General features: G+C 28.6%; 39 protein-coding genes (1 of these 39 cut by a window edge). 25 read left to right on the top strand and 14 right to left on the bottom strand.

What is annotated here, in order from left to right:
* The 8 genes from BUA90_RS08135 to bioB all read left to right on the top strand — a co-directional run.
* Positions 1 to 236: transposase (locus BUA90_RS08135; RefSeq protein ID WP_200793507.1), on the top strand; the 236-nt coding region annotated here is incomplete at its 5' end.
* A gap of 330 nt (positions 237 to 566) precedes the next feature.
* On the top strand, positions 567 to 1,304 hold the full coding sequence (truA, locus tag BUA90_RS08130; protein ID WP_072967460.1) for a tRNA pseudouridine(38-40) synthase TruA: 738 nt from the start codon (positions 567 to 569) through the stop codon (positions 1,302 to 1,304).
* 82 nt (positions 1,305 to 1,386) lie between these two features.
* On the top strand, positions 1,387 to 2,466 hold the full coding sequence (locus BUA90_RS08125; RefSeq protein ID WP_072967458.1) for an S-layer homology domain-containing protein: 1,080 nt from the start codon (positions 1,387 to 1,389) through the stop codon (positions 2,464 to 2,466).
* Positions 2,467 to 2,620: 154 nt separating this feature from the next.
* Entirely contained in the window at positions 2,621 to 3,358 is a 738-nt protein-coding gene (sigI, locus tag BUA90_RS08120) for an RNA polymerase sigma-I factor (RefSeq protein WP_072967455.1), read from the top strand.
* Positions 3,348 to 4,379 carry an anti-sigma factor domain-containing protein gene (locus BUA90_RS08115; RefSeq protein ID WP_072967453.1) on the top strand — a complete coding sequence of 344 codons (1,032 nt, stop codon included), beginning with the start codon at positions 3,348 to 3,350 and terminating at the stop codon, positions 4,377 to 4,379. The genes sigI and BUA90_RS08115 overlap by 11 nt, the downstream gene beginning before the upstream one ends.
* A 282-nt stretch (positions 4,380 to 4,661) precedes the next feature.
* Complete coding sequence (locus tag BUA90_RS08110; protein WP_072967451.1) at positions 4,662 to 5,723, top strand: 4Fe-4S dicluster domain-containing protein; 1,062 nt, start codon at positions 4,662 to 4,664, stop codon at positions 5,721 to 5,723.
* A gap of 142 nt (positions 5,724 to 5,865) precedes the next feature.
* Positions 5,866 to 6,441 carry a biotin transporter BioY gene (locus BUA90_RS08105; protein WP_072967449.1) on the top strand — a complete coding sequence of 192 codons (576 nt, stop codon included), beginning with the start codon at positions 5,866 to 5,868 and terminating at the stop codon, positions 6,439 to 6,441.
* Positions 6,438 to 7,442 carry a biotin synthase BioB gene (bioB, locus tag BUA90_RS08100; RefSeq protein WP_330390703.1) on the top strand — a complete coding sequence of 335 codons (1,005 nt, stop codon included), beginning with the start codon at positions 6,438 to 6,440 and terminating at the stop codon, positions 7,440 to 7,442. Before BUA90_RS08105 ends, bioB begins: the two co-directional genes overlap by 4 nt.
* A gap of 22 nt (positions 7,443 to 7,464) precedes the next feature.
* On the opposite strand, the gene BUA90_RS08095 is transcribed toward bioB, so the two are convergent.
* The 3 genes from BUA90_RS08095 to BUA90_RS08085 all read right to left on the bottom strand — a co-directional run bounded on the left by BUA90_RS08095 (position 7,465) and on the right by BUA90_RS08085 (position 10,785).
* Positions 7,465 to 8,811 carry an MATE family efflux transporter gene (locus BUA90_RS08095; RefSeq protein WP_072967447.1) on the bottom strand — a complete coding sequence of 449 codons (1,347 nt, stop codon included), beginning with the start codon at positions 8,809 to 8,811 and terminating at the stop codon, positions 7,465 to 7,467.
* Between the two features lie 28 nt (positions 8,812 to 8,839).
* Positions 8,840 to 9,286 (bottom strand): MarR family winged helix-turn-helix transcriptional regulator, encoded by a 447-nt coding sequence (locus BUA90_RS08090; RefSeq protein ID WP_072967444.1) that lies wholly within the window; start codon positions 9,284 to 9,286, stop codon positions 8,840 to 8,842.
* A gap of 95 nt (positions 9,287 to 9,381) precedes the next feature.
* Positions 9,382 to 10,785, bottom strand: a complete 1,404-nt coding sequence (locus BUA90_RS08085) for an MBL fold metallo-hydrolase RNA specificity domain-containing protein (protein WP_072967442.1) — start codon at positions 10,783 to 10,785, stop codon at positions 9,382 to 9,384.
* 153 nt (positions 10,786 to 10,938) lie between these two features.
* On the opposite strand from BUA90_RS08085, the gene BUA90_RS08080 reads away from it, so the two are divergent.
* The 5 genes from BUA90_RS08080 to pyrE all read left to right on the top strand — a co-directional run bounded on the left by BUA90_RS08080 (position 10,939) and on the right by pyrE (position 19,043).
* A complete protein-coding gene (locus tag BUA90_RS08080) occupies positions 10,939 to 11,838 on the top strand; it encodes a fumarylacetoacetate hydrolase family protein (RefSeq protein WP_072967441.1) in 900 nt (299 codons plus the stop codon).
* 403 nt (positions 11,839 to 12,241) lie between these two features.
* On the top strand, positions 12,242 to 13,750 hold the full coding sequence (locus BUA90_RS08075) for a putative glycoside hydrolase (RefSeq protein WP_094756812.1): 1,509 nt from the start codon (positions 12,242 to 12,244) through the stop codon (positions 13,748 to 13,750).
* A 379-nt stretch (positions 13,751 to 14,129) separates the two neighbouring features.
* Positions 14,130 to 15,197: a carbamoyl phosphate synthase small subunit gene (locus BUA90_RS08070; protein ID WP_072967440.1), complete on the top strand. Its 1,068-nt coding sequence runs from the start codon at positions 14,130 to 14,132 to the stop codon at positions 15,195 to 15,197.
* Complete coding sequence (carB, locus tag BUA90_RS08065) at positions 15,197 to 18,397, top strand: carbamoyl-phosphate synthase large subunit (RefSeq protein WP_072967439.1); 3,201 nt, start codon at positions 15,197 to 15,199, stop codon at positions 18,395 to 18,397. The genes BUA90_RS08070 and carB overlap by 1 nt, the downstream gene beginning before the upstream one ends.
* 16 nt (positions 18,398 to 18,413) lie before the next feature.
* Positions 18,414 to 19,043, top strand: coding sequence for an orotate phosphoribosyltransferase (pyrE, locus tag BUA90_RS08060; RefSeq protein WP_072967438.1), 630 nt, complete (start codon positions 18,414 to 18,416; stop codon positions 19,041 to 19,043).
* A gap of 512 nt (positions 19,044 to 19,555) precedes the next feature.
* Here the strand turns inward: pyrE and BUA90_RS12390 are convergent.
* A complete protein-coding gene (locus tag BUA90_RS12390) occupies positions 19,556 to 19,693 on the bottom strand; it encodes a hypothetical protein (RefSeq protein ID WP_159430011.1) in 138 nt (45 codons plus the stop codon).
* A 642-nt stretch (positions 19,694 to 20,335) separates the two neighbouring features.
* Between BUA90_RS12390 and BUA90_RS08050 the strand changes: the two genes are divergently transcribed.
* Together BUA90_RS08050 and BUA90_RS08045 are read left to right on the top strand one after the other, a co-directional pair.
* Positions 20,336 to 21,262 carry a metal-dependent hydrolase gene (locus tag BUA90_RS08050; protein ID WP_072967435.1) on the top strand — a complete coding sequence of 309 codons (927 nt, stop codon included), beginning with the start codon at positions 20,336 to 20,338 and terminating at the stop codon, positions 21,260 to 21,262.
* A 61-nt stretch (positions 21,263 to 21,323) separates the two neighbouring features.
* A complete protein-coding gene (locus BUA90_RS08045; protein ID WP_072967434.1) occupies positions 21,324 to 21,758 on the top strand; it encodes a hypothetical protein in 435 nt (144 codons plus the stop codon).
* A gap of 40 nt (positions 21,759 to 21,798) precedes the next feature.
* Here BUA90_RS08045 and BUA90_RS08040 read toward each other — a convergent pair whose 3' ends face one another.
* From BUA90_RS08040 to BUA90_RS08020, 4 genes are all read right to left on the bottom strand, one after another.
* Complete coding sequence (locus tag BUA90_RS08040) at positions 21,799 to 23,037, bottom strand: uracil-xanthine permease family protein (RefSeq protein ID WP_072967432.1); 1,239 nt, start codon at positions 23,035 to 23,037, stop codon at positions 21,799 to 21,801.
* A gap of 21 nt (positions 23,038 to 23,058) precedes the next feature.
* On the bottom strand, positions 23,059 to 23,487 hold the full coding sequence (locus BUA90_RS08035; RefSeq protein WP_072967431.1) for an aspartate carbamoyltransferase regulatory subunit: 429 nt from the start codon (positions 23,485 to 23,487) through the stop codon (positions 23,059 to 23,061).
* Positions 23,488 to 24,414, bottom strand: coding sequence for an aspartate carbamoyltransferase (pyrB, locus tag BUA90_RS08030; RefSeq protein ID WP_072967429.1), 927 nt, complete (start codon positions 24,412 to 24,414; stop codon positions 23,488 to 23,490).
* A 693-nt stretch (positions 24,415 to 25,107) separates the two neighbouring features.
* On the bottom strand, positions 25,108 to 25,605 hold the full coding sequence (locus tag BUA90_RS08020) for a hypothetical protein (RefSeq protein WP_072967425.1): 498 nt from the start codon (positions 25,603 to 25,605) through the stop codon (positions 25,108 to 25,110).
* 483 nt (positions 25,606 to 26,088) lie between these two features.
* Here BUA90_RS08020 and BUA90_RS08015 point away from each other — a divergent pair, with 483 nt between their 5' ends.
* Genes BUA90_RS08015 through BUA90_RS08000 form a run of 4 tightly spaced genes read left to right on the top strand, consistent with a single transcriptional unit; the run spans position 26,089 to position 30,024 of the window.
* On the top strand, positions 26,089 to 27,381 hold the full coding sequence (locus BUA90_RS08015) for a dihydroorotase (RefSeq protein ID WP_072967423.1): 1,293 nt from the start codon (positions 26,089 to 26,091) through the stop codon (positions 27,379 to 27,381).
* Entirely contained in the window at positions 27,372 to 28,313 is a 942-nt protein-coding gene (gene pyrF, locus BUA90_RS08010) for an orotidine-5'-phosphate decarboxylase (protein ID WP_072967421.1), read from the top strand. Before BUA90_RS08015 ends, pyrF begins: the two co-directional genes overlap by 10 nt.
* Positions 28,314 to 28,325: 12 nt before the next feature.
* Positions 28,326 to 29,108: a dihydroorotate dehydrogenase electron transfer subunit gene (locus BUA90_RS08005; RefSeq protein ID WP_159430010.1), complete on the top strand. Its 783-nt coding sequence runs from the start codon at positions 28,326 to 28,328 to the stop codon at positions 29,106 to 29,108.
* Positions 29,101 to 30,024, top strand: coding sequence for a dihydroorotate dehydrogenase (locus BUA90_RS08000; protein ID WP_072967419.1), 924 nt, complete (start codon positions 29,101 to 29,103; stop codon positions 30,022 to 30,024). Before BUA90_RS08005 ends, BUA90_RS08000 begins: the two co-directional genes overlap by 8 nt.
* A gap of 26 nt (positions 30,025 to 30,050) precedes the next feature.
* Here the strand turns inward: BUA90_RS08000 and hydE are convergent, their stop codons facing one another.
* A complete protein-coding gene (hydE, locus tag BUA90_RS07995; RefSeq protein ID WP_072967417.1) occupies positions 30,051 to 31,082 on the bottom strand; it encodes a [FeFe] hydrogenase H-cluster radical SAM maturase HydE in 1,032 nt (343 codons plus the stop codon).
* A 215-nt stretch (positions 31,083 to 31,297) separates the two neighbouring features.
* On the opposite strand from hydE, the gene BUA90_RS07990 reads away from it, so the two are divergent.
* From BUA90_RS07990 to lspA, 6 genes are all read left to right on the top strand, one after another.
* Entirely contained in the window at positions 31,298 to 32,140 is an 843-nt protein-coding gene (locus tag BUA90_RS07990; RefSeq protein WP_072967415.1) for a damage-control phosphatase ARMT1 family protein, read from the top strand.
* A gap of 136 nt (positions 32,141 to 32,276) precedes the next feature.
* Entirely contained in the window at positions 32,277 to 33,275 is a 999-nt protein-coding gene (locus tag BUA90_RS07985) for a D-alanine--D-alanine ligase family protein (protein ID WP_094756806.1), read from the top strand.
* A 509-nt stretch (positions 33,276 to 33,784) separates the two neighbouring features.
* A complete protein-coding gene (locus tag BUA90_RS07980) occupies positions 33,785 to 34,921 on the top strand; it encodes an NAD/NADP-dependent octopine/nopaline dehydrogenase family protein (RefSeq protein ID WP_072967413.1) in 1,137 nt (378 codons plus the stop codon).
* The gene (locus BUA90_RS07975) at positions 34,921 to 36,567 is read left to right on the top strand and encodes a cobalamin B12-binding domain-containing protein (protein ID WP_072967411.1); all 1,647 of its coding nucleotides are present in this window, start codon (positions 34,921 to 34,923) and stop codon (positions 36,565 to 36,567) included. The genes BUA90_RS07980 and BUA90_RS07975 overlap by 1 nt, the downstream gene beginning before the upstream one ends.
* Before the next feature lie 287 nt (positions 36,568 to 36,854).
* The gene (cls, locus tag BUA90_RS07970) at positions 36,855 to 38,411 is read left to right on the top strand and encodes a cardiolipin synthase (RefSeq protein ID WP_072967409.1); all 1,557 of its coding nucleotides are present in this window, start codon (positions 36,855 to 36,857) and stop codon (positions 38,409 to 38,411) included.
* A 61-nt stretch (positions 38,412 to 38,472) separates the two neighbouring features.
* The gene (gene lspA, locus BUA90_RS07965) at positions 38,473 to 38,925 is read left to right on the top strand and encodes a signal peptidase II (protein WP_072967407.1); all 453 of its coding nucleotides are present in this window, start codon (positions 38,473 to 38,475) and stop codon (positions 38,923 to 38,925) included.
* Between the two features lie 24 nt (positions 38,926 to 38,949).
* On the opposite strand, the gene BUA90_RS07960 is transcribed toward lspA, so the two are convergent.
* The 5 genes from BUA90_RS07960 to nhaC form a co-directional block, all read right to left on the bottom strand.
* Complete coding sequence (locus BUA90_RS07960) at positions 38,950 to 40,197, bottom strand: aminotransferase class I/II-fold pyridoxal phosphate-dependent enzyme (RefSeq protein WP_072967405.1); 1,248 nt, start codon at positions 40,195 to 40,197, stop codon at positions 38,950 to 38,952.
* A 134-nt stretch (positions 40,198 to 40,331) separates the two neighbouring features.
* The gene (locus BUA90_RS07955) at positions 40,332 to 41,192 is read right to left on the bottom strand and encodes a DMT family transporter (RefSeq protein ID WP_072967403.1); all 861 of its coding nucleotides are present in this window, start codon (positions 41,190 to 41,192) and stop codon (positions 40,332 to 40,334) included.
* A 122-nt stretch (positions 41,193 to 41,314) separates the two neighbouring features.
* Positions 41,315 to 41,992, bottom strand: coding sequence for a metal-dependent hydrolase (locus tag BUA90_RS07950; protein WP_072967401.1), 678 nt, complete (start codon positions 41,990 to 41,992; stop codon positions 41,315 to 41,317).
* Positions 41,993 to 42,078: 86 nt separating this feature from the next.
* Positions 42,079 to 43,443, bottom strand: a complete 1,365-nt coding sequence (locus BUA90_RS07945; protein WP_207647561.1) for a Na+/H+ antiporter NhaC family protein — start codon at positions 43,441 to 43,443, stop codon at positions 42,079 to 42,081.
* A gap of 151 nt (positions 43,444 to 43,594) precedes the next feature.
* Positions 43,595 to 43,986, bottom strand: partial view of a Na+/H+ antiporter NhaC gene (gene nhaC, locus BUA90_RS07940; protein ID WP_072967397.1) — the end only. Its footprint extends 1,018 nt past the window's final position; only the last 392 of its 1,410 coding nucleotides appear in the window; the start codon falls outside the window, past its right edge — the gene reads right to left on this strand; it ends in the stop codon at positions 43,595 to 43,597.

Below are 43,986 nucleotides of genomic sequence, written 5' to 3'. Positions count from 1 at the left end.
TTAAGCAAGAGGAATTTCAAGAATCCAAATATTTTAAACAACGTTACCGACAACGATACATGATTGAAGCAAAGAACAGCGAACTCAAAAATCAGCACGGCTATGATATTGCCATATCGTCGGGCTTATTTGGTATGCGAATACAAGGAGCAATATCAATATTCAATGTGAATATCAAACGAATATTGACATTGTTAAAGAAAAAATATGGAGAAAATACTCCTAGCTTTCAATAAAAAGAGAAAACCACATTCGATTTTTGGGAAAATTATCCTAATTTGAATGTGGTTTTTTAATTGTTAGAACATTGTTTCTGAAAATACGATGGTTTTTCAGTAGGCTCCTATTTTTAGTTATTTGTTTTTTTATATGTGCTTTTTCTTATCGTTTGAAAATAAAGAAAATTATTTTCCTTTAGAATTTATTATAACATTATTTAGGTTAAATTCTAATATTTTCATTTAAAATACACAATACTAAATAAAAAATCAAAAGATTTGTGAATATAATATGTTTTTGTTATAATTATCCACAGACAAATAATATGTGTGAAGGAGAAAAGAGGTATGAGAAACATAAAGCTAGTTATACAATATGATGGTTCTAGATATAGAGGTTGGCAAAGGCTTGGAGATACAGATAATACTATTCAGGCAAAAATAGAAAATGTACTTAGCAGAATGACTGGAGAGCAAGTTGAAATAATTGGGTCTGGCAGAACAGATGCAGGAGTTCATGCTTTAAATCAAGTTGCAAATTTTAAGACAAATAGTACAATGAGTACTTCAGAAATTCAAGATTACTGCTATAGGTATCTTCCAGATGATATTGTAATTAAAAGTGTTGAAGAAGTTGACGATAGATTTCATGCCCGATATAATGTGAAGGGCAAAAAATACTTATATAGAATTTTAAATAGCAAATATCATGACCCATTTATAAGAAAGTATATTACACATGTACCAGAAAAACTAGATTTAGAAGCTATGAAAACAGCAGCAAATTATTTTATTGGAGAACATGATTTTACGAGTTTTACAACGGCTAAATCGAAAAAGAAATCTAGAGTAAAAAAGGTTTTTGATGTAGAAATTTTTAAAGATGGGGATATAATTGAAATTCTCTTTTATGGAAAGGGTTTTTTGCATAATATGGTTCGCATAATGGTGGGAACTTTACTTGAAGTTGGATATGGAAAAATGAAACCAGAGTATATTAAAGAATTGTTAGAAAAGAAAGATAGGAGTTTAGCTGGACCTACTGCTCCACCACAAGGATTATTTTTATATGAAGTAGAGTATTAAAAAAATATTTTAAGGGTACCTAAAATATTTTTCTCCTCCGTATTCTATGTTAGTAATAGAATATATAAAAGGAGGATGAAAAATGAAAAAAGTAGTAAGTATTATGTTAGTTTTAGTACTTATTTTATCAATGGCATCAATAGAAACTTTTGCAATGGGAAAAATCAAAGGAGTACCACCGGGACTTGCAAAGAAGGGATATTTACCTCATGGTGTAGTTAAGAAATTTGTTGATACTGATGGGTATGAATGGGCAGAAAAGGCTATTGAAAAAATGGCTATAAAAGGCGTTATAAAAGGATATGGCAAAGGTAAATTTGCACCAAATAAACCTGTAACTAAACTTGAAGCAATAGTAATGGCATTAAGAGTTATGGGGTATGAAGATGAAGCAAAATTAGATTTAGAAAAGGTAAAGAAAGGAAATAAAAAATTAAAATATAAGCATTTTGTTCAAACTTGGGCATATGGGTATATTTCTTTAGCATTAGAGAAAGGAATTTTAGATGAAATAGATTTATTAGATTTTAATCTTAAAGAGCCAGCTAAAAGATATGAAGTAGCAAAATATATAATAAGAGCTTTAGGACTTGAAGAAGAAGCGCAGAAATATATGAATGAAGATTTAAGATTTATTGATAAAGGGGCTATTCCATTAGGAACTGTAGGATATATATATCTTTCAGATAAGATGGGAATAATTCAAGGGTATCCAAATGGAACGTTCTTACCAAATAAACCAGTAACTAGAGCTGAAATGGCAGTACTTATAGAAAGATTAGATGATAAGACAAAAAGTGAAATAGATAACAATGAAAAGTATGCGGAAATAATTAATATAGATGATGATAAATTGATATTAAAGATAAATGATAAAATGAAGATTTATAATATATCAGAAGATGTACCTGTGTATACTTTAGAAGGGAAATATGTATCTATAGATGAATTGGCTGTAGGAATGAAAATAAAGATTTATCTAAATGATGAAAAAAGTATTATTTTTATAGAAATAAAAGAAAAAGAGGATGCAGATACCGTAATTGAAAATGTATATGGAAAAAATGATTTAATAATAGATTTTGACGATATTAAGGTAATATTTGATGATGATGAACACAATAAACATGATGGAGATCATAATGGTGATGACAATGATTAAAATAATGATTAAAATAAATTGATTAAGATAAATAAAAAGTTTATGCGCTGGAAAAATCCAGTGCTTTTTTGTTTTTGACGATTAATTTATAATTGACGTATATACTAAAAATTTTAAAGTATTTCGTATAACTATAATAAAAGGTGGTGAGGATTTGAAGATTTTTTTAAATATATTTAAAAGAAAGAAGATACCTATAGAAGAGAGACTTAAAGTCATTAAGGAAGGTAATGAAGAAGAGAGAGAAAGATTTATATCAGAGTACATTCCTTTTATCATAAAAGCTATAACAAAGACAACAAATAGATATATAGAAGTTGAAAATAATGATGAATATAGTATAGGGCTTGAAGCCTTTAATGAAGCTATAGATAGATATGATTTTGGAAAGGGGAATTTCATAAATTATGCTGAAATGGTAATAAGAAGCAGGATAATTGATTATCAAAGAAAGCAAAAACGAATAAATAATGTGATTTCTATAAATGAAAAGAAGGAAGAAGGTATGGAAATTGAAGACATATTAAAAAATAAAGATTTTACTGAAATATATGATATAAAAGATCAAATAAATAGATTTGAAATAAAATTAAAAGAATTTGGAATAACCTTGGCTGAATTAGTTGAGGAATCTCCTAAACACATTGATACAAGATTAAATGCCATAAGAATAGCCAAAGCAATAGTTCAAGACAAAAATATAATGGAACAATTATATAGAAGAAAGATTCTTCCAGCAAAATCAATAGTAGAAAAAATGCGTGTGAGCAAAAAAGTATTAAAAGGGAATAGAAAATTTATAATAGCTATAATTTTGATTCTTGATAGTGAGTTAGATGTATTAATAGATTATGTTTTAGGTATAGAAAGGAGGGAGAAGATTGGTATATAGGGGCTTGGTATTAAAGGTTGAAGAAAATAATATATTAGTTTTTACTAATACTTGTGAATATATGAAATTAAAAAAGAAGGCCAATATAGAAGTTGGAAAAGAAATATTTTTTACTCAAAAAGATATTATTAGAGAAAAAAACAAATCATATATAAATTTAATTAGTATTGCTGCAGCAATTATTTTCTTAATGGTAGCTACAGCAGGTCTGTTGGGAATTGATTTTTTAGGAAAATTTCAAACGTATGCAGTTGTAACATTAGATATAAATCCTAGTGTAGAATATGAAGTAGATAGAAATGAAATAGTAAAAGATATAAGACCTTTAAATGAAGAAGGAAAAGAAATAACTGATGATGATATGATAGGAATGGAAATAGGAAAAGTAATTTATCTAAGTATAAATAATGCTAGGGAAAAACGATATTTAAATGAAAAAAATAATGTTGTACTTATATCGAACGTAGTTATAAGGAAGGATAAAAATGACACTGTCAAATTGAAAAAGGAGTTTATTAATAGAATAAAGCAACAGGAAGAGTTGAAAGATATAGATATTATATATGTAGAATCGAATAGAAAAGATTTAAAGATTGCTAGAAAAAATAATATTTCAGTTGGAAAGTATGAGATTTATAAAATGATTTTTCAAGATAATTCTAATATAACTATTAAGCAGATAAAGAATAAAAAAATAAGTGATATAATTAAAGAAAACAAGGAAATAATACAGAAAGTTAAAAAACTTAAAAAAGATAAAGAGAAAATTAATCAAAAGGATATTGAAAATGACAATTTAGACAGAAAAAAACAAGAGAAAAAAGAATATAAGAAGCAAGAGAAGAATATCATAGAAAAACACAATGAGAAAGATGATAAAGAAAAAGCTAGAGAGAAAGATAAGAAAATAAAACAGAAGAAAGAAATTAAAAAAGAAAAAAAGTCCGAGTTTAAAAATGAAGTAAAAAAGAGATTAAAAAATGATAAAAGAAAGTTATCAAAAGATAAAAAAAGTAGATAGAGAAGGAAATATAAATAAGTAAAATGGAATAATATATAAGCCGAGCAATGAAATGATTAAACTGCTCGGCTTTTTGAATAGAATCGGAAGTAGCTGAAAATAAATATGCTACCGGATTCTATTCTGTAAAAGGTTTGTTTAATACAAATTATATGCATTGCTTTTTTATTTGTTCTATTAATTAATAAAATTTTGTAAAAAGATAATCTTTTAGAGCTATATTTTATATCTGATGTTATAATAAAAAAATAATATTAAAATGTTTAAGAAGGGTGATGAAGTATGAAGAGAATTGATGAGAGAGATACGATGTTTGCTAGGATGAGCTATGAAAAAGGTTCAAAGGAATATGATGATTATTATAAAAGAAATCCAGAAAAAAAGAAAATAGATGACGAAATAAGAGAATTGCCAAACATTTGTGGTGAAGGTACAGCTACATTTCATCCTTTACATTCTCCAGTAGCAAATGCTGGTTTTAAGTTTTTATCTGATATAAGAAAATATGTAGAAGGGGAAATTAATAAAAATAAAGTTGAAATACATCCTCAAGAAATGAGCAAAAAATTAAAGAAATTTGCAAAGTATTTCAGTGCAAAATTAGTTGGTATAACTGAGATGAAAGAATATCATTACTATAGTTATAGAGGAAGACATCCAGAAAACTATGGTGAAAAAATTGATAAATTTCATAAATATGGGATAGTTTTTGCAGTGGAAATGGATAAAGATATGATTAATAGGGCTCCACAATGTGAAGAAGTCATTGAAGTGACGAAGGGATATATAAATGCTGCAATAATAGGAATGTGGCTTAGCTACTATATAAGAGAATTAGGTTATGATGCAAGAAATCATATGGATGGTAATTATTTAGTTGTACTACCATTAGTTGCAGAAGATGCAGGTTTAGGAGAAATAGGAAGGTCGGGTTTATTAATAACAAAAGAATATGGTCCTAGAGTTCGCCTTGGGGTAGTAACTACAGATATGCCTTTAATAGCTGATAAAAGAGATGAATTTGGGATAAAAGAATTTTGCAAAGTGTGTAAAAAATGTGTTAAGACTTGTCCGGGAAAAGCTATATCTGAAGGTGATATTGAGCTAATTGATGGTATTTTAAAATGGCAAATAAAGCAAGAAAGTTGCTATGCTGTATGGAGAAAAGTAGGTACAGATTGTGGAGTGTGTTTATCGGCATGTCCTTTTAGTCAAAGTATACCTATTGAGCTGGTAAATAATATGAAAAATGATAAGACAATTATAGATAGAATATTAATAGAGCATGAAAAGAAAAACGGAATTAGACCATATATAAAACAACCATTAGAACTCCTTGAATAGTTGAGAAAAATCTGAAAGATTTTTTAAAAATTCTATTGTCAACTTTTATAGTAAACTAAATTTACGAAATTAGTTGACAAAGAATATATTTTAGATTACTCTATATTTAGTATTATATGGCTAATCAAGGAGGAACTTGGTTATGAAAATTAGTACAAGAGATATGATTTTAGTTGGATTATTTGCAGCTCTTACTGCAATAGGTGCATATCTAAAAATACCTACACAACCAGTACCCATAACATTGCAGATATTATTTTGTATGTATGCTGGAGTTTTATTAGGAAGTAAACTAGGTTTTCTTTCTCAATTTGTATATGTACTTATGGGGCTCATAGGTTTACCTGTATTTGCAGGAGGCATGAGTGGTTTTTCATATGTACTTAAACCTACTTTTGGTTATTTAATCGGATTTATATTATGTGGATTTATAATAGGAAAATTAACAGAAAAAATAAATGATATAACGGGAATTAATGGACTAATAAAATTATTTATAGTGACTGTAATAGGACTTGGTGCAGTTTATATTGTTGGTGTACCTTATTTATATGTAATATTTAATACCTATTTAGGCAAAGCCATAGATTTTAATACGGCAATGAAATATGGCTTTTATCCTTTTATAATTCAAGATTTAGTAAAGTGCTTTATTGTTGCAATTACAGCAGTTAAAGTATTACCTGCAATAAGAAGGGCAGGTAGAAAATATATATGAATAAAGGAGCTATGTTAATTAACATGAAAGAGTTGATATTAAAAATAACGGATAAGGTCTTAAAAGGTGAGGATATTACTTATGAAGAAGCTTTAGATTTAATAAATATTGATGACAATAATATGGAAATTTTAGAGTATTTATTTCAGGGTGCAAATAAGATAAGAGAAAAGTTTATGGGCAAAAAAGTTGATTTATGTACTATTATAAATGCTAAATCTGGAATGTGTTCAGAAGACTGTAAGTTTTGTGCTCAGTCATCTCATTATAATACAGATGTAAAGAAATATAACTTGCTAGATTATGATGAAATATTGAAAAGAGCTAAAGAAATGGAAAAGGCAGGAGCACATAGATTTTCTTTAGTAACTAGCGGTAAAGGTATTAAAGGAAAAGAATTTGATAAACTTCTTGATATATATAAAAGATTAAATAGAGATACAAACTTAAAGCTTTGTGCATCTCATGGAGTAATAAGTTATGAGCAAGTACTAAAGCTTAAAGAATCTGGAGTAAGTATGTATCATCATAATATTGAAACTTGTAAAGATTATTATCAAGAAATTTGCACAACACATTCTTATGAAGAGAGGATACAGACAATTAAAAATGTTATTAATGCAGGTATGGACATATGCTGTGGAGGAATAATAGGACTAGGCGAAAGTTTAGAGGACAGAGTAAAAATGGCATTTGAAATTAAGGAATTGGGAGTAAAATCGATTCCAATTAACGTATTAAATCCTATAAAGGGGACTCCTCTAGAGGATAAAGAAATTTTACATCCATTTGAAATATTAAAGACAATGGCTGTTTATAGATATATAATTCCTGATAGTTATATTAGATATGCAGGTGGAAGAATGGCTATTAAGGATAAACAAAATATAGGTTTTAAAGCAGGAGTAAATGCAGCTTTAGTAGGAAATTATTTGACTACAATTGGCAGTGATATAAATAAAGATAAAAAGATGATATTATGTGAAGGATTAGAAATATAAGAGGCATCCGGTGTGGGATGCCTTAAATAGTTTTTAAAGATATTTTTTTCATTTCTCTTTTTACAAGTGAAGTAGTAATTATTGTTGATAAAATATCGGATATAGGGAAAGCAAGCCATATTCCATATAGACCTATAAAATGTGGCAATATGAGAACAATAGGAATAAAAAATAATAGTTGTCTTGACAATGATAATATTAGTGAAGGAACAGCTTTTCCGATAGATTGAAAAAAAGTTGCTCCTACTATTTGTATTCCTATTATTGGAAGCATAGAAATTACTATTCTAAGAGCTTTAGAGCCTTCAATTGCTAAATTGTCTTTTAATCCAAACAATTTCATTATTGATATAGGGAAAATTTGTGCAATTAGAGCTCCAAAAGATGCAAGAACAGTAGTTGTAATTATAGATAATTTAACTACTTCTTTAACTCTATCAATTTTTTTAGCACCATAGTTAAAGCCAGCTATAGGCTGCATACCTTGTACTGTACCAAATATTGGCATACATAAGAAGATTATAAATCTATTTATGATACCATATATAGTTATTGCTGCATCTGAACCGTATGTTTTTAAAGAATTATTGATTATAATTGCTAGTATACTTCCTGCTGTCTGTCTTGCAAAGGCTGAAGAACCTATTGAAAAAATTTCTTTTAAAATTTCCTTATTGGGTTTTAAGTGATGAAGTTTAACTTTTATAGAGCTTTTTCCGCTGTAAAGATATTTTAATATATATAAAAATGATACAAACTGCGAGATGATAGTAGCTAATGCAGCTCCTTTAATTCCTAATTTAAGTACAAAAATAAATATAGGGTCTAAAATAATATTTAAACCTGTACCTACAATCATTGTAAACATTGCAACTTTAGCATTTCCTTCGGCTCTTACAATATTATTAGAAGCAACTGCAAATGAATAAAATATGCTGCCGAGGAATATTACAGATAAATATGCTTTTGAATAAGGCAGAAGTTTTTCTGTAGCACCAAAGAATTTAAGCAAAGGGTCAATAAATATGAGTCCAAATATCATAGTTAAAGTAGAAAGTATTGTTATAGCTAAAAATGCATTTCCTGAAGCCATATCTGCTTTTTCAATATCTTTTGCTCCAAGACTCCTTGAAATTAAAGAAGCTGTTCCTATGCCTATCATTTGAGCAAAAGCCATTATTATCATTTGAATAGGGAGAGCTATTGTTAATCCTCCTATAGCTAAGGGACTAACGCCTCTGCCTACGAATATAGTATCAATTAAGTTGTAAAGTGCATTGACAATCATTCCGATAGTAGCTGGTAGCGACAGTTTGAATAATAATTTACTCATTTTTTCATTGCCTAACATGTGATTTCTTGTATTCATTTTCAATCACCTCAAAAAAAGAATTAAGTTATTTATAATTTTTCTTTATATAATTTGAAGCATTTTGTGACATTTTTTGTAAAAGTTTCAAAGCTAATTCTTTTTCTTCTTCAGTAAAATCTGATGATAAAATATCTGTCCACTTCTTTAAAACATTAAATATTTTAGATTTGATACTTAAAGCTTTTTCAGTTATATAAACTTTGTAGGCTCTTTTGTCATCAGGGTCTATTTGTCTTTTTATATAGCCTTCTTTTTCTAATTTTTTTAATGCTCTTGCAGTAGTACCTTTATCAATGTTAATTATTTTAGAAATATCTTCTTGATTAATACCGTCTTTTTTAAATAAAAGAACGAGAAATATAAATTGACCTGAACCTATATTATATGTTTTTAATTCTCTATCTATATAGCATTTAGCATATCTGTGCAGTATGGAAATCCACTTTCCAATAGAATTATCAAGACACCTCATTATAAAATCACTCCCGATAAATAAAAAAAGTTGCAAATGCAACTATATTATACATAAAATTTGTTGCGTTTGCAACTAAATTTTGATTTGTATTTTTAAATTTCAAAGCTTTCATTTAAATTAGGAATTATTGTATCGAGTTTAAAGTTTTCTTTTATAAGATTACTAAGATTTGCAGTTGAATCTTTTTCACCATGAACAATAAATGTTTTTTTAGGCATTTTATTAAAGTGGCCTATCCACTTAATTAAATCGTTCATGTCAGCGTGACCAGAAAAACTTTCTATTGAATAAATTTTAGCATTTACATTTATGTTTTCATCAAAAATTTTAACTGTTTTAGCTCCATTTTGAATTTCTCTTCCTAAAGTGCCTTCAGCTTGATAGCCGACAAATATGATACTTGAATTTTCTTTCCAGAGATTGTTTTTAAGATGATATTTTATTCGACCTGCTTCACACATACCGCTTGCAGAAATAATTATTTTGGGATTTGAATCGACATTTATTTTCTTTGATTCAATAATAGAGTGAGTAAATTTTAAATTTTTAAAATCTAGAGGGTCTTTTCCTCTTAAGATATAATTTCTAGTTTCTTCATCAAGATAATTGATGTGTTCTTTGAATATTTCAGTTGCAGATATAGCCAGTGGACTATCAATATAAATGGGGATATTTGAAAATATATTGGAATTTTCTTGACTTTCATTGTATTTATTGAGTTCATATATGATTTCTTGTGTTCTGCCGACAGCAAATGAAGGAATTATAACATTACCGTTTTCTTTTATAGTATTTAATATTATATTTACAAGTTTAGAAATTCTTTCACTGGCATTTTCATGGACTCTGTTGCCATAGGTTGATTCTATTATAAGGTAATCAGTTTCAGTAATGTAATTGGGATTTTTGAGAAGAGGTCTGTCTTTAGTACCCAAATCACCTGAAAAAACTAATTTTTTTTCAGTATTATTTTCTGTAATCCACAATTCTATTATGGCAGAACCAAGTAGATGACCTGCATCTTTCAATCTAAGTTTAATATCTCTATTAATATTTATTATTTCATCATATGGTATAGGATTAAAGTACTGCATACTTATTTCAGCATCTTCTACGGTGTATAGAGGGGAGATTTCTTCAAGACCGGCTTTTTTTCTTTTTTTATTTTCCAGTTCTGTTTCCATTTCATGTATATGACCGCTGTCTTTTAAGAGTATATCACATAAATCCACAGTTGGTCTTGTGCAGTATATTTTATTGTGAAAGCCTTCTTTTACTAGTTTTGGAATTCTACCGCTGTGGTCTAGATGAGCATGGGTAAGTATGAGAAAGTCAATTTCAGAAGGAGAAAAGTTAAATTCTTTAAAATTTAATTTTTCTATTTCTTTACTGCCTTGAAATTGTCCGCAGTCTATTAGAAATTTATATTTGTCAGTTGTTATAAGATAATTTGAACCTGTTACAGTATTTGCTGCACCTAAAAATGTTATTTTCATAAAATCACCTCAAATAATTTATATATTTTTTATACCCTTGTAAATATTATTCAAACTGATGGTTAAAATGTTAGTTTTGTTAAAAGGGTTTTGAATAACGATATAGAATAATTTAAAATATCTTAAAGAGATAAAGAGAGAGGGAGTGGTAGTGTGTATTTTGCAACTTACAAATATAAAGGTATAGAAGAAGTAGGTGTAGTATTAAAAGATAAAAATACAATAATACCTATGAGAGAAATATTTAAAAGTTTAGATAAAAAAACTCCAGCAACAATGTTGGAATTTATAGACTTAGCTGATGATGAATTGATAGATGATATAAAAAATGCTTTAGGAAAAAATACTTATGAAGAGATAGAAAAAGAAAAAGTAAAAATTTGTGCTCCAATACCTTATCCAAGGAGAAATTTGATTTGTCTTGGAAAAAATTATCTTGATCATGCTAAGGAAACTATAGGGCTTCCGGGAGGAAGTGATGAAATACCTAAATTTCCTATATATTTTTCTAAAATAGCTGACCCTGCTATTGGAGATGGAGATATAATAAAAAAACATTCAGAAATAACAGATAAGATAGATTATGAAGTAGAGCTTGCAGTAATTATAGGCAGAGATGGTATAAATATAAAAAGGGAAGAAGCAGAAAAATATATTTTCGGATATACGATTGTAAATGATATATCTGCAAGAAATATTCAGAGAAAGCATGGACAGTGGTTTAAAGGTAAAAGTTTAGATACTTTTTGTCCGATGGGACCTTACATAGCTCATAAAAGTATAATAGATTTTCCTGTGGAATTAGATATAATGTGCAAAATAAATGGAGAAGTTAGACAAAGTTCCAATACTAAGCATTTTATATTTGATATACCTTATATAATAAGTGATTTATCAAAGGGAATGAAGTTAAAAGCTGGAGATATTATTATAACAGGTACTCCTGCTGGTGTTGGATTAGGATTTAAACCTTTCAAGTTTTTAAAACCCGGAGATGTAATAGAATGCTATATAGAGAAAATAGGAACTTTGACAAATAAAATTGAAGAATAAATAGAAAAAAGCGAACCCTGAGGAGTTCGCTTTTGGTTTAACTATTTTACTTTTCATTTTTAATTTTTTCACAAAACCACTTCCGAATTTTCCATTTTTTGAGATTTTTAATTTTGAAATATATGTATATATTTCATTATATTACAGTTAGAATTATAACATCTATATGATGTATATTTTGTAGAAATTTGTAATATTTTTTTTAAATATTTGTAACCCTTTTTTTAATATTTTTTTGTATATTACAATTAATATTACCAATAAATATACAAAAATTATATACATCAATTACTGTAAAGGAAGATTTAAACGTGTTATAATGATTACTATAGGTATTTACTTGCAGAGTTTAAATTTTATATTGTTTTTATTTGGCTATAAAATTTTAGGAAGAGGTGGATTAATGGTTAAAAAAGGAATCGCAGTATTTTTAATAGTACTTGTATTTTTAAGTATTGCTTTAGCCGGTTGTAGTATAAAAACTACAGCTTCTATTGATGGACAAGAGAAAGATGAAAGTGTGACTGTAATTGATAGTGAAGAAAATAAGACTGAAGATGAAAAAGCTAAAGATGAAAAAGAACAAGATGATTTAGAAAAAAATAAACAAATTAGTGAAAAAAGTGAAAATATTGTATATATAAGTGCAAGTAAATTAAATGTTAGAGCAGAGGGAAGTAAAGATGCAAAAATTATAGGAAGTGTAGTAAAAGGATTACCTGTTAAAGTATTAGATAAACTTACTAATGAAGCAGGTGAAGTTACTTGGTATAAAATTGAATTTGAGAATGAAAAATTCAACAATGAAGGATGGATTTCTGCTAAATATACTGTTGCAGATAGAATGGAACTTTTAGGTGAGGCCTACAGAGACCTTGATTTGTCGCCACAAGCAAAGGTAGAAGAATATGAAGGAAATCCAAGAGTGAAAGTTAAGGGTGTATATGTAACTATTCATTCAGCTTCTAACAGTAGATTAGACAAGCTTATTGAAATGGCTAAGGAAACAGACATAAATGCATTTGTAATAGATGTTAAGGACGATAATGGAAATGTATTATTTCCTACTAAGACAGCTGAAAAATTTGGAACAACAGCAAATAATAAAGCACCTATAAAAAATATAGAAGCCTTTATGAAGAAATTAAAGGAAAACAATATTTATGCTATAGCAAGAATAGTTTCATTTAAAGACCCTAAATATGCTAGAGCTTATCCAGATAAGGCTATAACTTATAAAAAGAGTGGTAAACCATTTACAAACAGGGATGGCATAATATGGGTTTCTCCACATGATAGAAATTTATGGGAGTATAATATAAGTATAGCTAAAGAAGCTGCAGAAGTTGGGTTTAATGAAATTCAATTTGACTACGTTAGATTTCCTGCTTCAAATGGGGGTAAAATGGATAAGTATTTAGATTATAAAAATACTTTGGGAGAGTCAAAGCCACTGACTATACAGAGGTATTTAAAATATGCAAGAGAGGAGCTTTCACCTTTAAAAGTATATATTTCTGCTGATATATATGGTTTAGTTGGTTCAGTTGCCGATGACATGGGAATAGGTCAGTATTGGGAAGCGATAAGCAATATAGTTGATTATGTGTGTCCTATGATGTACCCAAGTCATTATGGAAATGGAGTATATGGACTTTCAGTTCCAGATGCTTATCCGTATGAAACTATAGACCGTGGAATAAAAGATGCACTTATGAGAAATAAAAATATTGAAACGCCAGCTATAATAAGACCTTGGATTCAGGATTTTACTGCAACATGGGTTAAGGGACATGTTAAATATGGTATAAAAGAGGTAAAGGCTCAAATTAGAGCATTGGAAGATAATGGAGTAAGTGAGTTTTTATTATGGAATCCTGCGAATAGATATACAGAAGGAGCGTTAAAATAGCCTGAAATTTATCTCAGGCTATTTTGGTGCATATTTGTGCTTGACACTATTATTTTTATGTGATAGCATATTAAAAAGGAAAAACTAAATATACCTTTAAACAGGTCCCGTGAGGCCAGTAAGGTGAGATGAAGAGGAAATTTTTTTAGGGTTAAATGCATAAATATTCAAATTGCATATTAAATATACAGACTCTTATGTCTTGCGGGCGGAAATTATTCATATAGAATAAGTTCTGTCTTTTTTAATATATAACATATTTTTTACTCCTCTGGTGACCTGTTTATTAATCAAATCATGTATAAAATTTCTTTTTGTTTTCCCGGTAGCTTTTATTATTGTCATGCTTTGAATGACTAAATTTATAAGGAGGAGTTTCATGAGAGGTTATTTGCTGTTTGAAGATGGAACTAAGTTTGAGGGCGAAATTTTTGGGTATCAGAGTGAATCAGTTGGGGAAGTTGTATTTAATACAGGTATGACAGGGTATCAAGAAATACTTACTGACCCTTCATATTATGGACAAATTGTAGTGATGACTTATCCTCTTATCGGAAATTATGGAGTTAATAGTGAAGATTTACAGTCCTCTAGTCCTAAAGTAAAAGGTTTTATTGTAAGAGAAATTTATGATGATTTTTCTAATTGGCGTGGAGAGGAAAATTTAAAACAATATCTTGTAAGAAATAAAATAGTTGGATTAAAAAATATAGATACACGAGCTTTAACAAAATTTATAAGAGAAAGAGGTTCAATGGCTGGAAAAATAGTGATAAATAGAGATTATGAAAAAGAAGATATTCTGCAAATAAAGCAGTTTAAAAATAATAAAGCAGTAGAAAAAGTAACGACAAAAGAAATATACAATTTAAAACCAAAAACTTATAAAGTTGCAGTATTGGATTTTGGGGTAAAGAAAAATATATTAAATTCTCTTTTAAAGAGAAATATGGAACTTATAATTTATCCAGCCTTTACTCCAGCAGAAAAAATTCTTGAGGATAATCCTGATGGAATATTTTTATCTAATGGACCCGGAGACCCTGCAGAGCTAACCGAGATAATAGAAAACATTAAAAAACTTATAGGTAAAAAGCCTATGTTTGGTATATGCTTAGGACACCAATTAATTTCTTTAGCACTTGGATTTAAAACTATAAAACTTAAATATGGACATAGGGGAACTAATCATCCTGTAAAAGATTTAGTAAAAAATAAAATATATATAACTTCTCAAAATCATGGATATGTAGTAGAAGAAAGCAGCTTAAATGAAGAAGTAATTATAACTCATGTTAATTTAAATGATGGAAGTATTGAAGGATTAAGACATAAAACAATGCCTCTTTTTAGTGTACAGTTTCATCCGGAAGCTTCGCCAGGACCTCATGATACGGCATATTTATTTGATGAGTTTAAACTTATGATACAGAGGGAGGAATTATAATGCCATTGATAAAAAATATAAGAAAGATTTTAGTTATAGGTTCTGGACCGATAATAATAGGACAAGCAGCTGAATTTGACTATTCTGGAACACAAGCTTGTAAAGTTCTTAAAGATGAAGGTCTTGAAGTTGTACTTGTAAATAGCAATCCTGCCACTATAATGACTGATAAAGAGATTGCAGATGCTGTATATATAGAGCCTTTAACTTTAAAAGCATTAGAAAAGATAATAGATAAAGAAAGACCTGATAGTATTATAGCTGGAATGGGAGGACAAAATGCTTTAAATCTAACAGTAGAATTATGGAATAGAGGAATACTTCAAAAATATAATATAAATTTGTTGGGTACAGATATAAATTCTATTGAGAAAGCTGAAGATAGAGAAAAATTCAAGCAGCTTATGGAAAAAATAGGTCAGCCTGTAATAGAAAGTCAGATAGTAAATAGTATTGATGAGGCAGTAAAATGCAGTCAAAAAATAGGATTTCCACTAGTAGTAAGACCTGCTTATACATTAGGTGGAAGTGGAGGAGGAATAGCTAACAATTTAGAAGAGCTTAAGGAAATAGTTTCACAAGGTTTAAAATATAGTATGGTAAATCAAGTATTACTTGAAAAAAGTGTAAAAGGTTGGAAAGAAATAGAGTACGAAATGATAAGAGATAATAAAGGTAATACTATAACAGTGTGCAATATGGAAAATATTGATCCTGTCGGAGTTCATACAGGAGATAGTATAGTGGTAGCGCCTTCTCAAACATTAAGTGATAAAGAATATCAAATGCTTAGAGATGCTTCAATAAAGATAGTAGAAGCCTTAGAAATAAGAGGTGGATGTAATGTACAGTTTGCGCTTGACCCTAAGAGTTTTAAATATTATGTCATTGAGGTTAATCCAAGGGTAAGTCGTTCATCAGCTTTAGCTTCGAAGGCCACTGGGTATCCTATAGCTAAAGTAGCGACTAAAATAGCTATAGGGTACAATCTTGATGAAATAAGGAATGATGTTACAGGAAAGACATTTGCATGTTTTGAACCAACGCTGGATTATTGTGTAGTCAAAATACCAAAATGGCCCTTTGACAAATTTGATATGGGAGATAGGATTTTAGGAACAAAAATGATGGCTACGGGAGAGGTAATGGCTATAGGAAATAATTTCGAAAGTGCTTTATTAAAAGGTATAAGGTCATTAGAAATAGGGCAATACAATTTAGATAAAAAATATTTAAAAGATTTAAGTTTAGATGAGCTGAAGGAAAAAGCAAAGCTAGGAGATGATGAACGATTATTTATTGTGGCTGAGCTTTTAAGAAGAAATGTAAAAGTAGAGGAGATATGTTTGTTAACGGGCATAGATAAATTTTATATTGATAAGATAAAAGGTATAGTAGATTTAGAAAAAAGCATAAGAGGAAAAAATATTAATGAAATAGACAAGGAAAAATTACTTTTCCTTAAGAAAAAGGGCTTTTCAGATAAAGGTATAGCAAAACTTACAAATTCTAGTCCGAAGGATATATATTATTTGAGAAAAAAATATAATATAAATCCAGTATATAAGATGGTTGATACATGTGGTGGAGAGTTTGAAGCGGTATCTCCATATTATTATTCTACTTATGATTATGTAGATGAAGTAGAAGTTTCTTCTAAAAAGAAAATAGTTGTTATAGGTTCAGGACCAATTAGAATAGGACAGGGAATAGAGTTTGATTATTGCTGTGTTCATGGAGTATTAGCATTGAAAGAAGAAGATATAGAGTCTATAATAATAAACAATAATCCTGAAACTGTAAGTACAGATTTTGATACTGCCGATAAACTTTATTTTGAACCTCTTACAGAGGAAGATGTTTTAAATGTGATTGAAAAAGAGAAACCTTACGGAGTAATACTGCAATATGGCGGTCAGACATCTATAAAACTGGCTAAATTTTTAGAAGAAATGGGAGTTAATATTTTAGGAACTACTGCAGAGAATATTGATAAATCAGAGGATAGAAAAAAGTTTGATAAACTTTTAGAAAGTCTTGGTATAAAAAGACCTAAGGGCAAGGGGGTATTTAGTGTAGAAGAAGGTTGCAGGATTGCAAAGGAGCTTGGGTATCCTGTACTTATCAGACCGAGTTATGTACTTGGCGGTATGGGAATGGAGATAGTATATAATGAATGGGAACTTGAAAAATATTTAATAAGTGCCTTTGATAGAGATAATGATAATCCAGTTCTTATAGATAAATATTTAATGGGGATAGAAATTGAAGTAGATGCTATATGTGATGGAGAAAATATATTGATTCCCGGAATTATGGAACATTTAGAGAGAACGGGAGTACATTCTGGAGATAGCATATCTATATATCCAGCTCAAAATATTGATAAAGAAATAGAAAAAATTATTTTCGATTATACTTTTAAGATAGCAAGAGCATTGGAAATAAAAGGACTTGTAAATATTCAGTATATATTGCAGGATAAGAATTTATATGTTATTGAAGTTAATCCTAGAGCTTCTAGAACAGTTCCATATATTAGTAAAGTTACAGGTATACCTATGGTAAAACTTGCAACAAAAATTATGATTGGAAAAAGTTTGAAAGATTTAGGTTATAAAACAAGGTTGTGGCAGTCGAAAAAAGTGATAGCAGTAAAAGTTCCTGTATTTTCAATGGAGAAACTGCCAAATACTGAAGTTGCTTTAGGTCCTGAAATGAAATCTACTGGAGAAGTGTTAGGCGTTGCAAATGATTTATATACTGCATTATACAAAGGTATGATTGCAGCTGGTATAAACATACCTAAGAATGGGCGAGTATTAGCAAGTATAGCTGATGCATTTAAAAAAGAATTTTTACCTTTAGCAAAATCATTATATGAACTTGATTTTGAGATATATGCAACAGAAGGTACAAAAAATTTCTTAAAAGAAAATGGAATTGAAGCAGTAAAAGTAAGTAAAATAGGTGAACGTGGAAAAGGGGTATTGGATATTATAGAGGAAGGAAAAGTAGATTTAGTAGTAAATATACCTACTAAAGGAAGAAATTCGAGAACTGATGGTTTTAAGATAAGAAGGACAGCAGTAGAAAGAAAAGTATGCTGTATGACTTCAATTGATACTTTGTCAGCACTAATTAATATTATAAAAAGGAATATAAGTGATTTTGAGGTTATTGACATATGTAAAATATAAAGAGAGGGGATATTATATGAATACAAGTGAAAAAGTTGCAAAAATGCTTCTTGAAATTAAAGCAGTATCAGTTAGAAGTACAGATAATCTATTTACATGGGCATCTGGTATAAAGTCGCCTATTTATTGTGATAATAGATTAACTATGAGCTATCCAAAAGTAAGAGATACTATAGCTCAGGCTTTTAAAGAGATAATAGAAACAGAATTTTCAGAGGTAAATATTATTGCAGGAACAGCAACAGCAGGGATACCTCATGCAGCATGGACATCACAAAAAATGAACTTGCCTATGGTGTATGTAAGAAGTTCTGCAAAAGGGCATGGAAAGCAAAATCAAATAGAAGGAAAACTTGAAAAAGGACAAAAGGTAGTTGTTATAGAAGATTTGCTGTCTACAGGGGGAAGTTCTATGAGAGCTGTTAAAGCTTTGAGAGAAGCAGGAGCAGAAGTTTTATGTGTATTAGCTATATTTACTTATAATTTTAAGGCTTTAAATGAGTTATTTCAAAAAGAAGATGTTAAATATAGAACAATTACAAGCTATGATGTATTATTGCCTATAGCAGTAGATATGGGATATATAAAAAAAGAAGAAATGGATTTACTAAGGAAATGGAGCGAAAATCCATATATATTTTCTTAATTACAGAATTTTATTTAATATTAATATATGAAAAATTTAATTAAAAATTTGCAAAGCGTCAGCAGACGCTTTGATTTTTTGTATAAAGAAAATCACATACATAATAAATATAAAAGCCTACATTTTAGCTAGGTTTATTAAGTGTATCCAAAAACAAGTAGTTTCTTACCTTTCCATTAAAATAGGCTCAAACTTAATAATAGAGTGGCATTACAAGGAATTCCACTTCCAACTATTGACAAAGAACCTTTTTTATTAATATAATGTGTAATAAACTGGAATGTAATTGAAAAATTATAACTTGATATAAGTATAATAATATAGAAAAAGGAGTAAGATTTATGTTCAAATTTTTTTCATTTCTAAAATTTAAACATTCAAACTCATTTAAAGAAATTCTAATTATTTTCCTATCCACTTTTATTGCATCTTTTTTATTTATATATTTTAATGTGAAAGATGGATATATATTTTCTACAATTATAGCTTTTTTTGTCAATATAGTAATTAAATTATATCACTTTTACATTAGATAAAAAGTATGTTCTATCATTACTCCTATGTTTTTTATATTTATGTGTCATTTCAATTTTTGTGCAATTTTTACCATTTGTTGCAATTGTATCAAAGTCATTGTCTAATGTTTCCATATAGTTTTCTACAATATTTTGTGCAGTTAATGTATTTTCATTATTTTTTATAATTTTTTAATCGAGAAAATTTAACCGGTTAATTCCCTCTCACTATATATAAGAACTTTTTATACCCAAAATGTGAATGTGTAATTTTAGATTTAAAAAAATTTTGATGATTTCTTGGAAACAGATAAATTAGTTATATTTAGGAATCTTTTTTTGATATATAATTTTTTATATGTTTAACATCTTTGATATAGCTTATATAGAAGATGATTTTAAAAATCATCTTTTTTATTTCATCTTAGCCTATCGGTTAAAGAGTTAATTTGTTTTGTTTACAAAAGTTCTAAAGCTAAAATACCTTTAAAAGATATATTTAAAGCTTTTAAAATTGATTCTTGATTTTTTTAAAATTTTATTATTCTTTGAATGGGATATTTATATCCTAATATATGGATAATTTATCCTTAATAGTTTTTATTATCCGCAAATACTAATTTAACTTTTAAAATCGTATAAATTAAAATAAAAATTAAGAGTTTAAAACTAAAAGTTTTTCAGAAAGACTTGAAGAATTGGTTCTAAAACTTGTAACATGAAGCTAACAGTTTAATTTGTAGCAAACAAATGTAAATGTGAAAGGGCGTTTTTAAAATGATGGGGAAGACTCATTTTAAAATAGGTATATTATATTATTTATTAATGAGTTTTTTAACTGGCAAAATATTAATATCATTTTATCATATGAAAATAGATGTTTTAGCTCTTTTAGCAGCAGGTATAGGAGCAGTATTTCCAGATGCAGATTCAGACCACAGTATGGTAAATACTAAAAATCCATTATTTAAAGCATCTAAAAAGACTATAAATTATTTTAATAGATTAATAAAAAAAGTGATTGGATTTTTCTTTTTTATAGTACCTGCCGTATTGATTATTTTATACATGTATAAAAATAAAGTATATTTAAAAGAACTTGTTATTTTGGAAATTATTTTATTATTTTTGTCTTTTAATAGTATAAAAGTTGGGAAATATATACCTTTACTTTCATCAATATACAGGAAAATAGATAATAAATCATTAAAGATAAAAAAAATTTTTATGATGAGTATATATATATGTATGTCATTGTCTATAATATATTTTAGTAGGGGTAGAATTATAGGTGTTATTTGGGGTGCTATTTTTATGATAATAGCAGTGTTTCCTCATAGAACTTTTCTTCATGCTCCTGAAGGTTTAATTTTATCTGTTATAGGGGTCAAATATTTGGCTGATATATTAAATGTAAGTTATATAACGCTTCCTTTTGCTATAGGATATTTTTCACATTTGTATTTAGGTGATGTATTTACAAGTAGTGGAGTACCTGTTTCAAGTTTACCAGTTATTTTGAAAAAGATGGGACTGCATGAAAGATTAAAAAAATATACATTGTATAAAAATTTATATAAAATATTAAATATTAGACTTAAAATTCCTATAATAAAAACTGGAAGCACTTTGGGAAATGTTTTTGAATGGTTATATGTATTAGTATTATTTATTTTAATAATTTCAATTTATAGTAAGTATTAAATTTTTGTGACTGTGGATATGAGGTTGTGAAATTATAATAATTTGAAAGGAGCTTTTTTTATTGGCAAGGAAAAAGAAATTGAGAAAAGCTAAGGAAATGGCTGTAACGTACTTTTTTTTAATACCATTTATATACTACAGTATATTATGTATATTGTACTATGTAGATGCAAATTATTTAAAAGAATTTGATTTTTTCATATTTACAATTTATCCAATATTTTTTGAATTATATTTGTTTAGGATTAGAAATAGAATAGTTCAAAAAAGTAAAAATGAATTTATAAGATTAATAGTTACTGTTTTATTTGTAGTAATACTATTTTTTATACTTTATTTGATGATTCATCTTATAATTGGATGTAAGTATAGTATTTCAAAAGCAGTATATAGTTTTGCTTTGCCTTTTATAATGTTTACTATATTTTTTATAGATTTTTATGTTTTAAAGGGATTTGGAAAGAAAAAGAGAAAGAAGAGAAAAAAAGAAGCTTAAATGAAAATGTGATAAGAAATAGTGCCAAGAGGCACTATTTCTATTCTTGAGGAAGGATTTTATTTAAAATGATACCTATTATGGCTGCTAGTGCCATTCCTTCTAAAGTGAAGTTTATCATGCCTATTTTTATTGGTAGAGAAGCTCCACCTAATCCTAGTACGAGTATTACAGCAGATACTATTAGATTTCTTGATTTTCCAAAATCTATTTTATGTTCTATTAAAGATTTTGCACCGATTGAGGCAATCATACCAAATAGTACTATGGATATACCTCCAACTACTGCAGTTGGGATTGTTTTTATTATAGCTCCAATTTTTGGCATTATTCCTAACATTATTGCAAATCCAGCTGCTATTCTCACTATTGAAGGGTCGTAAACTTTTGTAAGAGCTAAAACTCCAGTGTTTTCAGAATAAGTAGTATTTGCTGGACCACCAAACATTGCTGAAACAGCAGTTGCAAGACCGTCACCGATTAAAGTTCTATGAAGTCCCGGCTCTTTAACAAAATCTTTATTTACAGTAGTTCCTATTGCAAGTACATCTCCTACATGTTCTATCATTGTTGCTACGGCTACAGGAGCTATCATCATTACTGTTTTTAAACTGAATTTTGCTATTGTAAAGTTAGGTATTGCAATAAAATTTTTTGCTTGTGCAACTGGTGTAAAATCAACATTTCCTGTTAATAAGGCAACTATATATCCACCTGTTAAACCTACTAGTACTGGGAGAACTTTTAAGAAACCTCTTCCATAGATGCTTACTGCAGTTACTATTCCAAAACTTACTATAGCTAACAACCAATTGCTTGAAGCCATATTAATAGCTACTGGAGCAAGTTTTAGTCCGATAACCATTATGATTGGACCAGTTACTATGGGTGGGAAAAAACTGATTATTTTTTCTACTCCAAATATTCCTATAAGACCTGCCATAACCAAATATACAAGTCCTGCTACTACTAAACCACCTTGTGCATGCTGCATATCTGACATTTCAGCTACTGCTAATATTGGAGCAATGAAAGCAAATGATGAACCAAGGAAAGCAGGTACTTTTCCCTTAGTTATGAGGTGAAAAAGGAGAGTTCCTATTCCAGCCATAAAAAGTGCAATAGATATATCCATTCCAGTTATTAATGGAACTAATACTGTAGCTCCAAACATTGTAAATGTATGTTGAAGTCCTAATATGATTTTCTTTTGGATTGGTATTTCTTTGGGGTTTGCAGATAAATCTCTGGTAAGAGGCAGAGTTTCATTTTTTATCATTTTAAAATCTCCTTTCTTAATTTATAATTCGTATTTAGTTATTTCTTCACAGTAAAGGCATTTGTATTCTAAATTTTCTTTAGATATTAGTTTAAAAGAAGGTTTTGCATAGATGTCTGAGTTTGTTATACATCTAGGATTTTTGCATTTTATAAGTGATTTGATATTTGTAGGTATAGATACCTTTTCTTTTTTATAAAGTTTACCATTTTTAATATAGTTGATAGTGATATTTTCATCTATAAGTCCAAGTAAATTTAAATCAACATCTAGAGTATTTTCTATTTTAATTATATCTTTTCTACCTAATGCTTTACTTTCTACATTCATAAGCAGAACGACTGGATTTTCAGACTCATGAAGTAGTAGTTTGTTAAATATTTTAAGTCCATTACCAGATTTGATGTGGTCTATGACAATACCATTTTCTATTTGTTTTACTTCTAACATTTATTCCACCTCCAAAAGTTTCATTATCAGTGCCATTCTTACGAAAAGGCCCATTTTAGCCTGATTAAAGTAGATAGCTCTCTTATCTTCGTCTACTTCGTAAGCTATTTCATTAACTCTTGGCAGTGGATGCATTATTATCATATCTTTTTTAGCATTTTTAATCTTATCTTTAGTAAGTATATAGCTATCTTTTAATTTAAGATAATCTTCTTCATTGAAGAAGCGTTCTCTTTGAATTCTAGTCATATATAATATATCTAAATCTTCGATGACTTCTTCTATTTTTCTAACTTCTATTATTTCTAAATCGTAGTTTTCTTTTAAGTATCTTTTTAATGAATTTGGCAGCATAAGTTCTTCTGGAGAGATGAGTACAAACTTTTTAGTATTAAATCTTGCCATTGTTTTTATTAAAGAATGTACAGTTCTTCCGTATTTTAAGTCGCCACATAAACCTATGACATGATTTTCTAAAGAACCTTTATACTTTTGGATTGTAAGAAGGTCGGTAAGTGTTTGAGTTGGATGAAGATGTCCGCCATCTCCTGCATTTATTATTGGAATGTTTGTGTATTCTGCAGCTAGTTTAGGAGCTCCTTCCTTTGGGTGTCTCATTACAGCTATATCGGCATAGAAAGACATGACTCTAATAGTGTCGGCAACGCTTTCGCCTTTTGAAACAGAACTTGTATTTGCATCGCTAAAGCCTATGATATTTCCACCAAGTCTTAACATTGCAGATTCAAAACTAAACTTTGTTCTAGTACTTGGTTCATAAAATAGAGTTGCTAAAATTTTTCCATGGCATTTATTTGAATATTTTTCTGGTGATAAAGATATTTTTTCTCCTAAGTCTACTATTTCTTTAATTTCCTTAGTACTATAATCTTGAAGTCCAATTAAATGTTTTAAATTTTTTTTCATTTTCATTCCTCCTTGCTGATCTCACAGGATCAATTTAAAGGTAAATTTTATTAAAAAAACCTTCTTTACCCTGAGGATAAAGAAGGTTGATTAACTAAGCATTGTATAACTTTTCAGATATTACTGCATATAGAATATCCGCTTTATACAGTTATTTCGACCTTATTAACCTCACGGGGTTAATTTAAAGGTAAAGCGTATTTACTTTTCTAAATAAGGTTATCATATAAAAGATTATATGTCAATGAAATATTTTTTGGGTAGGAACATAAAGAAACGGTTTTCGAGAGCTTATCAATAAGATAAATAGAAATATTAACAGGTATTAGTCTTTGAGTAATGAAAAAAGGTTATAGCACAAAATTATTTATAGATTTTAACTAATTTGTGTTTTTCTTATATGTAAGAAGTTTATACAAGCAAATAATAGTTGCAATACCTAAAAATATAAGTATTCTTACGTTAAACAAATGGATATTCCATTCCTTGGGTGTATATTGGACAGGAATATCAGAAGTTATGATCATATAGTAAAAAAATGTCCAGAAACCAAAAGTTAGAAAACAGAATAGTAAAATAGATAAAAGAACTATTAAAAATTTTTTCAACTTGAGATTCTCCTTTTATAGCATAAAGTAGTTTTTTTAAAATTGTCCTTGACAAGGGTACATTTTAGAAGTCAATAAGGTTTTTTTATTTATAAGATTTATTAATAGATTTATCAATCAAATTATTAACATACTTATAATTAAATTTAGAATCTATAATTTTATAGTATCCCCTGCGAAAACCTGGTTTTTTAGATGAAATATAAAGAATAGTTAGGTTATCTAACCATATTTCATTAATAATTAAGAAATAATGATTTGGTGGACCAAATTCGAAAACATAGGAATAATATATATCAATTTCATGGTTGTAAATTTCATCTTTATGCTTCTTTTCTTTTAAAGGTATTAATTTTAAATTTCTAAAATATTCAAAAACAAGAGCGTTATCATCCAAATTATGATTGATTTTAGATGATACTGTGTCTTTAGAACTATTTATATCGAATTTACAACCAATTGGAACTGTAGAAAATTCAACTAAAGGGTTATAAGGAATTTTATAGTATATGTAATTTTCATATAAATAAAATGATAAAAGAAAAAATATTAATACGAGAGCCGAATATTTAAATTTTTTCATATTTATTCCTTTCTATATTATAACAAAATCTATAAATTTATATTTGTTACTTATTAACCAAGTCAAAAATATATTTCAATTATATTTATTATACAATAAATAACCAGATTTTGTAAATAATATAGATAAAATTATTAAAGAGTAATATATAATGAAATATATATATTGTATATAGGACACTTATGATAAATTTGACATGATATTAAAATTGTGATAGTATGTGTTAAAAATGAATATTAAGCCTTTAAATTGGTCCAGAGAGGCCGGTAAGGTAGATGGTTTTAGGTTTTAAATAGGTGAGCTGTGCCTGTCGATAGGTAAATTATACCTTCTGCTTCTCTAGCAGAAGGTTTTATTTTTGCTATGAAATGGAAATTTTTAAGAATTAGTATTAAAAATTAGAATTAAAAAAACTTTAGAGGAATGACCCCAAAGTATTAAACAAGGAACTTGCAACTTATAGACTTGTTTGGAGGTGAAAGTTTGGAGATTTTAATAAAAAATGGAAGAGTGATTGACCCTAAAAATAATATCAATGAAAAACTAGATATTGTCATAAAAGATGGCATTATAAGTAGAATAGGAAAAAATTTAAAGGAAGAAGGGAGAAATATAATAAATGCTGATAAAATGATTGCAACACCGGGTTTTATAGATATACATGTACATTTAAGAGAACCGGGTTTTGAATATAAAGAAACTATAGAAACTGGAACTATGGCGGCAGCAGCAGGAGGATTTACTACTGTTGCGTGTATGCCTAATACTAAACCAGTTGTACATTCAAAAGAAATTGTGAAATATATAAAGGAAAAATCTAAAAGAACAGGATATGTAAATGTATTAATTATTGGCAGTATAACTAAGGGATTAGAAGGAAAGAGTATTTCAGATATTAATGAAATGGTAGAGGAAGGTATAGTTGCTATTTCTGATGATGGAAAGACGCCTATGGATAATGAAATAATGATAAAGGCCTTCAAAGAGGCAAAGAAGTATAACATACCTTTAATATCTCATTGTGAAGAACATAATCTTTCTAATGGAGGTAGTATAAATTTAGGAAGAGCAAGTGAAAGAACGGGAATAAAGGGAATACCTTCAGCAGCAGAATATCTTATTGTAAAGAGAGATATTGAGCTGTGTGAAGCTACTTTATCTAAGCTACATGTAGCCCATGTAAGTACTAAAGAATCCGTTGAACTCATAAGGAGAGGAAAGCTTAAAGGATTAAATCTCACCTGTGAAGTAGCACCCCATCATTTTATCCTTACCGATGATATTATTTCTCTAAAGGACACATATACAAAAGTCAATCCCCCACTTAGAACTAGCAAAGATGTTGAAGCTATTATAGAAGGAATATTTGATGGAACTATAGATATAATTGCCACTGACCATGCACCACATGATGAAGATAGTAAAAAAGTAGAGTATTCAAGGGCAGCTTTTGGCATTAGTGGACTGGAAACTGCATTTTCCTTAAGTTATACGGAACTTGTGTTAAATAGAAATTTGCCAATTGATAGGCTTGTGGAAATGCTTACAGTTAAGCCTGCTGAAATAATTGGAATAGATAAGGGAAGTATAGAAATAGGTGAAAGTGCAGATATAACTATTGTAGATTTAAATAGAGAATATACTATTGATTCAAGACAATTTTATTCTAAGGGGAAAAATACACCGTTTAACGGTAGAAAAGTTAAGGGGAAAGTTATTTATACAATAGTAGGTGGGAAAGTCATATATGAGAAAGGAGAGATAAGATGTTTATAGATTATTTAATTGAAAGTATAAAGAAAAAAAAGAGTCCAGTCGTTGTAGGATTAGACCCAAGATTAGAGCTTATTCCAGATTGTGTAAAGAAGAAGTATTATGATAAATATGGAAAAACTTTCAAAGCTGCTAGTGAAGCAATACTGGAATTTAATAAAGTTATTATTGATAATGTCTATGATATAGTACCGGCTGTAAAACCGCAAATAGCATTTTATGAACAATATGGTATTGAGGGACTTGATGCATATATAAAAACTTGTAAATATGCTTCAAGTAAGGGACTCTTGATAATAGGAGATGTTAAAAGAGGAGATATAGGAAGTACTTCCAAGGCTTATTCAAGTGCATATATAGGAAAATCTGATATAGAAGGTGAAAAGCTTGAAGCATTTCCAGCAGATGCGGTTACAGTAAATCCATATCTTGGTGATGACTGTTTAAAAGAATTTATTGAAGATGTAGAAAAATACAGTAAAGGGATTTTTGTATTGGTTAAGACATCAAATCCATCATCAAGTCAAATACAAAATTTAATGTCTGGTGATAAAAAAATATACGAAATAGTAGCATTAATGGTTGACGGGTGGAGCAGTAATTATGTTGGAGAATATGGTTATTCTTCAATTGGAGCAGTAGTTGGTGCAACATATCCTGAAGAAGCTAAGATGTTGAGAAAATTAATGCCTAATTCATATTTTTTAGTACCTGGATATGGAGCACAAGGAGGTACTGCTGAAGATGTAGTAAATAGCTTCAATGATGATGGACTTGGAGCTGTAGTTAATTCATCTAGAGCAATACTTTATGCATATAAAAGAGAAAAAGATGAACTAGTTGAAAACTATGGTGCAGCAGCTAGAAAAGAAGCAATGAAAATGAGAGATGCTATAAATAAAACTTTGGAAAAACATGGTAAGAAGTATTGGTAAGGAGGGCTTATTTTGAAGAGAGATTTATTATGCAAAGTAATTGAAAAAGTTAAGATAAATGAAAATATATATAAACTTACTATTGAAAAACCAAATTATAATAAAAATATTAAAGCAGGTCAATTTTTTAATTTTAAGTGCGGAGAAGGAGATTATCCACTGCTTAGAAGACCGATAAGTGTAGCTTTAGTTAAGAAAGACAGTATAGATTTTTATATAAATAAAGTCGGTAAAGGGACAAATGCTTTATGTGAGAAGAAAGAAGGCGACTATATTGATATATTAGGACCACTTGGAAATGGATTTGATTTAGATATAAAGGGGAAGAATATAGTGATTATAGGTGGAGGGATAGGAGTTGCACCTCTTTTAGAATTGACAAAACAGTTGTCAGATATGCATGTAAACATAGATGTAATGCTTGGCTTTAAAAAAGAAGCATTTATAGTAGATGAGTTCAAAAAATATACAGGAAGTGTATCTATTACTCTTGAAAATGGTAGTGAAGTAAACAAGGGATATGTTACGGACCTTCTTAAAGAAAGGATTAAAAGTAAAAAGTATGATTATATATTTACATGTGGACCAAAGCCTATGCTCAAAGAAGTCAAAAGAATAGGGGAAGAAGAAAATATAAAAACTCAATTATTGATGGAAGAAAGAATGGCATGTGGTATAGGAGCTTGTTTAGTGTGCACATGCAAAGTTAAAAGAGGAAAAGATGATTGGAATTATGTCAGAACATGTAAAGAAGGACCTGTTTTTTATGGAGATGAGGTGATTTTTGATGAGTAATATAAATATGTCTGTTGATTTGAATGGTTTAAAGCTAAAAAATCCTGTTACAGTAGCATCGGGAACTTTTGGATTTGGGAGAGAATTTGCAGATTATATTGATTTAAATAAAATAGGGGCTATATCTGTAAAAGGTTTGACGCTTGAAGAAAGAAAAGGCAATCCTACTCCAAGAGTAGCTGAAACGCCAATGGGTATGCTTAATAGTGTAGGGCTTCAAAATCCGGGGGTAGAATATTTTATTAAGTATGAACTTCCTTTTTTAAAACAGTTTGATACAAAAATAATTGCTAATATAAATGGAAATACAATTGAGGAATACTGTAAAATAGCAAATATACTTTCAAAAACTTCTGTAAATTCATTGGAATTAAATATTTCTTGTCCTAATGTTAAAAAGGGTGGAGTTTCTTTTGGGAGAGAACCAGAAATGGTATATGAAATAACAAAGAAAGTGAGAGAATATTGCAGTAAACATTTAATTGTAAAGCTTAGTCCAAATGTAAAGGATATTAGAGAAATTGCAAAGGCAGCTGAAGAAGGAGGAGCAGATTGTATTTCTCTTATTAATACTTTAATAGGAATGGCAGTTGATATAGAAAAAGAAACTACGATTTTAGCAAGGGGTATAGGAGGACTATCTGGACCTGCAATAAAACCTGTAGCTGTAAGAATGGTTTATGAAGTTTATAATACAGTAAGTATTCCTATAATAGGAATGGGTGGAATAATGAATTATAAAGATGCAGTAGAATTTTTTCTTGTAGGAGCTAGTGCAATATCTATAGGAACTGGCAATTTAATAAATCCCTATATAACTATGGAAATTTTAAATGGTATAGAGAATCATTTAAAAACTAAAAATTATACTTCAGTTAAAGATATAGTGGGAAAAATTAAAATACCGAGTGCATAGGGTTTATATACACTCGGTTTTATTATTTATTTATCTATTGCATCTCCTCTTTGAGTAGATACTTTTCTTCCTATTATTTTTATATAATTTTCTATTTCTTTTCTTTCTTCTTCTATAGTTTTTTCTTTTATATTTGGATTAGGATATATCTCATATAATTTTCTATATTTATAAGGTTCAACTTTACGCATTATGACATTAGCACCTGTATAAAAAGCATTTTCTCTATCTTTTACATTAGTTACTTCAAGTGACGTAGTTGTTGGTAAATGAGGTCTTTTTAAAAGAATTCTTGTAATGGCAAGTGCTTTAAGAGTTAATTTGCTGTCACCTATAGGATAGCTTTTTAGTTTTGTAGCAGGATGTGGAATAAAAGGACCTATACCTGCCATGTCGACATCTAATTCTTTTAAAAGCAAAATATCTTTTGCAATAGTATTTAATGTCTGACCGGGGAGCCCAATCATAAAACCGCTTCCTGTTTGATATTTAAGCTTTTTAAGCCATTTAAGACATTTTATTCTGTTTTTAAATGTAGAATGTGGATGAAGAGAATTATAAAGTTTTTCATCTGATGTTTCATGTTTTAGAAGAAATCTGTCTGCACCGTCAATTTTCCACTGTTTATAATCATCAAAATCTCTTTCGCCAATACTTAATGTGATAGCAATATTTCCAAGTTTTTTAATTTCTTTAATTATATATGATATTTTTTCTCTAGTGTACCATGTATCTTCACCAGATTGAAGTACTATAGTTTTATATCCAGCTTTATAGGCTTTTTTAGCATATTCTATTATTTCATCAAGGTTCATTCTGTATCTTTTTAAATGTAAATTTTGTCTATTTATACCGCAATATAGACAATCACATCTGCAGTAATTTGAAAATTCAATAATAGCTCTTAGGTGGATTTCATCACCACAGTATTTTTTTCTTATCTTATCTGCTTGTTCAAATAAATAACTATCCTGTTGAGAGATGAGTATTTTAACAATATCTTCAATACTTGCCTCGGATTTTTCTATAATTTTATCAATAATTTTTCTTGTATCCATATACCCTCCTGTAAATTTAAAATATTTTGAAATTTATGTAAATATAGAGATGAAATTTTTATTGTAATTATTTATATTTATTTTATCTAAAAAATATTTTGCTTGCAAATTTCTTTAAAAGAAGCTTTAATAAAATGTATAGCTCACTAGTTATTGACATATGTTTAAAAAGTTGTTATGTTTAAAATAATGAATTGGATTATGGAGGGGTAATAGTGAAGATTTATCTTGATTGTATACCGTGTTTTTTTAGACAAATATTAGAAGCTGCAAGAATGAATACAAATGATGAAAAATTACAAAAAAAGATACTAATGGAAGCAGTAAAAATAGTTGCAAATATTGATAATTATAAAACCTCACCAGAAATAGGGAGAGATATGCATAAACTAGTTAAGAAAATTGTGGGAATAGAAGACTCATATAAAAGTCTTAAAAAAAGGTGTATAGAAAAAGCTGATAAATTGTATCCGGATATGAAAAGGTTTTTATATAAACAAAATGACAGATTGTATACTGCTTTGAAGATTTCTGTAGTTGGTAATATTATGGATGCTGCCATATATGGTGAAAAGAGTTTAGAGGAGAATTTTTTGAAAGAATTTTATAAAGAGTTTAAAATCTGTGAAATTGAGAAATTAAGAGAAAAATTAAATAAGGCAAGTAAAATATTAATTATAGGAGATAATGCAGGAGAAACAGTTTTTGATAGAATTTTAGTTGAAGAATTATCTCAATTTGAAGTTATTTATGCTGTTAGAAGTAAACCCATTATTAATGATGTAACAATTGAAGAAGCTTATGATTCTAAGCTCGATTATGGTGCAAAAATTGTTTCAACAGGTTGTGATGCACCCGGAGTTGTATTAGATGAGTGTAGTGAAGAATTTAAAAAGATATATAATAGTGCTGATGTTATTATAAGTAAAGGACAGGGAAATTATGAAACGCTTTCAGATGAAGGAAGGGGTATATTCTTTTTATTAAAAGCAAAATGTCCTGTTGTAGCCAAAGATATTGGGGTTAATGTAAATGATTATGTGATGTTTCAAAAGTAAGTGGAAAATACGTATAAAATTTCACTAAATTTGACATTAAAGACAAATTATTATAAAATATAATTGCTGAATAAAAATTCAGAATATTTAGTTTTTATATATACATATTTTCAAGCTGAAAGATTGATAAAGGGGGTTGATAGCTATTTTAAGGAAAATAGGAATAATAACTGATGTGTCAAGGGAAACTGTAAGAAAGAGTATTGAATCTAAACATGAAGATGAGCAAAAAAATTCAACTCTTAACAGTGTGAAGGAAGTTTTAGAAAAGAAATATGAAGTAGAAATTTATAAAGCAGATGAAAGTTTAATGCTAAAACTTAAGGAAAACAGACCGGATTTAGTATTTAATTTAAGTTCAGGAATAGTTGGAGAAAGCAGACAATCGCAAGTTCCTGCTATTTTAGAAATGTTACAAATACCTTATACAGGTTCGGGAATTTTAACTCATTCTTTAGCTCTTCACAAAGGAATTGCTAAAAAAATATTCATGCAAAATCAAGTACCAACTCCTAGATTTCAATTATTTAAAAGTTTTGAACAACCTTTAGATAAAAATTTAAAATTTCCTTTGATAGTAAAGCCTTCTATGGAAGGTTCTGGTATAGGAGTGCATAAAGATAGTTTGGTTTATAATGAAGAGGAATTTTATAAAGTTTTAAAGAATAGATTAGAGCTGTATGAGCAATCTATTTTAGTTGAAGAGTTTATTGAAGGAAGAGAGTTTACGGTAGGTATACTTGGTAATGAACCAGATATAATGGTTTTACCTATAATGGAAATTAGTTTTGATAGAGTCCCAGAAGATTTAGGGAAATTTTATACTTTTGAAACTAAAACTAAAATGGGTCATTTAACAGATTATATTTGTCCGGCTAAAGTATCAGTCGAATTAGAAGAGAAAATTAAGAGTGTGGCACTAAGAGCTTATAAAGCGTTAGAATGTAGAGATATTTCTAGAGTAGATGTAAGAGTAAGAGAAGATAAACCTTATGTGCTTGAGATAAATACTCTTCCCGGGCTTAAAAAGGGCTATAGTGACCTTCCCAAAATGGCTGAAATAGCTGGTTTAAAATATGATAAACTTATTGATGTTATAATAAAATCTGCTGCTAAAAGATATGGACTTATATAATTGATTGAAGAAATAGTTTTTTATTTTATAAAATAGTGGCAAACAGAAATTGTTGCAAATAAAATTAAAAGTAAAGAAAACCTTTATAATTTTGAAATATTGACACTTCAGATGAATGTTTATATAATTTATCTTAGACTAAAATTTTCTTTTCTCATTGTATATTTAGTTTATCATTTGTTTACTTCCATGTTTTTTATCTACATTAATCTTTTCTTATCATAAGATTAAAAACTTGCCGGTTTTATATAATCACATATAGCTAAAGTCTTACCAAAAAATAACAATTTATTTTAGATATTTTATCATAAAAAAGATATTTATTTGATTTTGATATAAAAAATTAATTTTATTTATTTAATTTGAAATATATTTGAAATATAAGAGAATGTGGATAGATATGTTTATTTATATTGTAATTTTCAGTATATTACGTGTTAAGAATGAGCATATAATTTGTAATATATTTCAAATTATTCCTAAACATAGAAAGAGCGAGGGGGTATGCTATGAGGATAATTGGTAAAATCTTTCCTAAGTTTGCTGTAATAGGAGCTGGCAATGGAGGACTTGCTTTTGCAGGTTATTTAGCTAGTCAAGGATATGTTGTAAATCTATATAATAGGACTGTTGAAAACATAAAGGCAATCATAGAGACAAGAGAAATTGTTTTGAGGGGAGCTATAAATGCAACAGGGGCTTTACATGTGGTTACGAATGATATAAAAGAAGCTATAGAAAATGTAGATGTGATAATGATTGTAGTTCCTGCTTCTGCTCATAGAATAATTGCAAAAAAGATGGCACCGTATTTGAGAGATGGGCAGATAATAGTATTAAACCCTGGGAGAACGGGCGGAGCTTTGGAGTTTAGAAATACAATTAGGGAAATGGGAATAAATACAAGAGTTACTGTAGCTGAGGCACAAACTTTATTATATGCATGTAGAAAGATTGATGAGAGAACTATAAACATATTTAGTGTAAAAAATGAAGTTTCACTTGCAGCTCTTCCTGCAACAAGAACGAGAAAAGTTATTAACATATTGGCACATGCTTTTAAACAATTTGTTCCTGCGAAGAATGTATTAGAAACAAGTTTTAATAATATAGGAGCTATTTTTCATCCAGCTCCAACTCTTTTAAACTCTGGAAGAATAGAAATGAATGAAAATTTTCAATATTATATTGAAGGAATTTCTCCTAGCATAGCACGTATTCTTGAAGAGATGGATAGAGAAAGAATAGAAGTTGGCAGAAGATTGGGTATAGATGTAATTACTACTTTAAAGTGGTTAGAGCAATCCTATGGAACAAAGGCAAATAATCTCTATGAAGCAATACAGGAGACAAGAGCTTATAGAGGTATTATGGCGCCATCTAGGATAGATAATAGATATATATTTGAAGATGTACCGGCTAGTCTTGTACCAATATCTTCTATAGGAAAAATGTTAGGAGTACCTACTCCAACTATTGATGCTATAATTAATCTTGCTTGTGCAGCTCAAGATATAAACTATTGGGAGATAGGTAGAACAGTTAAATCTTTGGGAATAGAAGGAAAAACTCCAAAAGATATTAGAAGGATGGTTATGGAAGAAGAAATGAGTGTATTAGAGTATGTAGAAGGAGAGGTGGTATAATGAGAGGAAAGATAATTGCTTGTTCAATAGGGAATTGTGTGCATGTAGCTGGTGTTGTGAATTTTTTAAGACTTGCAGAAGAAATGGGATATGAGTCAGTATTTCTAGGTCCTGCGGTTAGTATAGAAAAGTTAATTGAAAAAGTAAAAAAGGAAAGACCAAAGTTTGTAGGTGTTAGTTATAGATTGACTCCTTCTGCACTCTATCCATTATTAGAAGAATTAAAAAAGGGAATAGAAAGAGAAGGTTTTAAGGATATAAAATGGTTATTTGGAGGAACAGAGCCTACTGCTGAAGTAGCTAGAAAAGCAAATATTTTTTATAAAGTATTTGATATAGAAGGTATGGATAAAGTAATAAACTTCTTAAAAGGAAAAGCAGAGCTGGAGCTAAAAAAGAGTTATGGTAGAAACTTAATTGAAAGAATAGAAGGAAAGTATCCGTATCCTGTATTAAGACATCATTTTGGACTGCCTAGTCTAGAGGAAACTATAAGAGGAATAGAGGAAATAGCAGAATCTGAAGTTTTAGATATTATATCTTTAGCACCTGACCAAAATGCACAGCAGTATTTTTTCCGTCAAGAAAAAATGGATAATAAACTTGATGGTGCAGGTGGAGTACCTGTAAGAAGTGAAAAGGATTTCATCAACATTTACAAAGCAGCTCAAAGGGGTAATTATCCACTTATTAGATGTTATAGTGGAACATCAGATTTATTAAAAATGGCTGAACTAATTCAAAAGACCTTAAAAAATGCTTGGTGTGCAGTTCCTCTTTGCTGGTATAATGAATTAGATGGCAGAGGTGATAGAAAACTTTTAGATTCTATTAGAGAAAATCAAAAAGTTATGAAGTGGCATGGAGAGAGAAATATTCCTGTGGAAGTAAATGAATCACATCACTGGAGTCTTAGAGATGCACATGATACTTTAGGGGTAGTAATGGCATTTTTAGCTGCATATAATGCAAAAAAAGCTGGAGTTAAGACTTATATTGCACAATATATGTTTAATGTTCCGCCAGCTATTTCTCCAAAAATGGATTTGGCAAAGATGTTGGCAAAAATAGAATTAATAGAATCATTAGAAGACGATAATTTTAAAACTTTAAGACAGGCAAGAGCAGGATTAGCAAAATTTTCGCCTGATTTAAATCTTGCAAAGGGACAGTTGGCAGCATCAGCAGGGCTTGCTATGGCTATAAAACCGCATATATATCATGTAGTAGGATATTGTGAAGCACATCATGCAGCAACACCTAAGGAAGTAATTGAAAGCTGTAAAATAGTTAGAGGAGTTATTGAAGGGTATATATCTGGGTATCCTAATATAACAAGTGATGAAGAAGTAATTAGCAGAAAAAATTGGCTTATAAAAGAAGCAAAATATACATTAGAATTTATTAAAGAAAACTTTAAAGAATATAAAGACCCTTGGAGTTCACCAGAAGTTATTGCAAAGTGTATAAAATTAGGAATATTAGATGCTCCTCATTTAAAAGGTAATCCTGCAGCTTGTGGGAAATTGGAGACTAGGATAGTAAATGGAAGACTAGAAGCTTATGATATGGAAACAGGAAAAGTACTATCCGAAGAAGAGAGACTTGATAAAATTTGGAATTATGCTGAAAAAGTTTCTGCGTAAATACTCACTTGAAATTCAAGTGGGTATTTATTTTTCTATAAGGTTTTAAATATTTTTTTGCATTATTTAAATAAATTAAAGTTAGATATGTTAAAATTTAAGAATAAAGAGATTAAAGTTAAAACTTCTAATTTAATCTGGCGATTTGATTTTTTATATAGTGGGTATTTTCAAAATAAGTAAAAATTAATTTTGTATATGATTAAATTAAGTACATAAAATATATTAAGATTAAATTTTGTAATTATATATGTGTAATAAAAAATTTAAATAATAGTGGTGAAAATATGAAAAGATTATCTAAAAAGACTATAGCTTCGATAGTGTTTTTTATTATAATTTCTGCTGTTTTAGGAATAACGATTTTTGAGATTAGGACAAATATAATTTTTAATAAAATTTGGCATAATTTATCATCTGTGTTTGGTTTTGTTTTTACTATTTACGTTTTTTTTATAGGAATAGTTATATTTTTTGAAAATAAAAATCCTTCTAAAACGATTGCGTGGCTACTGGTGCTTTTTTTACTGCCGATTATAGGATTTATTTTTTATATGTTATTTGGGCAAAACACTAGAAAGAAAAAGACTTTTAAAAAGAAAAAAGATTTAGAATTTAAATTTCTTAAAAGTATAGCTAAAAATCAGAAAGAAATATTAAAGGAAGTAAAACTATTTGATAATGATAAGAGTTTAGTTAAAAGCAAATTAATAAATTTATTACTTAATAATTCAAATGCTCCTTTTACTGTAAATAATAGAGTTAAGGTGCTTACTAATGGCGAAAAAACATTTTCTGCTATAATAGAAGAACTTAAGAAAGCTAAGCATCATATTCATATGGAATATTTTATAATTAAATGTGATGATATAGGAAATAAAATAAAAGATATTTTAAAAGATAAAGCAGCATCAGGAATAAAGGTTAGAGTCATATATGATAGTGTGGGAAGTTGGCGGCTTAGCAAGGATTATATAGAGGAGTTAAGAAATTCAGGAGTGGATATATATCCTTTCTATCCCGTTATGTTTCCTGTTTTAAGTAGGGAACTAAATTATAGAAATCATAGAAAAATAGTTGTAATAGATGGTAAAGTTGGATTTGTAGGAGGATTAAATATAGGTGATGAATATTTAAAAGGAAGCAGAAAGCTTGGCTTTTGGAGAGATACTCATTTAAAAGTTGAAGGTGAGGCAGTATATAGTTTGCAAAATATTTTTTTGAAAGATTGGCATTTTGTTTCAAAACAATTTATTTCAGATGAAGTTTATTATCCTAAATTAGATTATTGTGGAGAACAATTAGTTCAAATTACATCTAGTGGACCTGATTCTGATTGGGAAGTTATACTCCAAGCATATTTTACCATGATAACTACGGCTGAAGAAAAAATTTGGATAACTACTCCTTATTTAGTTCCCGATGAAAGTATATCGATGGCTTTAAAAATAGCAGCTCTTAGTGGAGTAGATGTGCGAATTATTATTCCTAATAAACCTGACCATTATTTAGTCTATTGGGCTTCAAGAGCAAATATTGAGGAGTTGTTAAAAGCTGGAGTAAAGATTTATACATATGAAAAAGGTTTTATACATAGTAAGATTTTATTTGTAGATAGTATAGGTGCTTCTATAGGAACCGCTAATTTGGACATAAGAAGTCTTAGAATAAATTTTGAAGTCAATGCTTTTATATATGATGAAGAATTCGTAAAAAGACTTGAAAGAGATTTTATACAGGATTTAAAAGACAGTAAGGAAATTATTTTAGAGGAGTTTTCTAAAAGAAGTATTTATAATAAATTTATGGAGTCACTTGGAAAGTTATTTTCACCTTTATTATAGCTAATGAGTTGGAATTATGCTAAAATAAAGAAGTGAATTTAAAAAAGCTTGGAGGATAAATATGGTATACTTTTTACTAATAATAATGATTGTAGTTTTAGATCAATTTACAAAATATTTAGCTGTTACATATTTAAAATCTATTGATACATATCCTTTGATAAAAAATATATTTCATCTTACATATAGAGAAAATACGGGAGCAGCTTTTAGTATATTGAGAAATAAGCAGATATTTTTAATATTAATGACTGCAGTTGTAGTATTGGCTTTAATAGTTTATCTTGTAAAAGTTATAAATAAAGAAAATTTATTTTTATTAAAATTTTCTTTATCGTTTATTATAGGAGGAGCAATAGGAAATTTGGTAGATAGAGTGCGGTTAAATTATGTTGTGGATTTTTTTGATTTTACTTTGATTAATTATCCAGTTTTTAATGTAGCTGATATATTTATTGTTACGGGTTCTATACTTCTTGCATATGCAGTTATATTTAAAAAAATAGAAATATAAAATAGCTGCTAAAAGCAGCTATTTTTATATGTTTTTAATAGCATTTAAAAGTTTTAAAGGTGCTTTTAAACATTTTTCTTTAGATACAGAACATACAGCAAATCTAATACCTTTTTGGAGAGGAACTACGAAAATGTTATCTTTTTTGAGTTTTTCAGAAACTAGTTCAGGATTATTACAAGGTATTGTAATAAAGAAACCTGATTTATAAGGACAAATATCAAGTCCTATTTTTTTTGCTTCATTTACAAAAGATTGAGCTCTTTCATTTAGCATTTTTTTGAGAACATTTCGTTCTGTTTCAACCTTTGATAATAATTCGGAATTTTTAAATATTTCAGCCAATATTTTCATTGCACTTCGTGTACCATTAGACCAAACACCCCTATTTGAAAATTGTCCTACATTTTTAAATTCTTCTGCAATGCTTTTGTTAGATGTGATACAAATCATTGCACCGCTTCTCATTCCATATAGTGTATATCCTTTAGACATGCTAAAAGATACTATTGTTAGAATGTTTTCTGGAAGGTTTCCAAAGAGTTTCATAAATTGTCTAGATTTATTTTTTTCTCCTGCGAAGTCTATATATGCAATATCTGAAAATAAGATAATTTTTTTATCTTTGTTTTTTGCAAAATTTTTTAGGATGTTTATAACTTCTTCCCATTCTGAAATTTCAAGACTAAATCCTGTTGGATTATGAGCTGGAGAATTAAGCAGTATAACTACTCTATCTTGTATTTTTAAAAGCTGATTAAGTTTTTCTCTAAATGATTTAATATTAAAGTTTTTGTTTTCATCAAAGAAAGTATATGTAGTTATTTTTCTTCCGTGTTCTTCAGCGATAGTTTTATAAGGTCCCCAATACCAGTCAGAAGTAAGTATATAATCTCCCATTTCAGAATAATTCCATATAGTATGTCTTATAGCGCCTGAACCGCCCGGAGTCGCAATAGCTTCAATATATCCTTCTGGCATACATTCTCTAAAAGCTGCAGTTTTAACAGTTTCTAAATATTCTGGTAAACCGGCTATTGGAGCATATGCAGCTATTTCTTCAGGTGGAAGATTTTTAAGGACTTTAATTACAGTTGGCAAGACTAATAATTTTCCGTTATCATCTAAAAGAGCCCCCACTGTTGAATTTATGACGTTTTCAAATCCGTATTTTTCTATAGCTTCTTTAGCCTGTCTGCTGGCAGCAAAAATTTTATCTTCATTAACAGGTCTTTTAGAATGAGGAGCTACCATTGAAAAATTTTCAGACATAGAAAAAACCTCCAATCAATCAGATTATATTAATAATTATAACATATTTCAATCAGTTATAATTATTTTGAAAATTACAAATAAAAAAACCTCACTTTTAGCAGAATAAAATGTGAGGTGAATAAGTTTTTTGTTTATTTTTTTGTTTTGAAGTGCTTGCTATTAGTTGAAATATAATTTATGAATCCGCCAAGTATGATTAATAGACCTCCTGTTATACTTAATAAGTCAGGAAATTCACTCCATAATATTATTCCAAATATGGTTGAAAAAATGATATTGGCATATCCATATATGGCAAGTTGAGATGCTGGAGCATACCTGTAAGCATTTGTCATAAAAGTTTGTGCACATGTTGCAGATAGACTTATTAAGAGTAGAATAAGTAAATCTTTATAAGTGGGTATAGTAAAATTACCTGCAATCATAAAAGGTATCATAGATATAGAAGAAAATAAGCTAAAGTAGAATACTATTACTTCTGGTGAGTCATATAGTCTAAGGTGTCTTATAATAGTATAAGATGAAGCTGCTAAGATTGCAGAAAGTAGACCTATTATGGCTGGTATTACAGTATAATTAAACTGTGGTTTGATTACAAATCCAGCACCGATTAGTGCAATTATAATAGCATAAACTTGAAATTTATTTATTTTTTCTTTGAGAAATAATACTGAAAATATTACAACAAAAAATGGAGACATTTTATTGAGCAAAACTGCATCAGATAGAGCTAGCTTAGATATGGAGTAAAAGTATGCCATAACTCCTAAGACTCCAAAGATACATCGCATAGCAAGTAGTTTAGCATTTGAGCTTTTAAAACTTTTTTTATTTTTTATAATAAATCCACCCATTATGAAAATACCTAGCAAGTTTCTGAAAAATACTTTTTCATACAAAGGTATATGAGGAACGGATTTTACACTTGCAGCCATAACTGCAAAACAAAAAGAAGATGTAAGAAGCAGGAGTATTCCTTTCTTTTTATTCATTTATAACACCTCATTCAGATATAGTTTTTAAAATTATAACTAGAATAAATATATCAGTATACTTATATCTTTTGCAAGTTTTAAAGTGTTAAAAAAAAGTAAAGAACCGTTTAAAACGGTTCTTATAGATTATATTCTTCATCAGGTTTTAATATTATGACTTCAGAATTTTTTACTTTTGATTTAAATTCTTCTGGTGAAGCTTTTATGATAGGGAAAGTATTATAGTGTATAGGAATAACTTTTTTAGGTTTAATGAATTCTACTGCTTTAACAGCATCATCAATATCCATTGTAAAATTTCCGCCAATTGGTAGTATAGCTAAATCTATATTTTCTGATTCTAATAATTTCATATCCATTGTTAGACCTGTATCACCGGCATGATATATCTTTTTACCGTCTAGTTCAATAACAAAGCCACATGGATTTCCACCATAAATAAGCCCTTTTTCAGTTTGTATTCCAGAGCCATGAAGAGCAGGCGTCATTTTAACTGTACCAAAATCAAATTTTGCTTTTCCACCTATATGCATTGGATGAGTGTTTACATTTTGATTACCAAGATATAGAGAAATTTCGAAATTTGTTATGACTATTGAATTATTATTTTTTGCAATTTGTACAGTATCACCTAAATGGTCGCCATGACCATGAGTGATGAAAATATAGTTTATACTACTAAAATTTTCAGGTGATGATTTAGCTGTAGGATTACCTGATAAAAATGGGTCTATCAGAGCTTTGAAATTACCTTCTTCTATGTAGAATGCAGCATGACCCAAATATTTAATTTTCATAAAACCACCCTTTCTGTTCTAGTATGAATTTATATTTATGAAAATATAACTTTTTAAAAAAGTTATATTTTTTATTGTTAATAGATTTAGTTTTTAGATTTTATATTTCTAAAATTAGGATATATTAATGTAAATAGTGGAAGCAGGTAGCAGAAAAAAGCGAAAGGTATATATTTAATAGCTGAGATTTTCATTATAGAAGATACAAGTATAGCATTTACATTCCATGGAATTAATGGTACTGTAATTATTCCAGAATCTGAAATAGTTCTAGCTAAAGTACTTTTAGGGATTTCAAATTTGTCGTATATTTGTTTTAAATATTGTCCCGGAATTATAGAAGATAAAGTTTGATTACAGGTAATTACTGAAATAATAAATGATAGTAGTGCAGTTTTGTAAATGAGGTCTTTAAAGTTTTTTATACTATATGAGATTTTTTCAATTAAAGGTTTTATCATTTTAGTATCTTCTAAAATTCCATTCAAACCAGTTGAAAAAATTATTACAAGTAAAACGTTTATCATCGAAATAAAACCGCTACCTGACATGATTTTAGATATTTCTTTATTTAAAGGATAATATCCATATACAGCTATTTTTAAAAGGTTAGTAAGAGTTAAATTATTGATATATAAAGATATAAAAACACTAGATAATAGACCTATAAAAATACTTTTAACTATGGACATTTTGAAAATTACTGCACAAATTAAAATTAGAGCAGGAGGTACTAATGAAATAAAACCTATATTGAAGGTTGATATGAATAAATTTTGAAAATGCTTTATTCCATTTGTGTTTGTATTTATAAATTTATTTCCTAAATACCAGTATATCAAGAAAGTTGATATAAAAACAGGTATAGTGGTATATTGCATATGTTTAATATTGTCAATAACATTTGTTTCAGTCATTGTGGCTGTTAAATTAAGACTGCTTGACATGGGAGAGGTTCTATCTCCTAAATAAGCTCCTGAAACTACAGCTCCAACTAGTAGAGGTAGGGGAATATTTAATCCTATAGACAAACTTAGAAAAGCACTACCTACAGTACTTATAGTACCCAGTGCAGTACCAAGAATCATTGAGATTATTGAACAAGTTAGAAAAGCAGCTAAAATAATGTTTGTATTAGATAAATACTTAAATCCGTAATATATCATAGAAGGTATAGTACCACTAGCCATCCATATACTTATTAACATTCCTATTAAAGAGAGCATTATTAATACTGTATAGACATTTTTTATTCCTGAAAAAAACATTTTAAATACATCTTTAATAGAATAACCATTTATTATAGAGAAGAATGACGCTGTTAGTAATCCAGTTAATAGACCTAAATATATAGGCAAATGCAGAAGTATTGCAGTTATAATTGAAATTAGAGTTATGAGAATAACTACATATGTAGATTGCATGTTGATTTGTTTTTTTATATGAAACACCTCCTTTTGAAAAGATTGAAGATGTATTTATTCATAATTTTGAAATAATATTCTAAATTAATTATAATATATTTAAATCTCTAATCCAATATTTAGTAAATTATAAAAAATAAAAATACCCGGGATTTTTTCCCGGGTTTAAATTTGCTGTTTAAGCTATTTCTCCATCTGCTTTGTTTTTTGAAACTTTTTCCATTGTAATTCCTGTAAATCCATAGAATATAGATATTACTGGATTAAGAAGGTTGAGAAAAGCATAAGGAGCATATGCAAATGGATGAACTCCTAAAGTAGTGTGCATAAATGAACCACAGGTATTCCATGGTACAAAAGGCGATGTTAAAGTACCAGAGTCTTCCAGAGCTCTTGAAAGGTTCTTTGGATGCAATCCTAGTTCATCATACATGTTTTTATACATTCTACCAGGTATAACTATTGATAAATATTGGTCGCCAGCTACAAAATTTGTAGCTATACAAGTTAATATAGTTGCTAATACAAGAGAACCTGTATTGTTAGCAAGAGTTAATATCTTAGCAGCTA

The organism is Caminicella sporogenes DSM 14501, assembly GCF_900142285.1.
Classification (GTDB): domain Bacteria; phylum Bacillota; class Clostridia; order Peptostreptococcales; family Caminicellaceae; genus Caminicella; species Caminicella sporogenes.
This window is presented reverse-complemented; position numbering and strand designations above follow the sequence as displayed.

Bases quoted from the DNA above. Each gene is read 5' to 3' on its own strand.
- pyrF (WP_072967421.1), top strand. From the start codon at position 27,372: ATGTTTATAGATTATTTAATTGAAAGTATAAAGAAAAAAAAGAGTCCA.
- BUA90_RS07960 (WP_072967405.1), bottom strand. From the start codon at position 40,197: ATGTCTGAAAATTTTTCAATGGTAGCTCCTCATTCTAAAAGACCTGTT.
- BUA90_RS08020 (WP_072967425.1), bottom strand. From the start codon at position 25,605: ATGAAAAAATTTAAATATTCGGCTCTCGTATTAATATTTTTTCTTTTA.
- BUA90_RS08050 (WP_072967435.1), top strand. From the start codon at position 20,336: ATGATGGGGAAGACTCATTTTAAAATAGGTATATTATATTATTTATTA.
- carB (WP_072967439.1), top strand. From the start codon at position 15,197: ATGCCATTGATAAAAAATATAAGAAAGATTTTAGTTATAGGTTCTGGA.
- truA (WP_072967460.1), top strand. From the start codon at position 567: ATGAGAAACATAAAGCTAGTTATACAATATGATGGTTCTAGATATAGA.
- BUA90_RS08035 (WP_072967431.1), bottom strand. From the start codon at position 23,487: ATGTTAGAAGTAAAACAAATAGAAAATGGTATTGTCATAGACCACATC.
- BUA90_RS08105 (WP_072967449.1), top strand. From the start codon at position 5,866: ATGAAAATTAGTACAAGAGATATGATTTTAGTTGGATTATTTGCAGCT.
- bioB (WP_330390703.1), top strand. From the start codon at position 6,438: ATGAATAAAGGAGCTATGTTAATTAACATGAAAGAGTTGATATTAAAA.
- pyrE (WP_072967438.1), top strand. From the start codon at position 18,414: ATGAATACAAGTGAAAAAGTTGCAAAAATGCTTCTTGAAATTAAAGCA.
- BUA90_RS07950 (WP_072967401.1), bottom strand. From the start codon at position 41,992: ATGAAAATTAAATATTTGGGTCATGCTGCATTCTACATAGAAGAAGGT.
- BUA90_RS08040 (WP_072967432.1), bottom strand. From the start codon at position 23,037: ATGATAAAAAATGAAACTCTGCCTCTTACCAGAGATTTATCTGCAAAC.
- BUA90_RS08110 (WP_072967451.1), top strand. From the start codon at position 4,662: ATGAAGAGAATTGATGAGAGAGATACGATGTTTGCTAGGATGAGCTAT.
- BUA90_RS08075 (WP_094756812.1), top strand. From the start codon at position 12,242: ATGGTTAAAAAAGGAATCGCAGTATTTTTAATAGTACTTGTATTTTTA.
- cls (WP_072967409.1), top strand. From the start codon at position 36,855: ATGAAAAGATTATCTAAAAAGACTATAGCTTCGATAGTGTTTTTTATT.
- BUA90_RS07955 (WP_072967403.1), bottom strand. From the start codon at position 41,192: ATGAATAAAAAGAAAGGAATACTCCTGCTTCTTACATCTTCTTTTTGT.
- BUA90_RS08070 (WP_072967440.1), top strand. From the start codon at position 14,130: ATGAGAGGTTATTTGCTGTTTGAAGATGGAACTAAGTTTGAGGGCGAA.
- BUA90_RS12390 (WP_159430011.1), bottom strand. From the start codon at position 19,693: ATGGAAACATTAGACAATGACTTTGATACAATTGCAACAAATGGTAAA.
- BUA90_RS08095 (WP_072967447.1), bottom strand. From the start codon at position 8,811: ATGAATACAAGAAATCACATGTTAGGCAATGAAAAAATGAGTAAATTA.
- pyrB (WP_072967429.1), bottom strand. From the start codon at position 24,414: ATGAAAAAAAATTTAAAACATTTAATTGGACTTCAAGATTATAGTACT.
- BUA90_RS08125 (WP_072967458.1), top strand. From the start codon at position 1,387: ATGAAAAAAGTAGTAAGTATTATGTTAGTTTTAGTACTTATTTTATCA.
- BUA90_RS08090 (WP_072967444.1), bottom strand. From the start codon at position 9,286: ATGAGGTGTCTTGATAATTCTATTGGAAAGTGGATTTCCATACTGCAC.
- BUA90_RS07980 (WP_072967413.1), top strand. From the start codon at position 33,785: ATGAGGATAATTGGTAAAATCTTTCCTAAGTTTGCTGTAATAGGAGCT.
- lspA (WP_072967407.1), top strand. From the start codon at position 38,473: ATGGTATACTTTTTACTAATAATAATGATTGTAGTTTTAGATCAATTT.
- BUA90_RS08085 (WP_072967442.1), bottom strand. From the start codon at position 10,785: ATGAAAATAACATTTTTAGGTGCAGCAAATACTGTAACAGGTTCAAAT.
- BUA90_RS07975 (WP_072967411.1), top strand. From the start codon at position 34,921: ATGAGAGGAAAGATAATTGCTTGTTCAATAGGGAATTGTGTGCATGTA.
- hydE (WP_072967417.1), bottom strand. From the start codon at position 31,082: ATGGATACAAGAAAAATTATTGATAAAATTATAGAAAAATCCGAGGCA.
- BUA90_RS08000 (WP_072967419.1), top strand. From the start codon at position 29,101: ATGAGTAATATAAATATGTCTGTTGATTTGAATGGTTTAAAGCTAAAA.